The sequence below is a fragment of the Streptomyces griseus genome (assembly GCF_900460065.1).
Classification (GTDB): domain Bacteria; phylum Actinomycetota; class Actinomycetes; order Streptomycetales; family Streptomycetaceae; genus Streptomyces; species Streptomyces griseus.
Map to the genome: position 1 here is coordinate 172,250 of NZ_UAVD01000029.1, position 57,671 is coordinate 229,920.

General features: G+C 72.1%; 45 protein-coding genes (1 of these 45 cut by a window edge). 22 read left to right on the plus strand and 23 right to left on the minus strand.

From position 1 onward, the window contains the following. Positions 1-14: 14 nt before the first annotated feature. The 9 genes from DTB53_RS20655 to DTB53_RS20695 all read left to right on the plus strand — a co-directional run bounded on the left by DTB53_RS20655 (position 15) and on the right by DTB53_RS20695 (position 8,469). Positions 15-977 carry an urea transporter gene (locus DTB53_RS20655; RefSeq protein ID WP_003964744.1) on the plus strand — a complete coding sequence of 321 codons (963 nt, stop codon included), beginning with the start codon at positions 15-17 and terminating at the stop codon, positions 975-977. A gap of 64 nt (positions 978-1,041) precedes the next feature. After that, positions 1,042-1,347, plus strand: a complete 306-nt coding sequence (locus DTB53_RS20660) for an urease subunit gamma (protein ID WP_003964743.1) — start codon at positions 1,042-1,044, stop codon at positions 1,345-1,347. A 3-nt stretch (positions 1,348-1,350) separates the two neighbouring features. Next, a complete protein-coding gene (locus DTB53_RS20665; protein WP_012378115.1) occupies positions 1,351-2,397 on the plus strand; it encodes a sirohydrochlorin chelatase in 1,047 nt (348 codons plus the stop codon). Next, entirely contained in the window at positions 2,394-2,915 is a 522-nt protein-coding gene (locus DTB53_RS20670; RefSeq protein ID WP_003964741.1) for an urease subunit beta, read from the plus strand. The genes DTB53_RS20665 and DTB53_RS20670 overlap by 4 nt, the downstream gene beginning before the upstream one ends. After that, the gene (gene ureC / locus DTB53_RS20675; protein WP_012378114.1) at positions 2,915-4,639 is read left to right on the plus strand and encodes an urease subunit alpha; all 1,725 of its coding nucleotides are present in this window, start codon (positions 2,915-2,917) and stop codon (positions 4,637-4,639) included. The genes DTB53_RS20670 and ureC overlap by 1 nt, the downstream gene beginning before the upstream one ends. A gap of 3 nt (positions 4,640-4,642) precedes the next feature. Further along, positions 4,643-5,398 carry an urease accessory protein UreF gene (locus tag DTB53_RS20680; protein WP_012378113.1) on the plus strand — a complete coding sequence of 252 codons (756 nt, stop codon included), beginning with the start codon at positions 4,643-4,645 and terminating at the stop codon, positions 5,396-5,398. A gap of 58 nt (positions 5,399-5,456) precedes the next feature. Next, positions 5,457-6,077 (plus strand): urease accessory protein UreG, encoded by a 621-nt coding sequence (gene ureG / locus DTB53_RS20685; RefSeq protein ID WP_003964737.1) that lies wholly within the window; start codon positions 5,457-5,459, stop codon positions 6,075-6,077. A gap of 1 nt (position 6,078) precedes the next feature. Beyond that, complete coding sequence (locus DTB53_RS20690; protein WP_012378111.1) at positions 6,079-7,038, plus strand: urease accessory protein UreD; 960 nt, start codon at positions 6,079-6,081, stop codon at positions 7,036-7,038. An 81-nt stretch (positions 7,039-7,119) separates the two neighbouring features. Beyond that, on the plus strand, positions 7,120-8,469 hold the full coding sequence (locus DTB53_RS20695) for an ammonium transporter (RefSeq protein WP_003964735.1): 1,350 nt from the start codon (positions 7,120-7,122) through the stop codon (positions 8,467-8,469). Positions 8,470-8,523: 54 nt separating this feature from the next. Here DTB53_RS20695 and DTB53_RS20700 read toward each other — a convergent pair whose 3' ends face one another. From DTB53_RS20700 to DTB53_RS20715, 4 genes are all read right to left on the minus strand, one after another. Further along, positions 8,524-9,822, minus strand: a complete 1,299-nt coding sequence (locus tag DTB53_RS20700) for a BNR-4 repeat-containing protein (protein ID WP_012378110.1) — start codon at positions 9,820-9,822, stop codon at positions 8,524-8,526. A gap of 171 nt (positions 9,823-9,993) precedes the next feature. Continuing rightward, complete coding sequence (locus tag DTB53_RS20705; protein WP_012378109.1) at positions 9,994-11,295, minus strand: type 2 periplasmic-binding domain-containing protein; 1,302 nt, start codon at positions 11,293-11,295, stop codon at positions 9,994-9,996. 59 nt (positions 11,296-11,354) lie between these two features. Then, entirely contained in the window at positions 11,355-12,278 is a 924-nt protein-coding gene (locus DTB53_RS20710; RefSeq protein WP_003964732.1) for a carbohydrate ABC transporter permease, read from the minus strand. After that, positions 12,278-13,204 carry a carbohydrate ABC transporter permease gene (locus tag DTB53_RS20715; protein ID WP_012378108.1) on the minus strand — a complete coding sequence of 309 codons (927 nt, stop codon included), beginning with the start codon at positions 13,202-13,204 and terminating at the stop codon, positions 12,278-12,280. Before DTB53_RS20715 ends, DTB53_RS20710 begins: the two co-directional genes overlap by 1 nt. A 352-nt stretch (positions 13,205-13,556) precedes the next feature. Between DTB53_RS20715 and DTB53_RS20720 the strand changes: the two genes are divergently transcribed. Then, entirely contained in the window at positions 13,557-15,845 is a 2,289-nt protein-coding gene (locus tag DTB53_RS20720; protein ID WP_012378107.1) for an FAD-dependent oxidoreductase, read from the plus strand. 64 nt (positions 15,846-15,909) lie between these two features. Here the strand turns inward: DTB53_RS20720 and DTB53_RS20725 are convergent, their stop codons facing one another. From DTB53_RS20725 to DTB53_RS20760, 8 genes are all read right to left on the minus strand, one after another. Continuing rightward, entirely contained in the window at positions 15,910-16,698 is a 789-nt protein-coding gene (locus DTB53_RS20725) for an IclR family transcriptional regulator (RefSeq protein WP_003964729.1), read from the minus strand. Positions 16,699-16,849: 151 nt separating this feature from the next. Continuing rightward, on the minus strand, positions 16,850-17,848 hold the full coding sequence (locus DTB53_RS20730; protein ID WP_042495581.1) for an acetylxylan esterase: 999 nt from the start codon (positions 17,846-17,848) through the stop codon (positions 16,850-16,852). Between the two features lie 580 nt (positions 17,849-18,428). After that, entirely contained in the window at positions 18,429-18,833 is a 405-nt protein-coding gene (locus DTB53_RS20735; RefSeq protein ID WP_012378105.1) for an SHOCT domain-containing protein, read from the minus strand. A 103-nt stretch (positions 18,834-18,936) separates the two neighbouring features. Beyond that, positions 18,937-19,437, minus strand: a complete 501-nt coding sequence (locus DTB53_RS20740; protein ID WP_003964726.1) for a nucleotide triphosphate diphosphatase NUDT15 — start codon at positions 19,435-19,437, stop codon at positions 18,937-18,939. A 79-nt stretch (positions 19,438-19,516) separates the two neighbouring features. Continuing rightward, positions 19,517-20,416: a hypothetical protein gene (locus DTB53_RS20745; protein ID WP_003964725.1), complete on the minus strand. Its 900-nt coding sequence runs from the start codon at positions 20,414-20,416 to the stop codon at positions 19,517-19,519. Then, on the minus strand, positions 20,413-21,426 hold the full coding sequence (locus DTB53_RS20750; protein WP_012378104.1) for an SPFH domain-containing protein: 1,014 nt from the start codon (positions 21,424-21,426) through the stop codon (positions 20,413-20,415). Before DTB53_RS20750 ends, DTB53_RS20745 begins: the two co-directional genes overlap by 4 nt. A gap of 67 nt (positions 21,427-21,493) precedes the next feature. Continuing rightward, on the minus strand, positions 21,494-22,282 hold the full coding sequence (locus tag DTB53_RS20755) for an SDR family oxidoreductase (RefSeq protein WP_012378103.1): 789 nt from the start codon (positions 22,280-22,282) through the stop codon (positions 21,494-21,496). 206 nt (positions 22,283-22,488) lie between these two features. Next, the gene (locus DTB53_RS20760) at positions 22,489-23,130 is read right to left on the minus strand and encodes a TetR/AcrR family transcriptional regulator (RefSeq protein ID WP_012378102.1); all 642 of its coding nucleotides are present in this window, start codon (positions 23,128-23,130) and stop codon (positions 22,489-22,491) included. Between the two features lie 159 nt (positions 23,131-23,289). Here DTB53_RS20760 and DTB53_RS20765 point away from each other — a divergent pair, with 159 nt between their 5' ends. Both DTB53_RS20765 and DTB53_RS20770 read left to right on the plus strand, forming a co-directional pair. Next, positions 23,290-24,186: a phosphatase PAP2 family protein gene (locus DTB53_RS20765; protein ID WP_012378101.1), complete on the plus strand. Its 897-nt coding sequence runs from the start codon at positions 23,290-23,292 to the stop codon at positions 24,184-24,186. Further along, positions 24,183-25,151, plus strand: a complete 969-nt coding sequence (locus DTB53_RS20770; protein WP_012378100.1) for a DMT family transporter — start codon at positions 24,183-24,185, stop codon at positions 25,149-25,151. Before DTB53_RS20765 ends, DTB53_RS20770 begins: the two co-directional genes overlap by 4 nt. Before the next feature lie 45 nt (positions 25,152-25,196). On the opposite strand, the gene DTB53_RS20775 is transcribed toward DTB53_RS20770, so the two are convergent. Together DTB53_RS20775 and DTB53_RS20780 are read right to left on the minus strand one after the other, a co-directional pair. Continuing rightward, positions 25,197-25,727, minus strand: coding sequence for a PadR family transcriptional regulator (locus tag DTB53_RS20775; RefSeq protein WP_012378099.1), 531 nt, complete (start codon positions 25,725-25,727; stop codon positions 25,197-25,199). Positions 25,728-25,808: 81 nt separating this feature from the next. Continuing rightward, positions 25,809-27,824: an NADPH-dependent 2,4-dienoyl-CoA reductase gene (locus DTB53_RS20780; RefSeq protein ID WP_012378098.1), complete on the minus strand. Its 2,016-nt coding sequence runs from the start codon at positions 27,822-27,824 to the stop codon at positions 25,809-25,811. Positions 27,825-28,026: 202 nt separating this feature from the next. Here DTB53_RS20780 and DTB53_RS20785 point away from each other — a divergent pair, with 202 nt between their 5' ends. Together DTB53_RS20785 and DTB53_RS20790 are read left to right on the plus strand one after the other, a co-directional pair. Next, positions 28,027-28,554, plus strand: a complete 528-nt coding sequence (locus DTB53_RS20785) for a DoxX family protein (RefSeq protein WP_012378097.1) — start codon at positions 28,027-28,029, stop codon at positions 28,552-28,554. Continuing rightward, positions 28,554-29,084 (plus strand): DUF7144 family membrane protein, encoded by a 531-nt coding sequence (locus tag DTB53_RS20790; protein WP_012378096.1) that lies wholly within the window; start codon positions 28,554-28,556, stop codon positions 29,082-29,084. The genes DTB53_RS20785 and DTB53_RS20790 overlap by 1 nt, the downstream gene beginning before the upstream one ends. Here DTB53_RS20790 and DTB53_RS20795 read toward each other — a convergent pair. From DTB53_RS20795 to DTB53_RS20805, 3 genes are all read right to left on the minus strand, one after another. Next, positions 29,042-31,183 (minus strand): MMPL family transporter, encoded by a 2,142-nt coding sequence (locus DTB53_RS20795; RefSeq protein ID WP_012378095.1) that lies wholly within the window; start codon positions 31,181-31,183, stop codon positions 29,042-29,044. The genes DTB53_RS20790 and DTB53_RS20795 overlap by 43 nt on opposite strands. A gap of 183 nt (positions 31,184-31,366) precedes the next feature. After that, complete coding sequence (locus DTB53_RS20800) at positions 31,367-31,867, minus strand: MarR family winged helix-turn-helix transcriptional regulator (protein ID WP_003964714.1); 501 nt, start codon at positions 31,865-31,867, stop codon at positions 31,367-31,369. 118 nt (positions 31,868-31,985) lie between these two features. Continuing rightward, positions 31,986-32,564 (minus strand): fasciclin domain-containing protein, encoded by a 579-nt coding sequence (locus DTB53_RS20805; protein WP_012378094.1) that lies wholly within the window; start codon positions 32,562-32,564, stop codon positions 31,986-31,988. A 156-nt stretch (positions 32,565-32,720) separates the two neighbouring features. Here DTB53_RS20805 and DTB53_RS20810 point away from each other — a divergent pair, with 156 nt between their 5' ends. After that, entirely contained in the window at positions 32,721-33,563 is an 843-nt protein-coding gene (locus DTB53_RS20810) for a DUF1206 domain-containing protein (RefSeq protein WP_012378093.1), read from the plus strand. On the opposite strand, the gene DTB53_RS20815 is transcribed toward DTB53_RS20810, so the two are convergent. Beyond that, complete coding sequence (locus tag DTB53_RS20815) at positions 33,548-34,093, minus strand: DUF4383 domain-containing protein (protein WP_003964711.1); 546 nt, start codon at positions 34,091-34,093, stop codon at positions 33,548-33,550. The genes DTB53_RS20810 and DTB53_RS20815 overlap by 16 nt on opposite strands. A 144-nt stretch (positions 34,094-34,237) precedes the next feature. Between DTB53_RS20815 and DTB53_RS20820 the strand changes: the two genes are divergently transcribed. After that, positions 34,238-35,263 (plus strand): MerR family transcriptional regulator, encoded by a 1,026-nt coding sequence (locus tag DTB53_RS20820; RefSeq protein ID WP_236586357.1) that lies wholly within the window; start codon positions 34,238-34,240, stop codon positions 35,261-35,263. An 85-nt stretch (positions 35,264-35,348) separates the two neighbouring features. On the opposite strand, the gene DTB53_RS20825 is transcribed toward DTB53_RS20820, so the two are convergent. Continuing rightward, positions 35,349-36,563: a cysteine desulfurase-like protein gene (locus DTB53_RS20825; RefSeq protein ID WP_012378091.1), complete on the minus strand. Its 1,215-nt coding sequence runs from the start codon at positions 36,561-36,563 to the stop codon at positions 35,349-35,351. A gap of 614 nt (positions 36,564-37,177) precedes the next feature. Here DTB53_RS20825 and DTB53_RS20830 point away from each other — a divergent pair. The 6 genes from DTB53_RS20830 to DTB53_RS20855 all read left to right on the plus strand — a co-directional run bounded on the left by DTB53_RS20830 (position 37,178) and on the right by DTB53_RS20855 (position 53,360). Continuing rightward, a complete protein-coding gene (locus DTB53_RS20830; protein ID WP_012378090.1) occupies positions 37,178-38,119 on the plus strand; it encodes a sterol desaturase family protein in 942 nt (313 codons plus the stop codon). An 86-nt stretch (positions 38,120-38,205) separates the two neighbouring features. Continuing rightward, entirely contained in the window at positions 38,206-47,676 is a 9,471-nt protein-coding gene (locus DTB53_RS20835; RefSeq protein ID WP_012378089.1) for a non-ribosomal peptide synthetase/type I polyketide synthase, read from the plus strand. Then, positions 47,666-49,348 carry a phytoene desaturase family protein gene (locus tag DTB53_RS20840; protein ID WP_012378088.1) on the plus strand — a complete coding sequence of 561 codons (1,683 nt, stop codon included), beginning with the start codon at positions 47,666-47,668 and terminating at the stop codon, positions 49,346-49,348. The genes DTB53_RS20835 and DTB53_RS20840 overlap by 11 nt, the downstream gene beginning before the upstream one ends. A 53-nt stretch (positions 49,349-49,401) precedes the next feature. Next, complete coding sequence (locus tag DTB53_RS20845; protein WP_202476267.1) at positions 49,402-51,069, plus strand: phytoene desaturase family protein; 1,668 nt, start codon at positions 49,402-49,404, stop codon at positions 51,067-51,069. Then, positions 51,066-52,121: an MDR family NADP-dependent oxidoreductase gene (locus DTB53_RS20850; RefSeq protein ID WP_003964703.1), complete on the plus strand. Its 1,056-nt coding sequence runs from the start codon at positions 51,066-51,068 to the stop codon at positions 52,119-52,121. The genes DTB53_RS20845 and DTB53_RS20850 overlap by 4 nt, the downstream gene beginning before the upstream one ends. A gap of 48 nt (positions 52,122-52,169) precedes the next feature. Further along, positions 52,170-53,360 carry a cytochrome P450 gene (locus DTB53_RS20855; RefSeq protein ID WP_042495576.1) on the plus strand — a complete coding sequence of 397 codons (1,191 nt, stop codon included), beginning with the start codon at positions 52,170-52,172 and terminating at the stop codon, positions 53,358-53,360. A 43-nt stretch (positions 53,361-53,403) separates the two neighbouring features. On the opposite strand, the gene manD is transcribed toward DTB53_RS20855, so the two are convergent. The 4 genes in view from manD to DTB53_RS20875 are tightly spaced (at most 48 nt apart) and all read right to left on the minus strand, a layout consistent with a single transcriptional unit that may run on beyond the window. Then, a complete protein-coding gene (gene manD / locus DTB53_RS20860) occupies positions 53,404-54,618 on the minus strand; it encodes a D-mannonate dehydratase ManD (RefSeq protein WP_012378086.1) in 1,215 nt (404 codons plus the stop codon). 48 nt (positions 54,619-54,666) lie between these two features. Continuing rightward, positions 54,667-55,512, minus strand: a complete 846-nt coding sequence (locus DTB53_RS20865) for a carbohydrate ABC transporter permease (protein ID WP_012378085.1) — start codon at positions 55,510-55,512, stop codon at positions 54,667-54,669. Beyond that, on the minus strand, positions 55,509-56,474 hold the full coding sequence (locus tag DTB53_RS20870) for a carbohydrate ABC transporter permease (RefSeq protein ID WP_012378084.1): 966 nt from the start codon (positions 56,472-56,474) through the stop codon (positions 55,509-55,511). The genes DTB53_RS20865 and DTB53_RS20870 overlap by 4 nt, the downstream gene beginning before the upstream one ends. Continuing rightward, positions 56,474-57,671, minus strand: partial view of an ABC transporter substrate-binding protein gene (locus DTB53_RS20875; RefSeq protein WP_012378083.1) — the 3' portion only. 110 nt of this gene lie beyond the right edge of the window; only the last 1,198 of its 1,308 coding nucleotides appear in the window; its start codon lies beyond the right edge, outside the window; it ends in the stop codon at positions 56,474-56,476. The genes DTB53_RS20870 and DTB53_RS20875 overlap by 1 nt, the downstream gene beginning before the upstream one ends.

Genomic DNA, 57,671 nt, shown 5'->3' on the forward strand with positions numbered 1-57,671 from the left:
CGCTGGAGCCTGTCTTGCCCCTCACCGAGCCGGATTTCGTCCGGCGGCTGGAGAAACGTCAGCCGTTCGCCTACCTCCTCGCCTCCCTACGAGGCTTCGGACAGGTGGACCTCCAGCCCGGGTTGCTCACCGGGGCGGCGATCCTCGTCGCCCTGTGGGTGTCGGGCTGGGAGACGGGTCTGTTCGCCACGCTCGGCACACTGATCGCCACGGCGACTGCCTACGCCCTCGCGGTGGACCGGGCCGGCATCGCGCTCGGCCTCCAGGGGTACGCGGGCTGTCTGACGGGCATCGCTCTCGTCTCCTCGCTGGGAAACCATCCGGCCACCTACGTACTGACCGTGCTCGGCGCCGTCATGTGCACCATCCTGATGGCTGCCCTGGGCACCTTGCTCGCTCCCTACGGCCTCACCCCCCTGACCGCGCCCTTCTGCCTGGTCTCGGGTGTGGTCGTGGTGGGCGCACCGTCGTTCGACAGGGTCTGGCACGGGGCGCCGAACGCCGTCTCCAGCACCACGAGCGGTGACACCGGCATCTCGTGGAACGACCTGTGGCACGCGTTCTTCAACAACGTGTCGCAGATCTTCCTGGTCGAGAGCTGGTACGCCGGTCTGATCATGCTCGTCGGCCTCGCGTTCGCCGGGCTGCGCGTCGCGCTCTACGCCGCCGGGGGCAGCGTGGCCGGGATCGTCGCGGCCTGGCTGCTGGGAGCGCCGACGGCCCTCATCGCCAACGGCATCTACGGATACAACGCGGTGCTCGTGGCCATCGCGATCGGCGCCGTGTTCCTGGCCAACACGGTCTGGACGGGAGCGTACGCCCTGTTCGGAGCCGCGGTGACCACCTGTCTCACCGCCTCGCTGACCTCCTTTTTCAAACCGTTCGGCGGCCATACCTTCACCTGGCCGTTCATCCTCACCACCTGGGTGCTGATGGCGGCCGTCCCTCTGCTGCCCCGCCTGCGCCGCAGCGAGTGACCCGCCCCCTGCCCGCTCCGGGCCCCGGCTCTCAGCCCGTACATCTCCGAGGAAGGTACTGACGATGAACCTCGCCCCCCGCGAGATCGACAAGCTGCTCGTCTATGTGGTGGCCGACCTGGCGCGCAAGCGCCGTGACCGCGGCCTCAAGCTCAACTACAGCGAGTCGGTCGCGCTGATCACCGAGGCGATTCTCGAGGCGGCCCGGGACGGCAGGAGCGTCGCGGACTGCATGGAGATGGGCCGCCATGTCGTGGGTGAGGCGGACACCATGGACGGCGTACGGGAGATGCTCGGTCTCCTCCAGGTCGAGGCGTCCTTCGTGGACGGGACCAAGCTCGTGTCCTGTCACGACCCCATCGGGGGCTGACCCGTGGCCGAGTCCGTCGCCGTCATCGCCGTGTGCGGCCACGAAGCCGCCCACGGTCGCGCCCTCGTCCCCGTCGTGGACGGCGGGGTGAGCGTCGTGTCGAACGGACGGGAACTGTTCCGGAGCATCACCGAGCACGGTCGTCGGGGCGAGGAGACCGTCGTCGTCCCCATGACGCTCGGCCGCGATCCCGCACTCGTCGCCGACACCGCCCGGACGCTGCGCGCCGTTCCCGCCGCAGAGCGGGGCACGACCGTGCTCGCCGAGCCGTTCGGCACCGCGCAGCACCTGGTCGGCTGGCTGAGGGCAGCGGCGGGGCGGGTATCCGAAGACTCCGCGGTGCTGGTCACCGCTCCGTCCGGCGATCCGTTCGATGACGCCGAGCTGTATCGCGTCGCCGCTCTCGTCCGCCGCTACGGCCGTCATCCGCTCGTCGAGGTCGCGTTCTCCGACGGCGACCCGGATCTCACCGAGGGCATCCGGCGGTGCCGTCTGCTCGGCGCCCGGCGGGTGACGCTGCTTCCGGCCGCGTTCGCCCTGCCCGAGGTTCCCGGGCCGGACGGCGCGCAGCGACCGCCGGTCGACCGGGCGAGTCCGCTCGTGTCGGCGCCGGCGTTGCGACGCGTGCTCGCGGAGCGCGTCAACGACGCCCGACGGCGCCTGCGCGAGCACGGCGACGACGGTATCGGGGCGGGTCTCACCGCGGCCGACAACCACGGCCACTCCCATACACACCCGCCGGGCCAGGGCCACGACCACGCCCACGCTCACACCCACGGTCCGGGGGACGCGCACACCCTCACCCATGCGCACACCCACGGTCCTGGGGGCACCCACACCCACGCTCACACCCACGGTCCTGGGGACACCCACACCCACGTTCACACGCACGGTCCGGGGGACGCGCACACCCACGCTCACACTCACCCAGCGTGCGAGAACCCCGCGCGCGGGCACCCCCAACCCCACGACCACGGCCCCGCATCCGCTCACCGGCGCCACCAGGAGTCCGCCGGCGCGGCGGACCGAGTCATCAGGAGCACCGCATGACGTTCCGTCAGCAGTATCTGTACGGCAAAGGCCCCATCGAACTGAACGCGGGCCGCCGCACCCTGAAGGTCACGGTCAGCAACACCGGCGACCGTGCCGTGCAGATCGGGTCCCACTACCACTTCTTCGAGGTCAACTCCGCGCTCTCCTTCGACCGACAGAAGACGCTCGGCATGCACCTCAACATCGCCGCCGGCACCTCCGTGCGGTTCGAGCCCGGCGGTTCGCGCGAGGTCGAGCTGTGCGCGTACGCCGGCACCGGCAGGCTCACCGGATTCAGCGGGCTGCTCAACGGCAGCCTCTCCTCCCACCCCGCACGTGTCGAAGCCGTCCGCAAAGCCATCGAGCAGGGCTTCCAAGGTGCGCAGGGCACCTCGGGACCCAAGCGCCCCGCCTCGGCGGCCGGCAGGAGCACCGCCAAAAGCCCGAAGGAAACCAAAGACGCCAAGGGCCCCAAGGACACGAAGGGCTCCAAGGGCTCCCCGGTGACCAAGAAAGAGAAGAAGGGTTCGCGCTGATGCCCATCCTGCCCCGCAAGCAGTACACGGACATGTTCGGCCCGACCGTCGGCGACCGCTTCCACCTCGCCGACACCAACCTCGTCGTCGAGGTCGAGAAGGACTACAGCGAGGGGCTGTACGGCGACGAGGTCGTCTACGGCGGCGGCAAGACCATGCGGGACGGCATGGCCTCCGACCCGCAGGCCACCTCCGCCCAGGGGGCCCTGGACACCGTCATCACCAACGTGGTGGTCATCGACCCGGTGGTGGGTGTCGTCAAGTGCGACATCGGCATCAAGGACGGCTTCATCGTCGGCATCGGCAAGTCGGGCAACCCGCAGACACAGAACAACGTCGACCCGGACCTGGTCATCGGACCCGGTACGGAGGCCATCGCGGGGGAGCACCTGATCGCCACCGCCGGGGCCATCGACACCCACGTCCATCTGATCGCCCCGCAACAGGCCGAGCAGGCGCTGAGCAACGGCATCACCACCCTCATCGGCGGTGGCACCGGTCCGACCGACGGCTCCAACGGCACGACCTGCACTCCCGGCCCGTACAACATCGCCCGGCTGCTCCAGTCCGCCGAGACCCTTCCGGTCAACCTCGGCATCATGGCCAAGGGCAACGGCAGTCTGCCGGAGGCGATCAAGGAGCAGGTCGTCGCCGGCGCCTGCGCGCTCAAGGTGCACGAGGACTGGGGCGCCACCCCGGCCGTGATCGACAACGCGCTGAGCGTCGCGGACGAGCACGACGTCCAGGTGGCCATCCACACCGACAGCCTGAACGAAGGCGGCTTCTTCGAGGACACCCGCTCCGCGATCGACGGCCGGGCCATCCACACGTTCCACAGCGAGGGCGCGGGCGGCGGTCACGCCCCCGACATCCTGCGGATCGCCGGTGAACCGAACGTCCTGCCGTCCTCCACCAACCCGACGCTGCCGTACACCAAGAACTCGGTGGACGAGCTGCTCGACATGGTCATGGTCTGCCACCACCTCAGCCACGACATCCCCGAGGACGTCTCCTTCGCCGACAGCCGGGTCCGGGCCGAGACGATCGCCGCCGAGTCGGTGCTCCACGACCTCGGCGTCATCAGCATGTTCTCCTCGGACTCCCAGGCCATGGGGCGGATCGGGGAGTCCGTCACCCGGGCCTTCCAGACCGCACACCACTGCAAGGACAAGCTCGGCGTGCTGGAGGGCGACTCGGCGCGCAACGACAACCAGCGCGTGCTGCGCTACCTGGCCAAGGTCACCATCAACCCGGCCATCGCCTCGGGGATCTCCGACTACGTGGGCTCGATCGAGAAGGGCAAGCTCGCCGACATCGTGCTGTGGCCCATCCACTCCTTCGCCGCGAAGCCCAAGATGATCATCAAGGGCGGCATCGTCTCCTGGGCGCAGATGGGCGACCCCAACGCCTCGCTGCCGACCCCGCAGCCCGTCATCTACCGGCCGATGTTCGGCCAGTACGGCAAGGCCCTGCAAGCGACCCACGCGACCTTCATGTCCCAGGCGGGCATCGCCGCCGGGGTCCCGGCCGAGCTCGGCCTGAACCGCAAGGTCCTGCCCGTGCGCCGTACGCGCACCATCGGCAAGCACAACATGATCCGCAACGACGCCCTCCCCGACATCAAGGTCGACCCGGAGACGTTCAAGGTCACGCTGAACGGCCGGGTCGCCACCATCGACCCGGCCGAGACGCTGCCCCTCAACCACCTCTACTTCCTGGTCTAGGCGGTGTACCGCAACGAGAGCGACCATCCGGCGGACATCGCGACCGCGGTGCACGGGGCCGGCGCGGGCGGCGCGGGGCTCGGGCCGCTGCTGGTCAGCCTCCAGCTGACCGACTCCGCGTTCCCGAGCGGCTTCTACACCCTCTCGCACAGCCTGGAGGGCTTCGCCCAGGCCGGAGCCGTCGACCCCGGCAGCCTGCCGCTCCTCCTGGAGGACCTGCTGCTGCACGGTGTCGGACCCGCCGACGCCACCGCGCTCGCCCTCGCCCACCGCGCCACCGCGGCCGGCGACCCGGCGGACGTCGTCCGGATCGACGAACATCTCCTGGCCACGAAGCTGGGCCGGGAGATGCGGCAGGCCGCGACCCGGACCGGCCGTCAGCTTCTGGACCTCGGCCGGGAGGTCTTCGGCCGCCCGGAGATCGGCGACTACCTCGACCGGGTGGTGCGGCGGGAGGCACCCGGAACCCAGGCGGTCGCCGCCGGGGTGATCTACGCGGCCACCGGGGTCCCGGTCCGCCAGGCCGTCGCCGCCGACCTGTTCGCGTTCTGCGTCAGCTTCGCGGGCGCCGCGCTGCGGCTGAGGCTGACCGACCACCGCACGACGCAGACGCTGATCCGCGGCGCCGCCCCCCTCATCGAGAGGACCGTCGAGGCCGCCCTGCGGCGCGAGCTCGACGACGTCGGCGCCACGGTCTTCGCCTCGGACATCATGTCGGGCCGTCATGAACGCGCCGAGGCGCGCCTTTTCGCCAGCTGACATGCGACACGGACATCCACCCACGGACATCCACCACGGCATCAACCAGGGAGAACCCATGGACGACAACGTACTGAGGGTCGGCATCGGCGGGCCGGTCGGATCCGGCAAGACCGCGCTCATCGAGGCGCTGGTTCCCGTGCTCATCGAGCGCGGTCACCGCCCCGCCGTCATCACCAACGACATCTACACACAGGAGGACGCCCAGCACGTCCGTCGCACCCTCGCCGGAGTCCTGGAGCCGGAACGGGTCGTCGGCGTGGAGACGGGCGCCTGCCCGCACACCGCCGTGCGCGACGACCCCACGATGAACCTGGCGGCCGGAGCGGAGATGCTGGAGCGCTTCCCCGACACCGACACGCTGCTGTACGAATCCGGTGGCGACAACCTCACCCTGACGTTCAGCCCCGCCCTGGTGGACCTCTTCCTCTTCGTGCTGGACACCGCGGAGGGGGAGAAGATGCCCCGCAAGCGCGGCCCCGGCATCACCGAGTCCGACCTCCTGGTCATCAACAAGATCGACATCGCGCAGTACGTGCGCACGGACATCGGCATCATGGAGGCCGACGCCCACCGGGTCCGGGACGACCGGCCCGTCGTCCTCACCGACTGCCTCACCGGCGTGGGCATCGACGACATCGCGCTCTACCTCGAATCGCGCCGCAAGGTGCTGATCTGACATGCCGCCCGCCCCGTACCCGCCCCGTGCCGACCGGCTTACCGCGGACCACTACAACCCGGTCCGCGTACCCCCGGACGTGGCAGCCCTGGCCTCGGTCCCGGACACCCTCGCCCCCGGCTCACCGGCCAAGGTGGGCATCCTCGACCTGGCCTTCGCGGTACGGGGCGGGCGCACCGAGCTCGTCGAGCGCTACCAGAAGACGCCTCTGCAGATCATGCGGCCGTTGTGGATCGACCCCGAACAGCCCGGCATGAGCTACGTCTACATCATGGCGACCGGCGCCGGTGTCGCCCAGGCGGACCGCTACCGGATGGACTTCCGCTGCGGCCCGGACACCCAGGTCCACCTCACCACCCAGGCCGCCACCAAGATCTTCCGGATGGAGCACGACTACGCGAGCCAGCGGGTCCACCTGAGCGCCGAGGCGGGAAGCTACGTCGAGTACCTGCCGGACCCGTTGATCCCCTTCAAGGGCTCCCGCTTCTACCAGCGCACGGAAGTCACCGTCGCGCCCGGGGCCACCGTCGTCGTCGCGGACACCCTCACCGCGGGCCGGCTCGCCCGCGGCGAACGGCACGCCTACCGGGTGCTCGCCACCGACCTCCACATCAGCCGCCCCGACGGCACCCTGCTCGCCATCGACACGCTGCGCCTCGTCCCCGGGAGGCGGGGCGGGGGAGTCCTGGGACCGGCGGTGTTCGCCGGCCACGACCTCGTCGCCTCCCTCTTCGCGGTGACCGACCGCGTGCCCGCCACCGTGCTGGCCGACGCCCTGCACGACGCGCTCGCGGGGCTCGGCCTCCTGCACGGGGTGAGCGTCCTGCCCCGGGACTGCGGGGCGTGGGTCCGGGTGCTCGACGACAGCCCCATCCGGATCGCCGGCGCGCAGGAGGCCGTCCGCCAGGCCGTACGCCGCCTGCTCACCGGTCGTCCCGCACCCGACCTGCGCAAGCCGTGACCCGTACGGTCCCGGGCCCCTAGCGGCCCCGGTCCGCGCCCCGCCCCCCTGCCGCCCCCTCACCCCACGAGGTATCCGCCGATGTACACCGCTCCCGCGCCGATGCCACCCGCTTACGACTCCGGGGACACCGCCTGGCTGCTCGCCGCCACCGCCATGGTGCTGTTGATGACCCCGGGCCTCGCCTTCTTCTACGGCGGCATGGTGCGCACCCGGCACGTGCTCATGATGATCAAGATGAGCTTCGCCGCCCTGGCCTTCGGCACCCTCATCTGGTGGGCGGTCGGATACACCCTGGCGTTCGGGCCCGATGTGGGCGGCGCCGGGCTCATCGGCAACCTCGACCACGCCTTCCTGCGTGACATCGAACTGAACACCTTGACCGGGGCCATCCCCACCTACGTGTACAGCACGTTCCAGATGGGCTTCGCCATCATCACCGTGGCCCTGATCAGCGGATCGATCGCGGACCGCGCCACGATGAGGGGGTGGCTCGTCTTCGTCGTGCTGTGGCTGCTCATCGTCTACATCCCCATCGCGCACTGGGTGTTCGACACGGACGGCTGGATCGTGAAGCACCTGGGCGCACTCGACTTCGCCGGCGGCCTTCCGGTGGAGCTCAACTCGGGCGTCGCCGGACTCGCCGTCGCGCTCGTCCTGCGCGCCCCGCGCGACTTCGCCCGCCGCGAGGAACGCCCGAACAACATCCCGCTCGTGGTCATCGGAGCGGGCCTCCTCTGGTTCGGCTGGTTCGGCTTCAACTCCGGTTCCGCGCTGACCGACCAGGGCACCGCCGCAGCCGCTTTCATCAACACCCAGCTCGGGGCCGCGGGCGCGATGGTCACCTGGCCCCTGGTGGAGAAGTGGCGCACCGGCAGGGTCACCACCATGGGCGTCGTCTCGTCCGCCGTCGCCGGTATGGTCGCGATCACCCCGGCGTGCGGTGAGATCAACACCCTCGGAGCCGTCGTCACCGGCCTCGTCGTGGGCGCGGTGTGCGCCTTCGCGATCACCCTGAAGTTCCGGTTCGGCGTCGACGACACCCTCGACGTGGTCGGCGTACACGGCGTGGGCGGGCTCATCGGTCTGATCATGGTCGGACTGTTCGCGACCGCGCGCATCAGCGGCAAGGAGGGCCTCTTCTACGGTGGCGGCTGGGGGCTGCTCGGCAAGCAGCTCGTCGCGATCGTCTCCGTGATGGCCTTCTCCTTCATCCTCACCTGGATCATCGCCAAGGCCGTGGACCTGACCGTGGGCTTCCGGGCGAAGGAGGAGTACGGCACCGTCCCGGGAGAGGAGGCGGAGCGCGCGTACGACTTCCAGACCGCCGAGCGCCTGGGCGCACTCGTCTCCGGCAAGCGGGCCTCCAGCGACGACGAACTGGTCCAGCAGATCAGCCGTCTGCTCCGGGCCCGCGCGGAAGACCGGTAGCACCTGTCTCCCGCGCGACCCGGTGAATTCACGGCAGCCGTTCGGCCTGCCTCCTCAACGGGACACGTAGTAGAGGGAGTTGCGCGCGGTGTCCGGCAGATAGAGGACATCGCGGCCGTCCGAGTCCCGTCGCACGGCGAGCCGGTCCGCGCTCACGCCCGGCGCGGCCGAGGCCGCGGTCCAGGCGCCGTCCGCCGACTGCGTCGCGGCGAAGACCCGGTCGGTGCCCGAGGCGGTCACGTAGTAGACCCTCTTGGTGACCGTCCCGTCCCAGGTGATGCCGAGGGCGGCGTTGGTCTGCCCGCCGGCGTACACGGTCTTGCGGATCCAGTCGCCGCCGCTCGGGTAGGCGTAGTACACGCGGAAGTGGCCGCCGCTGTCGGCCGAGCGGTACCGGTAGGCGACCTTCGGCGTGGAGCCGTCGAGCGTGAGCTTGGCGCTCTGCACCGCGGGACCCGGGTACGCGTTGTCGTTGCTCCACTCCTCGCCCGCCGTGAAGTCCTGGACCACGTCGGAGGTGGCGGGCGTGACCGGGGCGGCGACCGCGGCGCCCGTGCTGTCGGCGAAGGCCCCGGTGGACGGGTCGTAGGCCAGATACGAGAGCTGGTGGCGGAACGCGGTCGCCGGCGCCTTCCCCCACTCGTAGAGGAGGTGGACGCGGCCGGAGGCGTCCACGGTGATGTCGTCGGGGTACACGGAGCGGTACAGCGCGCCGGCGAAGGTCGCCACGACGCTCCAGCGGGATTCGGCGTTGTTCCAGCGGTACAGCTTGCCGGGGCGCTGGTCGGCGCCCGAACCGACGCGGGCCGCCAGGTACAGGTCGCCGTTGGGGGCGGTCGTGACGATCGGGTAGGTGATGCCGACGCCCTGATCGGGCAGCTCGGACGCGCGGTCGGTGACGGCGGCGCCGGGGGCATCGGTGCGGTAGTAGCGCCAGGCGTCGGCGTGCATGGAGGCGAAGACGTGCAGGCGGCCGCTGCCGTCGCGGGCGACCGACGGCTGGTTGTGGCCGTTGTCGTCGGCGAACTCGGCCCGCTGCCCGTCGCGGTTCACCAGCGGCAGCAGACTCCAGGCCCCGTCCGGGTCGCGCCGGGCGATGGCGGGCCGGTGCGTCGCCGCCGTCGAGCCCGGCTCGTTGAAGGCGAAGTAGGTGTACTGGCCGCGGCCCTTGTACGTGGCGACCGGAGTCCACCAGGCGGCCTGGTTCGAGGAGTCCATCGCGTACGGGACCTTCTCGGTCACCGCCGCCGCGGCGCCCTGCGCGGTGTCGGCCGCGACGGCGGGGACGGGCAGGAGGAGGGCGGCCAGGGCCGTGGCCGCCGCCGTGTACGTGCGTACCGTGTGACGTCGCAAGATGGACTCCTTCGCGGGTGGGTGGGTGTGCGGGAGCGGAGCGGAGCGGCGCGGAAGGGCGGCCCGCCGGCCGCCGTCCGGCGCTCGTCGTGCGGGACAGGGGCGGGGTGTCACGGGCGGGGCCCGGCGGAGCGTGCGGTGTCCGCCGGGCCCGGGACACGGCGCTCGGACTCAGCGCTTGATGAGCGCGGCGACCTCTTCGCCGGCCCGCTTCATCGCGTCCTTCGGCTTCGACGTGCCGACGAGGACGGCCTGCACCTGCTTGGCGACGGCCTCGTCGATCTGGGCGCTCTGGGCGAACTGCCAGAACGGGCTGCCGGTCGCCGTCTTCGTGATCTTCCGGGTCCACTCCGTGGTGAAGGTGTCCTTGGCGACCGCGGGAGCGGCCAGACCGGCGGTGGTGGACGGCGGCAGGGCGCGGGCGGCGAAGTACTCGGAGGTGGTCGCCTCGTCGGTGGTGGCGTGCAGGGCGAACTCCGTCGCGGCCTCCTGCCCCTTGCCCTTGACGATCGCGATCACGCCGCCCCACAGCATCGCCTGCGGGGTGTCGCCGGCCGTGAGCACCGGACGCTCCATCGGCTGCATGGCGTCGGCCAGCGTCTTGTCCTTGGACTGGGCGGAGGTCACGCCCTTGCCGATGATCGCGTCGTCGTAGAAGGCGGCCTTGCCCTGACCGAACAGGGCGCGCGCGTCGAAGCGGTCCACGTCGGCGGCGATCAGCCGCGCGTCGTGCAGCTTCTTGTACCAGACGACCGCGTCGACCGAGGCGTCGTCGCCTATCGTGACCTTCCCGTCGTCGTACAGCGCGCAGCCGAAGGTCTGCATCCACGGGAAGATGTCCTTGAGCTGCGCGACCTTGGTGGCGGCCGCGTACGGCACGACACCGCCGCCGAGCCCCTTCAGCTCCCGCAGCGCCGCCTCGAACTCCTCGACGGTGGCGGGGTGCTCCTTGATCCCGGCCTTCTCCAGGAGCTTGGCGTTGGCGATCACCCCGATCGAGCCGGTGTTCCACGGCAGCCCGTACTGCTTTCCGTCGTACACGCCGCTCTTGAGCGCCACGTCCGTGTAGCCGCCCCGCCCGGCCGCCGATCCCACGTCGACCAGCTTGCCCATCTGCGCCATCGCGGCGAGCCAGGCGATGTCGAGGTGGACCGCGCCCGTCGTCTCCCCGCCGCCCAGCTTGAGGGTGAGCTGGCTCAGGTACTCGTTGTACGGGTAGGAGACCGCACGGATCTTGGACTTCTCCGCCTTCTCCCAGGCCGCGATGATCTTCTCGATCGAGGGCTTGGCGGCCTCCTCGTTGAGCGACCAGGAGGTGAAGTCGAAGTTCTTCGACTTCGGGTCGCCGCCGTTGGAGGCGACGCCGGCGCCGGACGGCGCGCAGGCGCCGAGCGCACCGACGCCCGCCGCGCCGAGCGCGCCGATGCCGAGCATGCGCAGCGCGCCGCGCCTGCTGATGCCAGAGGTGGTCATGATCTCTCCATGGGGGAGTGTGCGGGAGGGCAGGTGGAGGGGGCCGTCGGGCCCGTGGGTCAGCTCTTGACCGAGCCGGCGGTCATGCCGCCGACCAGGTAGCGCTGGAGGAACATGAAGGCGACGATCACCGGGACGGAGACCACGAGCGAGGCGGCCATCAACTGGGGCCAGGCGGTCTGGAACTCGCCGATGTAGGTGGAGACGAGCCCGGGGGGCAGGGTCTGCTTCTCCTTGTCGGCCAGGGTCAGCGCGAAGATGAAGTCGTTCCAGCCGCGTACGAAGGCGAAGAGGCCGGCGGCGATCATCCCCGGAGCGGCCAGTGGGGCCACGATGGAGTGCAGCGTCCGCCACCGGGACGCGCCGTCGATGGACGCCGCCTCCAGCAGCGCGTCCGGGATGGTGTCGAAGATCCCCTTCAGCATCCAGACGCACAGCGGCATGGTGAACGTGGTGAAGGAGAGCACCAGGGCGGTGTAGGTGTTGAGCATGCCGAAGCTGGAGAAGACGGTGTACAGCGTCACCAGCAGAAGCGCTTGGGGGAACATCTGGGAGGCCAGCACCAGGTGCATGAGCGACCGCCGCCCCCGGTAGCGGAACTTGGAGAACGAGTAGCCCATGTACGTGGCGACGACCACGCTCAGCACGGCGGTGATCGAGGCCACGACGAGCGAGTTGACCAGATAGCTGATCAGCTGGTCGTTCTCGGCCAGGGCCGTGAAGTTGCCGAGGGTGAGATCGGTGGGGATGAGCTTCGGCGGGAACTGGAAGGTCGACTCGGGGGTGCTCAGGGCGGTGGCGAGCAGCCAGTAGACCGGCAGCAGGCCGAAGGCGCCGATCACGACGACCGCGCTCCAGGCGGCGATCCGCGACCGCAGCAGGTCCTTGCGCATACGGCGCCGGGGACCGCGTCCGGCCGGTGCGGCGGCGGACGGGCGGGGCCGCTCGACGGTGGTCGGCGGGGGAGAGGTGGTGGTGGTCATCAGGCGTCGCCCTTCCGCTCGGTGATCCTGAGGTAGACGACGACGAGGAGGAGCAGGAGCAGCATCCACAGTCCGCCGAGCGCGGTGGCGCGGCCGATGTCGAAGCCCTTGAACGCGGTCTGGTAGACGGCGGTCGCGAACGTCTCGGTGGTGCCGGCGGGGCCGCCGCCGGTGAGGACGTAGATGGTGTCGAAGTGCTGGAAGTTCCAGATGAACTCCAGCAGCAGCACGATCGAGGCGACCCCCCGGATCTGCGGCCAGGTGACGGCGAAGAAGCGCCGGATCGAGCCGGCCCCGTCCATCGACGCCGCCTCGTGCAACTCCTTGGGCACGGTCTGCAGACCGGCCAGGAGCATCACCATCATCCAGGGGAAGCTGGCCCAGGTCTTGGTGACGATGACGGCGAGCATCGCGGTGCCCGGCTGGCCGAGCCAGGCCACCGACTCCTCGATGAGACCGGCCTTCACGAGGACGCCGTTGAGCACTCCGTAGTTGGCGTTGAAGATCCACATCCAGAGGAAGGAGACCACGACGCCCGGAATCACCCAGGGGAACAGGAACAGTCCGCGCAGGAATCCGCTGCCTCTGAGCCCGGTGTTGAGCGCGAGGGCGAGCGCGAAGCCGATGGTGAACGGTGCGAGCGTCGCGCCGATGGTGAAGATCAGCGTCTGCTCGAGGATGGTGAGGAGGTCACCGTTCAGCCAGTGGGCGAAGTTGTCCAGGCCGACGAACTCCCGGCCCGGCAGTCGAAGGTCCTGCTTGAAGAAGCCGGTGAACAGGGCCGACAGCAGCGGGTAGAAGATGATCGCCGCGAACAGGGCGAGCCCCGGTGCGGTCAGCAGCAGGGCGAACGCACCGTTGGAGAGCCGTCCCCCGGTCCGCTGGCGGGGCGGGGGCGCCTTCTGGGGAGGTGCGGCCGTACTCATGGGTCTGTCCTCTCAAAGGGTGGCGGGAGCGCCGGGGCCCTGCGTGAACGTCCTGCCACTCCGGTGAATGCAAGTTGCAGCATGCGGGATCGTTCTCCATATCGTGCGATTGCGTCAACCCTTTTGGTCAATGAATCGCCGGTTCTGTCGGGGCCGGCGAACGCGTCCTGCCTGCATCGAACGTGCATGTCGGCTCGTGGCGACCGGTCAGGGGTCAGGTCGGCCGCCGCCATCGGAACCTACAGCGATTCCCACTGGCTGAACAGTGGTTGCACGATATGGATGTGATGTACGTTCGAGGTCACCCGCCGTGGCGGGGAGTATCCGAGCTTCACATCGAGGAGGCCGCACCGTGCGGGAAGAAGAGGCCCATTACGACATCGCCGTGATCGGCGGTGGGCTGGCGGGGACCTGCGCGGCCATAGCCGCGGCCCGGCTCGGCCGGCGTGTCGCCCTGGTGAACAACCGGCCCGTCCTGGGCGGCAACGCCAGCAGCGAGATCCGCGTCTGGGTCTGCGGCGCCTCCGCACACGGTGTGCACCGCTGGGCCCGCGAGACCGGAATCATGGGCGAGCTGTACACCGAGAACCAGTACCGCAACCCGGAGGGGAACCCCTACTACTGGGACCAGGTCGTCCTCGACGCCGTACGCGCCGAACCGAACATCGACCTCTACCTCAACACCGACGTACGCGAGGTCGACGCGAGCGGCCCCGAGGACAGCCGCGAGGTGCACTCCTGCACCGGCTGGATGATGGGATCGGAGCGCCGCATCACCTTCCACGCGCGCCAGTTCCTCGACTGCACCGGGGACGGCCTGCTCGGTCACCTCGCCGGGGCCCGCCACCGCGTCGGCCGGGAGTCGCGGGCCGAGTTCGACGAGCCCTGGGCGCCCGACGAGGCGGACGGGGCGCTGCTCGGCTCGACGATCCTCTTCCACACCAAGGACACGGGCCGGCCGGTGAAGTTCGTAGCGCCCGCCCACGCCAAGGACCTGTCGGACACGCCCATCCTGCGCAACCGCGTCCTGCGCACCGGCGACAACGGGTGCGACTACTGGTGGATCGAGTGGGGCGGCGAACTCGACACCGTCCACGACAACGAGCGCATCCGCGACGAGCTCCAGTCCGTGATCATGGGCATCTGGGACCACATCAAGAACTCCGGCCGCTTCCCCGACGCGGCGAACCTCACCCTGGAATGGGTCGGCAGCCTCCCCGGCAAGCGCGAGTACCGCCGCTTCCTCGGCGACTACGTACTCACCCAGCGGGACATCCTCCAGCAGCGCCAGTTCGAGGACCGGATCGCCTTCGGCGGCTGGTCCGTCGACCTCCACCCCGTCCAGGGCATGTACGCCGACGAGCCCGGCGCGCGCCAGCGGTACGCCGACGGCATCTTCCACATCCCGCTGCGCTCCCTCTACTCGGCGAACGTCACGAACCTGCACTTCGCCGGGCGCAACATCTCCGCCACCCACATCGCCTTCGGGGCCACCCGCGTCATGGCCACCTGTGCGACGCTCGGCGAGGCCGCCGGCACCGCCGCGGCCCTGTGCGTCGCCGAGGGGCTCACGCCGCGGCAACTCGCCACCGAACGGCCGGAGCTGGTGCGCCGCACCCTGCTGCGCCAGGACGCGTCCGTGATCGGCCTCGTGGACGAGGACCCCGGCAACCTCGCCCGCACGGCCCGGGTCACCGCCTCCTCCTGGCTGACCCGGCTCGGCGCCGAACCGACCGAGGACGCGCCCGGCGCCCCCTACCCGCTCACCCGCGACCTCGCCGTGCTGCTGCCGGTCGATCCCGCGCTCGACACGGTCGACCTGCTCGTCCACGGCGCCCCGGACGGCCGGTCCCGGGAACTCACCGTGGAGCTGTGGGGCACGGGCCACCCCGAGAACGCGGTCCCCGTCGACCGGCTCCTCACCACCACGGTCACCGTCCCGCCCGGCGGCCCCCACTGGGTCACGGCCCGTCTCGACCACCACCCCGATACCCCCGGCAACGCGATCCTCACCGTGCGGGCCTGCGCGGACACGGCCCTGGTGCTCCTCCCCGAACGCGCCCACGGCGTCCTCGCGTTGCGCAGGAAGGCGGAGGGGGACGCGGCCGTCGACCACGACATCCCGGAGGAGGACGGCCAGCTGGTCCTGGAGTGGCAGGCCCGCGGGCTGCGTCGGCAGACCTTCGCCTTCCGGGCGGCCCCCCGCACCGCGGCGTTCCACCCCGAGCGGGCCGTGGGCGGATACCAGCGCCCCTACGGCGGTCCGCAGATGTGGTCCTCGGCGTCCCGGGGCGATGCCCAGTGGCTCCGGCTGGACTGGGACGACGAGCGGGAACTCACCGAGATCCGCCTGGTGTTCGACGACGACGTCGACGAGTACCTCAACAACCTGCACCGCCACCGCACCCCGTACGAGGTCATGCCGGAGCTCGTACGCGACTACCGGGTCCAGAGCCGCGACGCCGCCGGAGCGTGGCACACCCTCCTCACGGTGACGGACAACCGGCGCCGCCACCGCGTGCACGCGCTGTCGGCCGCGGACGGCGGCCCCGTACGCACCGGCGCGCTGCGGCTCGTGGTCGACGCGACGCACGGGGCGCGGCACGCCCACGTGATCGCCTTCAAGGCGTACGGCGCCTGACCGCACGCCGAAGGGCCGGTGGAGACCGACCGCATCGGTCTCCACCGGCCCTTCGCCGTGGGGGTCAGAGCGCCCCGAGCGCCTGACTGATCGCGTCGGCGGCCTCGATGACCTCGCGCACGAGGGCGAGACGCTGCGCCTCGGCGTCCGAGCGGTCACCGAGGACCGAGGTCGGGCCCCAGAGGGAGATGGCGGCGACGATGTCCCCCGAGGCGTCGCGCACGGGCGCGGCCAGGGACGCGCGGCCCAGGGCCCGCTCCTCGGCCTCGACCGCGTAGCCGGTGCGCCGGACGGTCTCGATCTCGGTGTCCAGGTGGTCGTGGCTGGTGGTCGTGTACTCGGTGTGCGCTGCGAGAGGGTCGCCCAGCAGCTTGCGGCGCTCCTTCGAGGTGAGGCCGGTGAGCAGGCACTTGCCGATGCTCGTCGCGTGCAGCGGCGCGGTGTGGCCCGCCTGCGTGTAGGACTTGGGCGCCCGGGTGCCCTCGAAGTTGCACAGGAACATCAGCTCGCTGTCCCGGCGTACGGCCGCGTTCGCGCCGAGTCCGGTGCGGGTGGCGAGGCCCTGGAGCACCATGCGGGAGGCCCGGTGCACGGGGTGGCGGTTGGCGGCGGTGGCGGCCAGGGGGAGCAGGCCGAGGCTGAGCCGGTAGAGGTTGCTGACCGGATCGCGTTCGACCATGTCCAGGCGTTCCAGGGTGGACAGCAGACGCGAGGTGGTCGACGATCCCAGTCCGGTGAGCTCGGCGACGTCGGAGACACGGAGTTCGGGCCGGCCCGAGTCAAGTGCGCGCAGCACCGAGACTGCTCGTTCGACGCTCTGGTTCGTCCCGACATCAGTAGCCCGCGTGGCCATGACCCTCCTTGCTTTGCAAATCTCTTGCACTATCTGCATCACCCTATCGCGCATGATCGGCGCCCGTACCTGAATTCGCCACCGCGATGGTTCCGTTCCACCGACACCCCGCGGGCCGGGGGCCGGTGGAACGGGAGTGCGGGCCGTCCGGTCACGTCCGGAGGGACAGGAACTGGCGCTGGGCCTCCTCCAGCGCCGCGGTCTCGGCCCGCTCGCCGGGGTGGTCGAAGTGCCCGGCCCGCAGGACGACGAGTTCCCGCGGTCCGGCCAGCGCGTTGTGCACCGCGAACTGCCCCGGCGGGGGCACCGAGGGGTCGAACAGGGCCGCGCCCACGTGTACGGGTATCCGGAGATGCCGGGCGGCCGTCGCGGCGTCGAAGTAGGCCAGGACGTCCAGCACCGAGGGGTCCTCGGCGAGCCGCGCGCGCACGGACTCCCCGCTGCCCGTGCACGGGAGCGTCACCCGGAGAGGGTGGTTGCCGAAGGTCGGCACGGTGAGGCCGGCGGCGCGGAAGCGGTCGTCCCAGGGGAGTGCCAGCGCTCCGATGCCGCCGCCGAAGCTCGTGCCCAGGTAGGTGAGCCGTCCGGAAGTCTCCGGCACCAGGCTGCTCAGCGCCGTGGCCGCGCACCAGACGTCCGCCACGCATCCGCCGATGACGTAGGACTCCCGGGCCTCGATGCCGTGGAGCACGTGTCCCGCCGACCTCGGGGCGACGCCGGGCAGCAGGCTCCGCGTTCCGAGCCCGCGCAGGCAGGGCCAGATCGTCGCGGTCCCCGGCGGGGCCTGCCGGGGGTCCGGGGCCGCACGGCCCCCGTATCCGTGGGTGGACACGCACCCCCGTGTGACGTGCCCGTCGGCGGGAACGGTCAGCCACCCGCCGATCCGGACGCCGTCGACGGACGTGTACGAGATGTCGGCGACCCGGACGCCGTCCACCGTGGTCCAGGGTCCCTCGATCCGGGGCGCGGGGTCGACGCGCAGCGCACGCGCGTGGCGCTCCCGCCAGAAGTCGGCGAAGTCCTCCGGGCCGGGCGGGGCCTCCACCGTGAGGAGGCGCGGGAGGTCGTGGCCGTGGGTCGGATCGAAGGGGAAGGTGTGGTGGAGGGGGTGGAGTCCGGTGCCGTCGGACGTCAGCGGATGGGTGGACAAGGTCTCTCCTTGCTCGGTGACGAGGTGATCGCACGCCCGCCCGCGACCGATCTCGGCGCGATGCACGCCGAGACGCGGGGACAGGGGCCACGAGCCGTGTCCCGGAGGGAGCGGGGGCCGAACGGTGCGCGGGCAGGGTCCGGCCGCCGTCGGTCCCTCGTTCGCTCTCCCGGCTCTGGGCCGGGCAGGCGCGGGCAGCCGGCAGCAGCGTGGGGTGAGGGCCGCCCGCCGGGCTCGGTCGGGGCGACGTGCGCGTGAACGATGCCGGTACCGGGTGGGAAGCGGCTTCACCCCGCTCCGTCACCGAGTGAGGCCCGAGAGCCTCGCGGTGCCCGCCGACGGAATCCCGTCGTGATCATCGTCCGCGCGACCATACGGTGATTCACCCGCGGGGCGCAACAGGCCCCTGGCCTCTTCCGGCGGAACGAAGACAGCGTTCTTCGTTCCGCCGGAAGCGGCCAGGGGTGACGAGGGGCGCCTCGGCCGGCGGCTTTGCCGGCCGAGGCGCCCCAACCGGCCGCCGGCGCGGGGCCGTCCGTCCGCCGGAACGCGGTCCGCGCCGAGGTGCCGGGGCCCTGCCTCAGGCGAGCAGCTTCGCCTTCGCCCGCTCGTACTCCTCGGGGCTGAGCGCGCCCTTGTCCTTGAGTTCGGCGAGCTTCGCCAGATCCTTCACGTGGTCGCTGCCCCCGGAACCGCCCTGGCTCGTCGCGGCTTCGCGCACGTAGGTGCGGAACGCCGCCTCCGAGTCCTTGGCCAGCTTCTCGTCGCGTTCGTGCATGCTGCGACCGCGGACGATCAGATAGATCAGTACGCCCAGGTACGGCAGCAGGATGACGAGGATCAGCCACCCCGCCTTGGCCCAGCCGTTGAGCGAGTGGTCCCGGAAGAGGTCGGTGACGACCTTGAACAGCAGGAAGAACCACATGACCCAGAGGAACAGGTACAGCATGGTCAGAAAGACTTCCAGGAGCGGGTAGTCGTCCATGGGCCTACTCCCTGTCGCACGGCTGGTCCCTTATTCATACATTGGGTCCGGTTCGTCCGCATCTGAGGGAGTAAGGGGGCGTCCCCACGGAGAGGGCGGTGCGTCAGGCACGGCCCCCGTCGGGGGCGATCCGCAGCACGTGCGCGGGCGGGTGGACGATGCCCAGCTCCGGCCGCCAGGCCGCGAGGATCTGTGCGGACGGGTCGAACAGGGAGGACGGCAGTTCCTCGGGGGCGGTCCACCGCCAGGCGCTGATCAGATGCGGTTCGGTCACCTCGGGGTCACCGGAGGCGAGCCGCACGACGGCCGCCATGCTGACGCGGTTGATGCCGCCGATCACGTCGTGGACCATCGCGATGACCTCCACGGCCGCCTCGTCGACGGCCAGGCCGGTCTCCTCGCGCAGTTCCCGGGCGGCCGCGGCGGCGATCGACTCGTGCGTCGCGTCGACCTTCCCGCCCGGCAGCTCCCACGTACCGCTGTGGTGCCGGCCCAGCAGCACGCGCCCCCGGCCGTCCTCGACGATCACGCCGACCCCGAGGGCCGCCTGTGCCGCGGGCGGGCGGGTGTTGCGGGTGGGTTCGGTGACGGGCTCGGCTGACATGGTGCTGCATCTCCGCTCTCCGGGGCCGGGTCCGGACCACCGTAGCGAAGCGGCCGCGGCGGCGGTGGGGCGACCGCGCTCACGCGACCAGGCGCAGCGACCTCTCCGCGATGCCGAGCCGTACGCTCTGACCCCAGGTCAGCTCCAGGGCGTCGGACTCCATCCCGTCCCCGAAGACCACGAGCCGGTCCGACTCCACGGTCAGCCGCAGCCCCTGCCCGCGCCCCAGCTCGCCGGCCACCCTGGAGGTGCCGGTCGCCGGGGAGGGCCACGCCTCGCGCACGAACCACAGGAGGCGGGCGTCGCACGGTGCGGGCAGCGGCAGGGCGCCGCCGCGCTCCAGCCACAGCGAGCGGAGCCATCCGGTGGCCCCCGTGCCGGTGCCGACCAGTACCCCGGAGGAGGCCTGGGCCTCGCCGGGGGCGCTCTCGCCGTCGGGGCCCAGGCGGTAGCGGGCCGTCTGGTGGCCGGGCGGCCCGAGGTAGATCTCGTTCAGGGCGAGTAGGCGCTGCGTGTCGTCGGCCACGGCCTCGACCATGGTCAGCTCCTCGGCCTTCCCGCCGGCCGCCGTCGCGGCGCGCAGCAGGGCCGCCGCGTCGGCGCGGCGGTGGCGGACCAGGACGCCGGGATTGCGCCCCGGGTCGGTGTCGATGCCCACCACCGGCTGCCCGGACAGGTACTTCGCCGTGTTGGCGACCAGCCCGTCCTGGCCGACCACGACCACCACGTCCTCCGGGGCGAACAGGAAGCGGTCCAGGTCCGCCCGCTCCACCCGGGAGCTGCGCCAGGTGAGCGGCACGGCCGCGGCCACCTCCCGCAGTGCCTGCCGGGTGTCCTCGTGGCGACGGGCCACCTCGTCGATCGAGCGCCCCCGGCTGGACAGGAAGAACGCGGCCTGCCCGTGCGTCCCGTGCCGGGCGAGCAGTTCCTCGTACTCCGTCCGCCGGTGGACGACCACCGCCCGGGGCGCCAGGCTCACGCGCCCGCCCCGCCTTCCGGGCGGCCGAGCCTGGCGAGCAGACCGGTGAGGACGTCGGGGGAGAGGGTGATGCTCTCGACGCGCGGCAGGTTCTCCGCGAGCCGGGTCGCCGCCAGGGCGTGCAGCGTGGCCGGATCGGCCTCGCCGTGCACCCGCAGCCACGCGGCCTGCGCCTCGGCCCGGGCACCGCCCGTCTCCCGCGCCGCCTCGGCCTCCGCGCGGGCCAGGCGCACCGTGCGGGCCGCCGCCGCCTCGGTGCGTACGCCGTCGGCGGCGGCCTTCTCCTCGGCCTCGCGGCGGGCGTTGGTGCCGCGCTGGTCGACCAGCTGCTCCTCGCGCCGGGCCAGTTCGATCTGGCTGGCCAGCTCGTTCTCGGCGATGGCGCGTTCCCGCTCGACGGCCACGGCCCGCCGTTCATAGGTGGCCCGGTCCGCCTCCTGCTGGATCTGCTCGCGGGCCGGGGTGCGCAGGGCGCGCTCGACCTCGGCCTCCGGGCGGATCGCGACGACCCGCACGGCCACCACGTCGATGCCGGTGGCCGGGAGGCGGGGCTCGGCGGTGAGACCGGTGGCGACCCGTTCACGTACGGAGGCGACGCCGTCGACCAGGGCCGCCGCGAGCGGGGTGCGGGCCAGGACGTCCAGCGTGTGCTGCTGCGCGGTCTCCGTGAGGAGCGTGGCGATCTGTTCCAGCGGCGCGCCGCGCCAGCTCCCGGTGTCCGGGTCCACGGAGAAGTCGAGCCGGTTCGCCGCCTCGGCCGGATCGCTGATCCGGTAGGTGACGGTGGCCTGCACGGTGACGTCCTGGAAGTCGGCCGTACGGGCGTGGAACGCCATGGCCAGCTCCCGGTCGTCGACCGGCACCTCGGAGAGGGCCGCCGACAGCGACCGGTACCAGAAGCTGAGCCCCCGGCCGTCGTGGGCGAGCTTGCCGCGCGTGTGGTGGCGGATGTGGGCGGTGGGCGCGGAGCGCAGGTGTCGCCAGCCGAAGCGCCGGGTGATGTCGGCCATGATGAGGCCCCCCTTGATTTCGTCATGGCGACGATAAGGGGTGGCGCTATTAGAGTCAAGGTGACTATTAACGGGATCCGGGGCGGTGGGTGGCCCGGTACCTGGCCGGGATCTCGCCGCCTCCGTGCACGGCGAGGTCGGCGCCGTTGACGTACGAGGAGAGGTCGCACGCCAGCCAGAGGCAGGCCCGCGCCACGTCGTCGGGCTCGGCCGGCCGTCCCATCGGGACGAGGTCCGCCAGCGCGGCGAGGCCGTCGTCCCCGTACGGGGTCCCGGAGTTCTCGGTCCGGACGGGGCCGGCCGTGATGTGGTTGACCCGGACCCGCGGCGCCCATTCGAGAGCCAGGGCGCGGGTCAGCCCGAGCAGGCCCGCCTTGGCGGCGGAGTAGGCGGCGGTCCCCGGTTGCGGGTCGTGGGCGGAGACGCTGCCGATGTTGATGACACCCCCGCCGCCCGGCTGCTCCCGCATCACCAGGTTCGCCGCCTGTGCCGCGTAGAACGGGGCGAGGAGGTTGAGTGCGACCACCTTCTCGACGAAGCGCGGCGACACGGTCGCCGCGTCGGCGTCCGGAGAGCCGCCGGCGTTGTTCACGAGGGTGTCGAGCCGCCCGAACCGCTCGGCGGTGGCCGCGACGACGTCGGCCGCCGCCACCGGATCCCGCAGGTCGGCCGCCCGGAAGGCGGCCTCGCGTCCGTCCGTCGAAGGCAGGGTGGTCGGTGTCGTGCGTCCGCAGACCATGACGTCCGCGCCGCACGCCAGGAAGGCCCGCGCGATCGCGGCCCCCAGGCCCCTGGTGCCGCCGGTGACGAGCACGGCCCGTCCGGTGAGATCCATCGGGTGCGACTGGTCGTCCATGGTCGGCCCTCCCGGGGCAAAATCTACCAAGCGCTTGTTAGGTTCGGTAGAGGGAGGGGCGGGCCGGGGGGTGGCAGGGGTGTGCGTATACGGGCGGCCGGCGACCTCCGTGAGGTCGCCGGCCGCCCGGGTGGTGCGCCGCCCCCGTCCCCACGGTGCGGCGCGGGTGGACCGCCCCATCCGCTGGGGCGGGCGGTCCACGTCTGTCAGGACTCCGGCGCTCCCGCCGTGAGTCCGAGGCCCGGGAGGATCGCCCTCTCCGTGAACCCGGTCAGATACGCCGCGTCGGCGTAACGACCCTCCAGCAGCGGCCGGGCGCGCATCACGCCGAGCAACTGGGCCGCGACGAACGCCGCCCCCGGGAGGTCCGCCGCGATCTCGCCGCGCTCCTGGCCCCGCCGGACCATCGCGTCGATCGCCGCGACCTCCGGCAGGATCAGCGCCTCGCGCAGCGCGCACAGCAGCTCGGGGCTCTGGAGCGCGGCGTGGCTGAGGGCGTGCATCAGCGGGGTGTCGCTTCCCGAGGCCTCGCCGATCGCCCGCGCGGCCGCCAGCAGGTCCCCGGCCAGCGTCCCGGTGTCGATGTTCGTGAGCCGCATCCGCCGGGTGCCGTGCAGTGCGGCGACGACCAGCTCCGGCTTGGAGCCCCACTGCCGGTACAGCGTCGACTTCCCGCACCGTGTGCGCGCGGCCACGCCCTCCATCGTCAGCGACTCGTAACCGCTCTCCCGCAACAGCTCCAGCACCGCCCCGTAGAGCTCCTGCGCCCGCTCCGGGGTGATCTTCGAGCGGCGGGACATGGGGGCTGACTCCGGTGCTGACTCCTGTGCGGAACCGGGCGACGGCATGGGCTGTACCTCCTGCGGCGGTGCGGTGAGGTTCTCGATACGCCAGTGTACCGATACGCACGTGTACCGATACGACGCCGTATCGGTACACTGGCGTATCGATACGGCGTGGAGTTCACCGGGCCGTCCTGACACCGCTTCGCATCCAAGGGGGCACGGGTGACCTACGCCCGCACCGAGCCCACGGACCAGGAGCCGGACATACGTGCCCGACCGCCCCTCGTCCGCGAGTTCCTCCTCGTGGCCGGACTCTTCCTGGCCTACAAGTTCGGCCGGCGGGCCGCCAACGGGCACGTCGAGGAGGCGTTCCGCAACGCGGGGAACGTATGGGACCTCGAACGCGCCCTGCACCTCCCCGGTGAGGGCGCGGTCCAGGGGCTGCTGCTGCACAGCCAGCCCCTGATCCACGCGGCGAACACCTACTACGCGGCGGTGCACTTCCCCGCCACGGCCCTGTTCCTGGTCTGGCTGTACTGGCGCCGCCCCCGCCACTACGTCCGGTCGCGCCGCGTTCTCGCCGCGCTCACCGGCGCCGCCCTCGTGCTGCACCTGCTGTTCCCGCTGGCCCCGCCCCGGATGCTCCCCGTCGCCGGACTCGTCGACACCGGTCACGTGTACGGGCCGACGGTGTACGGGCAGACGCCCGCGACCGACACGATGGCCAACCAGTTCGCCGCGATGCCCTCGCTGCACGTCGGCTGGGCTCTGATGGTCGCCGTCGGACTGATCGGCGCCACCCGGTCCCGGTGGCGCCTGCTCTGGCTGCTGCACCCGGCGCTCACCCTGCTCGTCGTCGTGGGGACGGCGAACCACTACTGGCTGGACGCGGTCGTCGCCGCGGCGATGCTGGCCGTCGCCCTCGCCGCGTTCCGGCTGCCGCGGTCCGCCCGGACGGCCCCGGCGCGGCTGCCGGGGCCGGGCGTGCGGGGGAGCGGCAAGATGGCTCCGGTCCCGGCGTACGCGGGTGGTGGCTCCGGTACGTACGAGGACGGCGTGCGGCCTGCGATCTCCGAGGCGCCTGTGGCCTCCGGGGCATCCATCGGGGCCGCCCGATGAACGCCACGCTGCTCGCCGTCGCGCTCTCCCTCGTCTCGGCCGCCGCCTACGCGGCCGCCGCCGTGGCGCAGTCCCGGCTGGCCGGCCGGACCGACCCCGCCACCGGAGTCCTGCGGCTGCTGGGCCGGGGCGCCTGGTGGTCGGCGGTCGGCCTCAACGCCGCGGGCGCGCTGCTGCACGTCGCCGCGCTCAACTTCGGCCCGCTCACCCTGGTCCAGCCGCTGGGCGCGCTCACCCTCGTCGTCGCCGTCCCGCTCGGCGCGCGCGCCGCCGGACGCCGCGTGGGCCGCACCGAGTGGCGCGGCACGGCCCTGACCCTGCTCGGCCTCGGCGCGCTGCTCCTGACCGCGGGCGGCTCCGCGCCCCACCAGACGCTCAGCCTTCCCGAGGCGCTGGGCGTGGGCGCGGCGACCATGGCGGTCGTCGCCGGACTCAGCCGGCCCGGGGCCCGCCCGGGGCTGCGGCACGCGGCGGCTTCCGGGATCACCTCCGGCGTCGCCTCCGCGCTCACCCAGACCCTCACCGTCGCGGTCACCGACCACTCCGGCGGCCCGCTGTTCAGCTGGCGGCTGCTGACGGTGGCCCTGCTCGTCTCCGCCTTCGCGATGGGCGGGCTGCTGCTCTCGCAGACCGCGTACCGGGGCGGGCTCGGCGCTCCGCTCGCGGTGGTCACCCTCGCCAACCCGGTCGCCGCCGCCGCGATCGGCCTGGCCCTGCTCGGAGAGCGGCTCCAGGGCGGGCCGGTCAGCCTGGTGCTCGCGCTCCTCGGCGCGGCGGCGGCCGTGCGCGGGGTGCTCCTCCTCAGCCGGGCCCAGGCGCGGAACACCGACCCGGACGCCCCGGCCGGGGCCCCCGCGCCGGGGGACCAGGTCCCCTCCAGGGTCGTCATCGGCAGCCCCCGTCGCGCGCAGGCCCCGCCCCCGGCGGGCGTCCCCGACCCCGTGCCCGCGCGGGCGAGCGGCTGACCGTCCGCCGAGCGGAAGAGGCCGGGCGCTGTCTCGTCCGAGCGCTCAGCCGTCCAGGTCGGCGATGGACCGGGTCAGCCAGCTGATCCAGAACGTCTCCAGATCGATGCCTCCGCGCAGCACCAGATACCGCAGCCGGTCCTCGTCCGACGTCGGCGCGGGGGTGAAGTTCCGCTCCTCGATCTCCCGGTACTCCGCCAACTGGCTTTCGTGCAGGGTGAGATGGCGGCGAAGTTCCGCGTCCATCCCCTCCGCGCCGACCACCGCCGCCGCCCGCATCCGCAGCAGGAGCGGATCGCGGACCGGCCGGGGATCCTCGGGGAGGGCCACCCAGGCCGCCAGTTCCTCGCGGCCCGCGGGCAGCACCTCGTACTCCTTCTTCTGCCCCCGGGCCGGCACCGCCGCGGGCAGCGCCCTGATCCGCCCGGCCTGCTCCAGTTTTCCCAGCTCGCGATAGATCTGCTGGTGCGTCGAGGACCAGAAGTAGCCGATCGACCGGTCGAACCGTCGGGTCAGCTCCAGACCCGAGGACGGCTTCTCCAGCAGAGCGGTGAGAATCGCGTGCGGCAGTGACATGGGGTGCATCCTAGGGACGTACGGAGACCGGGGGCGCACCGTCGTTCGCGGGCGCTCCCGGTCGCCTCGCGCCGGCGGGGATCACAGTGCCGCGGCGAGCTCCGTGCCCTGGCGGATGGCCCGCTTCGCGTCCAGTTCGGCAGCCACGTCCGCGCCGCCGATCAGATGGACCGGGACGGCCCCGGCGCGCAGCTCCTCGTACAGGTCGCGGCGCGGTTCCTGGCCCGCGCACAGCACCACCGTGTCCACCGGCAGCACCCGCCGCTCACCGTCCACGGTGAGGTGGAGGCCCTCGTCGTCGATGAGGTCGTAGGAGGCTCCGGCGATCATCTCGACGCCCCGGTGGCGCAGTTCGGTGCGGTGGATCCAGCCGGTCGTCCTGCCCAGCCCCGCGCCGACCTTGGTCGTCCTGCGCTGGATCAGATGGACCGTGCGCGGCGACTCGGGGCGCTCGGGGGCGCGCAGCCCGCCCCGGTCCTCGTACGCCGTGTCCACGCCCCACTGGCGGAAGAACGCGTCCGGGTCCAGGCTCGCCGCTTCGCCGCCGTCGGTCAGGAACTCCGCGACGTCGAAACCGATGCCGCCCGCGCCGACGATCGCGACCCGGTCGCCGACCGTCGCGCCGTCGCGCAGCACGTCCAGGTAGCTCAGGACCTTCGGGTGGTCCGTGCCGGGGATCGCCGGGGTACGCGGCTCGACGCCGGTGGCCAGCACGACCTCGTCGAAGCCGTCCAGGGTTGCGGCATCGGCCCGGGTGGAGAGCCGGACGTCGATGTCCAGTTCGGCCAGCCGCGTACGGAAGTAGCGCAGCGTCTCGTCGAACTCCTCCTTGCCCGGCACCCGGCGCGCCACGTTCAGCTGTCCGCCGATCTCGTCGGCCGTGTCGAACAGGGTCACCGTGTGCCCCCGCTCGGCCGCCGTCACCGAGCAGGCGAGACCCGCGGGACCCGCCCCGACCACGGCGACGCGCTTACGGGCCCGGGTCGGGCTCAGGACCAGCTCGGTCTCGTGGCAGGCGCGCGGATTGACCAGGCAGGAGGTGATCTGGAGGCTGAAGACGTGGTCCAGGCAGGCCTGGTTGCAGCCGATGCACGTGTTGATCGCGTCCGCCCGGCCCGCCGCCGCCTTCGCGACGAACTCCGGGTCGGCCAGGAACGGGCGGGCCATCGACACCAGGTCCGCCCGGCCGGAGGCGAGGATCTCCTCGGCGACCTCGGGGGTGTTGATGCGGTTGCTCGTCACCAGCGGCACGGAGACCGCGCCGCGCACCCGCTCGGTCACCCAGCTGAACGCGCCGCGCGGCACGGAGGTGGCGATGGTCGGGATCCGGGCCTCGTGCCAGCCGATGCCGGTGTTGATGATCGTCGCGCCCGCCGCCTCGATCTCCTTCGCGAGCGTCACGACCTCCTCCAGCGTCGAGCCGCCCGGCACCAGGTCCAGCATGGAGAGCCGGTAGATCAGGATGAAGTCGTCGCCGACCCGCTCGCGGACCCGGCGCACGATCTCGAGGGGGAGCCGGATGCGGTTCTCGTAGCTGCCGCCCCAGCGGTCGGTGCGGTGGTTGGTCGCGGAGACGATGAACTCGTTGATCAGATAGCCCTCGGAGCCCATGATCTCGACGCCGTCGTATCCGGCGAAGCGCGCCAGCTCCGCCGCCCGGACGAACTCCTCGATGGTCTCCTCGACCTGCTCACCGGTGAGCGCGTTCGGGACGAACCCGCTGATCGGCGCCTGGATCGCGCTCGGGGCCACCAGATCCGGGTGGTGCGCGTAGCGGCCGAAGTGCAGGATCTGCATCGCGATCCGGCCGCCCGCCGCGTGCACCGCCGAGGTGATCTCCCGGTGCTGTTCCGCCTCCGCCTCGGTCGTCATCTTGGCCCCGCCGGGGAAGGAGCAGGCCCGCTCGCTGGGGGCGATGCCGCCGGTGACCATGAGGCCGACGCCGCCCCGGGCGCGCTCGGCGTAGAAGGCGGCCATCCGCTCGAAGCCGCGCTCCGCCTCCTCCAGACCGATGTGCATCGATCCCATGAGCACCCGGTTGGGCAGGGTGGTGAACCCGAGGTCGAGGGGGCTCAGCAGGTTCGGGTACAGGCTCACGAGATCTCCTCCGCACAGGGCCGTCGGGTCAGTTGTAGACCACCGTCAACCCCTTATGCAACAAGTTGCACAATGATCTGTGTCGCACCCCTGCCCCGGGGCGACGGGCCCGTGCCACGGACGGCGTATCCGGCCGCGCCCGTGCGCCACCCGCCGACGAAAGTGGGATCCGTACCCGAAACCCCCCACCCCGGGAGTCCTCATGGTCTGCGTCAACCGGCGTGATCTCGGTCTGCTCGCGCTGCGCGTCGGAACCGGCGCGGTGCTCGCCGCCCACGGAACCCAGAAGCTGGCCGGCTGGTTCGGCGGCGGTGGCATCCAGGGCACCACGGCCGCGATGGAGGCGATGGGGTTCCACCCGCCCAAGCACAGCGCGGTGGCCGCCGGGCTCGGCGAGACGGGCGGCGGTGTCCTGCTCGCCCTCGGCCTCGCCACCCCGGCGGCGGGCGCGGCGGCGGCCGGGGCGATGGCCGGCGCGGTGGCCGTGCACGCTCCGGCGGGCTTCTTCGCCCAGGGCGGCGGCTACGAGTACCCGGCGTTCCTCGGTTTCACCGCGGCGGCCATCGGGCTGACCGGTCCCGGGCGCTACTCCGTGGACCACGTCACCTGCCACGTCTTCGACCGCGCCTGGATGGTCGCGCTGGCCTTCGCGGGCAGTGCGGTCGCCGCCGCCGCCGTGGTCGGCAAGCGCTCGAAGGCGCAGTCCGGGCAGGAGCGGGAGGAGTCCTGATGGGCGAGAACCCCTCCCGGGCCGCCGACCCGTCCGGCCCCGCCCCCTCTCGGCCGAGCGGCTTCGGGCAGGGGGACGCGCCGTGGCAGCGCTCCGACGGCCCGGCCGGCCCCGCTCCCGCCCCCGATCCGGACAGCCCCTGGGTGACCGGCGGGGTCCTCCTCGCCGGGTTCCTGATGCTCTGCCAGGGTGCCGTGGCGGCCCTGGAGGGCATCGCGGCCCTCGCCGGCAGCGACGTCTACGGGGACGTCGGACCCTACCTCTACCGGATCAGTCTCACCGGCTGGGGCTGGATCCACCTGGGCCTGGGCGTCTGCGTGGCCCTCACCGGGGCCGCGCTGCTCAAGGGGGCGGGCTGGGCGCGGGTGGCCGGCATCCTCTTCGCCTCCCTGAGCCTCTTCGCGCACTTCCTCTTCCTGCCGTACGCGCCCCTCTGGTCGACGATCGTCATCGCCCTGGCCCTCTTCGTCATCTGGGCCCTGGCCGCCTACCGGGACCCGGACCCGGCCTCCGCGACCGCTCCGCGCTGACCGTCCGCCCCCTCCCGGCTCAGGGCCCCCGGCCACCACGCCTTCGGCCCGATGTCCCGCACCAGCGCCGGGACCAGGAGCGACCGGACGACCAGCGTGTCCAGCAGGACGCCGAACGCCACGATGAACGCGATCTGGAGCAGGAACGCCAGCGGGATCACGCCCAGTGCGGCGAACGTGGCCGCCAGCACGACCCCCGCCGACGTGATGACCCCGCCGGTCGTGGTGAGCCCGCGCAGGATGCCCGCCCTGGTGCCGTGCCGCAGCGACTCCTCCCGGACCCGGGACATCAGGAAGATGTTGTAGTCGACGCCCAGGGCGACCAGGAACACGAACCCGTACAGCGGCACCGACGAGTCCGTGCCGCTGAAGCCGAACACATGGGTGAAGACCAGCGAGGAGATGCCCAGGGTGGCGAGGAAGTTCAGCGCCACGGTCGCCACGAGCAGCACCGGCATCAGCAGCGACCGCAGCAGGAAGACCAGGATCACCAGGATGATGACCAGCACCACCGGCACGATCAGCATGCGGTCGTCCTCGGCCGTCCGCTGGGTGTCGTACTGCTGCGCGGTGTAGCCGCCGACCAGGGCGTCCGAGCCGGGCACGGCGTGCACCGCGGTGCGCAGCGCGGCCACCGTCTCCTTGGCGTCGTCGCTGTCGGAGGCTGCCTTGAGGGTCGCGTCGATGCGGACCCTGCCGTCGACGACGAGCGGTTCGCCGCCCGGCCGCCCGCTCGCGCTCACCGGCGCCACGGAGGCCACCCCGTCGGTGCGCCCGGCCGCCTCGCCGACCTCCTTCACCCGGTCGGCCGCCGAGATGATCACGACCGGATTCCCCGAACCGCCGGGGAAGTGTTCGCCCAGCGTCTCCTGGGCGGCCACGGACGGGGCGTCGTTGACGAAGATCTCGTCGAGCGGAACGCCCTTGGACGTGAGCGTGGGGGCGAACGCCGCACAGGCGATCAGCGCCGCCAGGGTGATCGCCCAGACCTTGCGGGGCGCCCGGTCGACGAGGGCGGCCACCTTGTGCCAGATGCCGTTGCCGCCGGACACCTGGTCGTCGGCGGGCTTGGGCTTCGCCGGCCAGTAGGCCTTGCGCCCGAGCAGCACCAGGGCGGCGGGGAGGAAGGTGAGCGCGCTGAGGACCGAACAGACGATGCCGATCGCGCCCACCGGCCCGAGGGCCCGGTTGTTCGTCAGGTCGCTGAGCAACAGGGCGAGGAGGCCCGCCGCCACCGTCGCGGCACTGGCCGTGATCGGACCGAAGGACTCGCGCACCGCGATGCGCATCGCGGTGAAGCGGTCGCCGTGGAGGGCGAGCTCCTCCCGGAACCGGGCGGTGAGCAGCAGCGCGTAGTCCGTCGCCGCGCCGATCACCAGGATCGACAGAATCCCCTGTACCTGACCGTCCACGCGCACGATGTCGTGGTCGGCGAGGACGTAGACGATCGCACTGGACAGGGCGAGGGCGAACACGGCGCCCAGAATGATGACGAAGGGCAGCAGCACACTGCGGTAGACCAGCAGCAGGATCACGAGCACCGTGATCAGGGCGACCCCGAGGAGCAGCCCGTCGATGCCGGCGAAGGCGTCGGACAGGTCGGCCTGACTCGCGGCGGGCCCGGCGAGCTGGACCGTCGTGCCGGGCACGGACGAGCCCGCCTCATCGATCCTCTCCAGCACCGTGGGCAGTGTGTCCCCGAGCGAGGGGCTCAACTGCACGATGCCCTGGAGCGCGAGACCGTCCTTCGAGGGCAGCGCGGGGGAGGGGGTTCCGACGACGCCGTCGCTCCCGGCGAGCCCGGCGAGTGCGCCCGTGGCGGCCTCCCGCTGCTCGCCGCTCACCGGCGCGTCCTGCTCCGCCGAGGTCCAGACGACGATGACCGGCAGGGTCTCGTTCTGCTGGAACGCCTTCTGTGCCTCGATGACTTGCGTGGACTCCGCGTTCTGGGGCAGGAAAGCAGCCTGGTCGTTGGTGGCGACCTCGCCGAGCTTCCCGGCGAACGGGCCCAGCCCGCCGCCGACGCCGAGCCACGCGATCAGCAGCACGACGGGGACAAGCCAGCGGATCGACCGCGCGGAGCGTGCAGGGGTGGACATGTCTCTCCCGGGGGTGGAGATATCTCAGCAGTGAACAATCTCAATCGTTGAAATACATTACGGGACGGCTCGCGCGGACAGCCGCGGGGGGTGGCTTCGACGGCCGCCGGCCCTTCTCGCGGGGACGACCGCCCTGCCACGAGGTCGATCGCCTCCATGGACGCACCCGACCCGGCGGGGGCCTCAGCGACGCGCCGTGGGAACCTCGCCCAGCTCCTCGTTCATGGCGGAGAGGAAGCGCAGGACGGTCGCCAGCTCCGTCTCGCTGAAGCGCGCCCGGGCCCGTGCCGTGGCCTCGGCGAGCGGCATGAAGTAGTCGCGGGCGGCCGTCCGGGCGCTCGCCTCGTAGTACACGTGCACCACCCGGCGGTCGGTGCTCTCCCGGGCCCGCCGGACATGACCGGCCCGCTCCAGCCGGTCCAGACAGGCGGTCACCGCGCCGGAGGTGAGACCCAGGTGCTCGCGCAGCGCCCCCGGAGTGAGGGGAGTGGGGGCGTCCAGGATGGCCGCCAGTGCGCTCACGTCCGTGGGATGAAGCTGCTGGCTCGCCGCGAAGCCGTGGGTCATCCGGTTGATCTCGCCGTTCATCCGGCGGAGCTCCACCGCGAACGCCTGGAGGTCCGCGAGCGGCGCCCCGGGTTCCGGGGCGCCGCTGCGGGTCGGTCGGTCGTCGGCGCTGGTCACGCTCTCAGCGTATAGAACGGACGCGCGGGGACCGTGTCCGGACCGCCGCGCCGGGCCCGGACCCCGCGCGGGGTCCGGGCCCGGCGCGACGGTCTCGACCGTGACCGCGGGACGGCCACTACGACGGCGGCATGAGCACGGTGTCGACCAGGTTCACCGTGGCGTTGGCCGTCGGCACATTGCCGCAGACGATCTTCGAGGAGTCGTTCACCGTGAACTCGGTGCCCGAACCCTTCGTCGTCAGGTCGCTGCCCTCCAGCGTCTTGAAGGTGCCGTTCTCCATCTGCTGGGTCGTGACCTTCTCGCCCACCACGTGGTACGTCAGCACCTTGGTGAGCTCGGCCTTGTTGTTGAGGAGTGCCTCCAGGTCGGCCTTCGGGAGCTTCTCGAAGGCGGCGTTGGTCGGCGCGAACACCGTGATGTCCTTCGCGTTGTTGAGCGTGTCCACCAGACCCGCTTTCTTCACCGCGCTGACGAGGGTGGAGAGTTCGGGGTTGTTGGACGCGGCGGTGGCGACCGGGTCCTTCGCCATGCCCTCCAGGCTGCCCGCGCCCTCCTTCGGTACGGAGGAGCAGGCGGGGCCGTACGGCTCGGCAGGCGCCTCGGCCTGGGCCTGCGGAGCGAAGAACGCCAGAGAGGCGGGAAAGGCCAGTGCCGCGGCGGCCGCCACGGTGCGCTGCAGACGGGTGGTCGTCATGATGTTTCTCCTCCGGCGTGCGGGGGGTGGGACTTCTCCTTGCCTCCCACGCTGACGCGTCTTCGTCCGAACCGCTCGCCGCGTCGTTTCTGCGTCGAAAACGACCCTCGGGCACGCTCATGACATTGATCGGCCGGACCGGGGCAACCGGGATGCATGAATACCCGATCGGTAACAGCGCAGGGACGCGGCCAGGCGAGACGAGCCGCGAACAGCACAGCGATGGAGGCGGGAGCCCGCGCGGGCTTCGTGGCCCGTGGGGTGATCTACGTTCTGGTGGGCGCCCTGGCCCTGCAGATCGCCCTGTCCGGAGGCGGCGGCAAACAGGCCGACCGGGGCGGCGCGATCGGTGAGATAGCCGAGAAGCCCTTCGGGAAGATCCTGCTGTGGGTGCTGGGCATCGCCCTGGTGGGGATGGCGCTCTGGCGCCTCTCCGAGGCCGTGTTCGGCTCCGTCGGCCCCGACGGCCGCAAGCCCACCAAGCGGGCCATGGCGGCGGGCCGTGCCGTCTTCTACGGGTTCGTCGCCTACTCGGTGCTCTCCTTCGCCGCCGGTGACTCGGGCAGCGGGGGCGGATCGTCGGACCAGCAGTCCAAGGACATCACCGCCAAGGCGCTCGCCTGGCCCGGAGGCCAGTGGATCGTCGGGATCGCGGGCGTGGGCGTGGCCTGTGCCGGTCTGTGGATCGCGGGCCGGGCGCTCCTGCGGAAGTACCACAAGCACCTGAAGCTGTCCGAGATGTCCAAGCGGGTCCGCCAGGCGGTCGACTTCACCGGAGTCTTCGGCGGTACGGCGCGCGGCATCGTGTTCGCCACGGCCGGCGGGTTCGCGGTCGCCGCCGCGGTCAAGCACCAGCCTGACCAGTCCAAGGGCATGGACGACACCCTGCGCTCGTTCACCGACACCCCCGTCGGCCCGTGGCTCCTGGTGGTCATCGCCGTCGGGCTGATCGCCTTCGGCGTCTTCTCCTGGTTCAACGGCCGCTACCGCAAGGTCTGAGCCCCGCTCCGCCCGAGCTGTCCGCCCGCCGCCGCGCTCCTGCGGGCGGCGGCGGCCTCACGGTCCGCCTGTTCCGGGTGGCGGCGGCGCCAGTACGGATTGTCGTGCGGCAGCCCGCCCGTCACCCGCCCGTACATGCCGAACGTCAGGATCAGCAGCCCCATCACGAAGCTGAAGACGACGTTCGGCATCCCGAAGTCCAGGATGTTCGCGGGCCGGTCCAGGATGAAGAGGTGGCCGAAGCCGCTCAGCAGGAACAGCGTCCCGATCGTCATGTTCAGCGTGGACGCGACGTTCCCGCCCACCGCGGCGCCGGCGATGAGCAGCCCGCCGACGACCACCGAGATCAGGCTCAGCAGCCCGTTGGACGACAGCCCGGCGATGTGATCGCCGCTGGTGTCGAAGAAGGCCAGCTGACTCGTGAAGCCGAGGATGCCGAAGGCCACCAGGATGGCGCCGCAGAGGCCCGCGCCGATCCGGTACACCTTCGCCAGCCGGTGATCGACGGGGAGTTCGTCGCTCAGTTTCATGGCCGTCTCCTGTCCGTCCTGCCGAGGGTCGGGGCGGGATGATGCGGTGCGTGGGGGCGCCCCGCAGGACCCCCGTGACCCCAGCCAACCGTGCGGCGGCGGCCCCGGCAACATGCATCGTTTTTGCATCGTATGGTGGGATTCATGGACCCCGTGATGGATCCCGTGATGGATCCCGTGGCGGACTCGGCGACGGGCCCGGCGGGCCCGTCGGGCGCCGGTGGCCGGCCCCCGCGAGCGCAGGCCGACGGAGGGCTCACGACCGGTGCGGTGGCCCGGCTTCTCGGGGTCGCGCCGACGACGCTGCGCTCGTGGGACCGCCGCTACGGCATCGGGCCGGCCGCGCGGGAGGACGGCCGGCACCGTCGCTGGACCGGGGCCGACATCGAGGCCCTGCGGAACATGTGCCGCCTGACGAGCGCGGGCCTGCCGCCGGCCGAGGCCGCTCGCGCGGTCCTGGCCGGTGCGCCCCGGGCCACGGCTGTGACGCGGCGCGGGCAGGCCTCCCGGGCCCCGGGGGCGCTTCCGCTCGGCGGCACCCGTCGCGAGTGCCGGGGACTGGCCCGGGCGGCGCTCCGGCTGGACGCGCCGGCCATGGAGGAACTGCTCGCCGAGGCCCTCGACCGCTACGGGCTGCCGGCCGCCTGGGACGAGGTGATGGTGCCGGCGCTGCACGCGGTGGGCCGCAAGTGGGAGACCTCGGGGGAGCGGTACATCGAGGTCGAGCACCTGCTGTCCTGGCACGTCTCCGGCGCGCTGCGCGGTGTCCGGGCCGCCGGTCCCCCCGCCACCGGCGTGGGCCTCGCCCTGCTCGCCTGCGCACCCGGTGAGACCCACACGCTGGCCCTGGAGGCACTCGCCGCCACGCTCACCCGGCGCCGCGTGCCGGTCCGGATGTTCGGCGCCGCGCTGCCCGTCGCGGCGCTGGAGGAGGCGGTCCGGCGCACCGGGCCCGACGCGGTGGTGCTCTGGGCGCAGTCCCACGGCACGGCGAGCGGTTCGCTGGCCGCCCGGGTGGGCGCGATCGAGTGGGGCGTACGGGGTGCGCGCAGGCGGCCCGCCGTCTTCACCGCCGGACCCGGCTGGGCCGGGCGGCAGCCGCCGGGAACCCGGCATCCGACCGGGCTCGCCGACGCGGTGGACGCCCTGGCCGCACTCGGTGCGCGGTGACCACGGGCCGCGGCCCCATCCACCGCGTCCAACGCCCTCACCGCGTCCGCTGCACCGCCGCCGTCATCACCGCGCCCACCGCCCCTCACCCCTGTCGCAGCCAGTCCGACAGCCCCGTCAGGAGGCGCTCCACGTCGTCCGTGTCGTTGTACGCGCAGAGCCCCACGCGCAGGCCGCCGCCGTCGCCGAGCCCCAGGTGGCGGGAGGCCTCCAGGGCGTAGAAGGAGCCGGCGGGCGCGTGCACCCCGGAGCGGGCGAGGAAGCGATAGGCGTCCGCCGCGTCCCGTCCGTCGAAGGTGAGCAGCAGCGTGGGGGTGCGTTCGGCGGCCCGGGAGTGGATCGTCGCCCCGCCCAGTTCGCCCACCGCCTTCTCGATGCTCTCCCGCAGCTCCCTCTCGTGGGCGTCGATCGCCGCGTAGGCCGACCGCAACCGCGCCCGACGCCCGCCCGTCGCGTCCGCACCGGCCCCCAGGCCCGCGAGGAAGTCCACCGCGGCGCGGGTCCCCGCCATCGACTCGTAGGGAAGGGTGCCGAGTTCGAAGCGCTCCGGCACGGCGTCCGAGGAGGGCGCCAGCTTGTCCGGGCGCAGCGTGGCGAGCAGTTCGGGCCGGGCGGCGAGCACCCCGTGATGGGGCCCGAAGAACTTGTACGGGGAGCAGACGAAGAAGTCCGCCCCGAGCCGCTCCACGTCCACCGCGTGGTGGGCCGTCAGATGGACCCCGTCCACGTACAGCAGCGCGCCGGCCCGGTGGACCAGTTCGGCGATGGCCGGGATGTCGGGCCGGGTGCCGATGAGGTTGGAGGCCCCGGTCACCGCGACCAGCCGGGTCCGCCCGGTGATCTGTGCGCCGACCGCCTCGGGGGGCAGCTCGCCGGTCGACGGATCGAAGTCGGCCCACCGCACCACCGCCCCGGCCCGCTCGGCCGCGTGCACCCACGGGCGGATGTTGGCATCGTGGTCCAGCCTGCTGACCACCACCTCGTCCCCCGGGTTCCAGTCCCGGGACAGCGTGCGCGAGAAGTCGTACGTGAGCTGGGTGGCGCTGCGGCCGAACACGATGCCGCCGGGGTCCGCGCCCAGCAGGTCCGCTATCGCCCGCCGGAACCCGCGGACGATCTCCTCCGCGTTCACCTCCCCGGGCAGCGCGCCGCCCCGGATCGACAGGGGCGCGCTCATCGCCTCGCCGATCGCGGCGATGACGGGGGCCGGAGTCTGGGTGCCGCCCGGTCCGTCGAAATGCGCCGTACCGGACCGCAGGGCGGGGAACTGGGCGCGCACCGCGCCGATGTCGTACGACAAGGGGGGCTCCTCGATTCGTTCGCTGATGTGCTGCCGGACGGCACGGTGATCATCGCAGGGCGCTGTCCGCCCGTGGAAGGAGCGGGGGGACAGCGCCGGCGCGGGAGGTGAGGCACTCCCCGGCCCGGGAGGCGGGGCCGTCGGGCGGAGTCCGGCTTCGGGGGCGCTATTCCGGGAGCCGACATCCGCGCGGGCGCACCGCTCCCCACCGCGTTGTGCGCCCGAGCGTGAGGGCGTCTCCCGGCGCATCGGAATGCGCCGTCTCCCCATGCGAAGATGATCCTACGAAAGAATTGCTCGCACAAATGAACCCACCCCGGCTGTGCGATTCGCCTCCCATTCTGCACGTGGATAAATGCGCAGGGCGTTTTCTGTGAGTCGGCCGTGATTAAAGTCGTGGGAACGGGAAATAGATGATCTGGGCTGATGAGGTCGGGGGCATCGGTTCACGCCACGGCCGCATTCCATCGAGGCCGGGTGTCCAGAAGTCGCCTGTGCGGGGCCGCGGTCGCCGCCCGGGGTTTCCTGTCGCTTCCAAGGGTATGTCCTGACCTGCCCTGACGTGATGCGGCGGTCTCTCTCTCCCCCTCATCGCCACTTGTGGAGGGTCACGGATGGACGAGCGCGAGCACTCCGCCGATGGCGGAATATATTCGGCCGGGTCTTCGGTCGGCCGAAAGGGGCGGTCCGGTAATTCCCCTGGCCGGATTCTTCGTGTCACCGCCTACCCGGTTCTCCTCCTCGCGGTGCTATCCGTGGGAGTGGCCGCATTGCGGCTCCAGTGGGATCCGGCGTGGGTCAGTTCACTTTTCCTGGTCGGGGTCATCGCCTATCTGGCCTTCCTGGAGAGGGTGATTCCCTATGACCGGAACTGGCACCCCGGAAAAGCCGAATGGCGCTGGTACGGCATCTACTTCCTGCTCACCATGGCCGGAAGTGGACTGGCGCAACTGCTGGTCGCGGTGACCGTCGGCCTGATCTCGCCGGCGGAACCGGCCCGCCCTCTCTGGATCGAGATCCCGGGCGCACTCCTCACCGGATCCCTCGTCAGCTACGCGGTCCACCGGCTGGGCCACCGGAACGCCCTGCTCTGGCGCCTGCACGGGGTGCATCACGTGCCCGAGAAGGTCAACGTCGCCAACAACGGCGTCAACCACGTGCTGGACATCGTCCTGGCGCAGAGCCTCGTCCAGCTGACCCTGGCCTTGGTGGGATTCTCCCGCCCCGCGGTGCTGGTGGTCGGACTCTTCGTCGCCGCCCAGGGCTACTTCGTCCACGCCAACATCGATGTCCGCATCGGGCGGCTCAACCATCTGCTGGCCAGTCCCGAGCAGCACCGGCTGCACCACAGCACCGATCTGTCCGAAGCCGGCCACTACGGCTCCGACCTGTCGTGCTGGGACCACTTCTTCGGCAGCTTCACCTGGTATCCCGGCCGGGAGCCCACCGCCGTCGGCCTGCACGACCCCGCCTCCTTCCCTGGCACGGGCGAGATCCTCGCCGGTCTCGCCCACCCCTGGCGACGCCGACCGGCGCCGGGCCCCGCGCCGGAGTGAGCACCCCCTCCGGAGCTCCGTCACGGCCCCCTCCAGCACGACCTGCTGCACCACGGCTTGCTCCACCACGACTTGAGGAGTTCGGCATGGCCGACGCGAACAACCGGGCGTTACGGAACAAGGTGGCGATCATCGGGATGGGCTGCCGCCTGCCCGGCGGCGCATCGGACCACCGCACCTACTGGCGCAATCTGGTGGAGGGCAAGGACTGCATCACGCCCACACCGCCCGACCGGTACGACGTCAGCACGCTCGGCAGCCGGTTCCGCGACAAACCCGGGCGTCTCGTCGGCGGACGCGGCGGATACATCGACGGGTTCGACGAGTTCGACCCCGCGTTCTTCGGTATCAGCCCCCGTGAGGCCGACCACATGGATCCCCAGCAGCGCAAGCTGCTCGAAGTGGCGTGGGAGGCCCTGGAGGACGGCGGTCAGCGGCCCGGGGACCTCGCCGGCGGCAACGTCGCCGTCTACGTCGGCGCGTTCACCCTGGACTACAAGATCCTGCAATTCGCCGACCTGGGCTTCACCTCGCTGGCCGCCCACACCGCGACCGGCACCATGATGACGATGGTGTCGAACCGCATCTCGTACTGCTTCGACTTCCGCGGCCCCAGCCTCTCCATCGACACCGCGTGCAGCTCCTCCCTGGTCGCCGTCCACCTGGCCTGCCAGGCACTGAACAACGGGGAGAGCGACCTCGCGCTGGCCGGCGGCACCCTGCTGCACATGGCCCCGCAGTACACCGTCGCGGAGACGAAGGGCGGGTTCCTGTCGCCCGAGGGGCGCTCCCGTACGTTCGACGCCGCCGCCGACGGCTACGTACGGGCCGAAGGCGTCGGCCTGGTGGCGCTCAAGCGACTGGACGACGCCGTACGGGACGGGGACCGGATCCACGCGGTGATCGCCGGCAGCGGCGTCAACCAGGACGGGCACACCAACGGCATCACCGTGCCCAACGCCGACGCCCAGGTCGACCTCATCCGCCGGGTCTGCGCGGAGGCGGGCATCACCCCCGGCGACCTCCAGTACATGGAGGCGCACGGCACCTCGACCCCGGTCGGCGACCCCATCGAGGCGAACGCCCTGGCACGCGCGCTCGCCGTCGGACGCGCCCCGGGCGCCCGCGCCTACGTCGGCTCGGTCAAGACCAACATCGGCCACACCGAATCCGCCGCCGGGATCGCCGGGCTGATCAAGACCGTCCTGAGCATCGAACACCGCACGATCCCGCCCCACATCAACCTGGAGAACCTCAATCCCGCCATCGACCCGGCGGCCCTCCCCTACGAGATCCCCACCCGGCCCACCCCCTGGCCCGAGCACGAAGGGCCCGCCCGCGCCGGGGTCAACTCCTTCGGCTTCGGCGGCACCAACGCCCACGTCGTCCTGGAGGAGGCCCCCGGGCCCCTGCCGGACACCCGCCCCGTCACGTCCGGAGCGTCCGCCGGCCGACGCTGGAGCATCCTGCCCCTCAGCGCCCGCAACCCCGACGCCCTGAAGGAGATGGCGGCCGGGATCCGGAGCGAACTGGCGGGCGCGAACGGCCCGGCCGTGACCCTCGACGACCTCGGCCACACCCTGGCCCACCGCCGCCAGCACCTTCCCGAGCGGCTGTCCGTCGCCTACACCTCGCGCGCCTCCCTCGACGAGGCCCTCGCCGCCCACGCGCGCGGCGACGCCCACCCCCGGGTCGTCCACGGCCGCGCCCGGGACGCCGCGGACCGGCGGCTGGTGTGGGTCTTCACCGGCATGGGTCCCCAGTGGTGGGGCATGGGCCGCCAACTCCTGGAGGAGGAACCGGTCTTCCGTGACGCCGTCGCCGCGTGCGACCGGGCGATGCGGGAGTTCGCCGACTGGTCCCTCATCGAGGAGATGACCGCCGACGAGCCGGTCTCCCGGATGGCGGAGACCTGGCTGGCCCAGCCCGCGAACTTCGCCGTACAGGTCGGCCTGGCGGCCCTCTGGCGGTCCCACGGGGTGCGTCCGGACGCCGTGGTCGGCCACAGCACCGGTGAGATCGCCGCCTTCCACGCGGCGGGCGTCTACTCCCTGCGGGACGCGGCCAGGGTCGTCGTGCACCGCAGCCGCCTCCAGCAGACCCTGGCGGGCACCGGCGCCATGCTCGCCGTCAGCCTCTCGGAGGACGAGGCCGAGCGCCGGGTGCGCCCCTACAGCGACCGGGTCTCCATCGCCGCCGTCAACAGCCCCACCGCGATCACCCTCGCCGGGGACGAGGCCGCGCTGACCCTGCTGGCCGAGGAGTTGCGGGCCGAGCAGCAGTTCGCGAAGTTCCTCACGGTCGAAGTGCCCTACCACAGCGTCGTCATGGAGCGGATCAAGGAGGAACTGCTCATCGAACTGGCACCGTTGGAACCGCGCACCGCCCAGGTCCCGCTCTACCTGACGGGTGCCGAGGGGACCGCCCGGGGCGAGGAACTGGACGCCGCCTACTGGTGGAAGAACGTCCGCGACCGGGTGCGCTTCCGCTCCGCCGTCGACCGCGTCGCCGCCGACGGCCACCGGGTGTTCCTGGAGATCGGCCCGCACCCCGTCCTCGGCCACTCCATCGGAGAATGCCTCGAAGCGGGCGGGACGAGCGGACTCACCCTGCCCTCGATCCGCCGCCGGGAGAACGAGGGCGAGCGCTTCGCCGCCTCCCTCGGCTCGCTCCACAACCTGGGCGTCGCCATCGACTGGAACGTCCTCCAGCCGGCCGGCCGGCCGGTCACCCTGCCCCGCCACCCCTTCCGGCGCGACCGGCACTGGACCGAACCCCGGCCGGTCGCACAGGTCCGGCTCGGCCACCGCGACCACCCCCTGCTGGGCCGCCGCACCGACCGTACGGAGCCCACCTGGCAGGCCCGCCTGGACACCGAGGACCTGCCGTACCTCGCCGACCACCGCATCCAGGACACCGTGGTCTTCCCCGCCGCCGGCTACCTGGAGATGGCCGCCCAGGCCGTCCTGCGGCTCACCGGCGGCACCACCGCCGTCCTCGCCGACATCGATCTGCGCAAGGCCCTCTTCCTGCCCGACGGCGAGGACCGGACCGTGGAGCTGTCGCTCTCCCTGGAGAACGCCGCCTTCACCATCGCGTCCCCGACCGGGGACGACGGCGAACGCGCCGTGCACGCGAGCGGGATCGTCCGCACCGGCCAACGCCGCCGCACCGCCCCGCCGCTGGACGCCCCCGCGCTCCGCGCCAGGTCCTCGCGGCACCTCCGAGGCCCCGACTGCTACACCGCGCTGGCCGCCCTCGGCTACCACTACGGCCCCGCCTTCCAGGCCATCGAGGAGGTCTGGATCGGCGCCGGGGAGGTCCTCGCCCGGATCCGCCCGCCCCGGGCGATCGGCGACGCCGCCGCCGGCCACCACCTCCACCCCGTCCTCCTCGACGCCTGCTTCCAGACGCTCCTGACCCCGCTGATCCCGCCGACCCCCGAGGACGCCGCCCCGGACACCGGGATCAGGCTGCCGCTCTCCCTGGACGAGGTCGCCCTCGAACCCATCGGCGACCAGCCGTTCTGGGCCCACGCCACCCTGCTCCCCGGCGACGCCGGCACCACCCTCGGCAACCTCGCCCTGTACGCCGACGACGGGGAGCCACTCGGCCGCGTCCTGGGCTTCCGCGCCGCCGACGTCGAGAAGGCGGCCACCGCCGTCGCCCGGACCACGATCGACTCCTGGCTCGCCGAACCCGTCTGGACCGACTGCCCGCCCTTGCCCGCCGGGGACACCGGCGCCGCGCCGGTGAACGCCGACGACCGCGACGTACGCGGCGAGCCGACGGGGAGCACCACCGGACCCCGGCCGGCGCCCGCGACAGCGGCCCGGGACCACGACTGGCTGGTCCTCGCCGACAACGGGGGCACCGCCGACGCCTTCGCCGCCCTGGCCGCCGCCCGGGGCGAACGCTGCCGGCTGGTGCGCCGGGGCGCGGCCTACACCGCGTCCGCCGACGGCGCCGCCTTCACCGTCGACCCCGCGTCCGACGCCGATCTGCGCCGGCTCCTCGCCGACCTGGACCGCGACGGGGGCCCCTTCCGAGGGGCCGTCCTGCACCTGTGGAACCTGGACGCGCCCGCCCTCGCCACGTGCGACCGGGCCTCCCTGACCGACCACACCGGCGCGGGAGCGTACTCACTGATCGCCCTCGCCCGGCTCCTCTCCGCCCGGGGTACCGGAGGCCGACTGCACATCGTCACCCGCGGCGCCCAACCCGCCCTGCCCGGCGAGGGGCCCGAACCCCTCGGCGCACCCGCCTGGGGCATCGGCCGCGTGCTGCGGCACCAGGAACTGACCGAACACCCCGGCAAACTCATCGACCTCGACCCCCGGCGGCAGCCGGGCCCCGACGGCGACCTGGCCGAGGCCGCGGCGCTCCTCGGCGAAGTCCTCAGCGACGACGAGGAGGAGATCGCCCTGCGCGACGGAGGCCGCCGCACCAGCCGCCTGCGCCCGGCGCGGGAGCTGACCCGCCCGCTGCCGCCCCGCCTGCGCGCCGACGGCAGCTATCTGGTCACCGGCGCGTTCGGCGCGCTCGGCCGACTGCTGTGCCGCACCCTCGTACGCCGGGGGGCCCGCCGGATCATCCTGGTCGGGCGCACCCCCGTCCCGGCCCGCGAGAAATGGGCCGGTACCGACCCCGCCACCGCCGAGGGCCGGGCCGTGGCCCTGCTCCGCGAACTGGAGGCGCTCGGCGCGCAGCCCGTCCTCGCGACCCTCGACATCACCGACGAGGACGCCCTGACCGGCTGGCTCGACGCCCACCGGCGCAGCGGGGCGCCACCCGTACGCGGGGTGTTCCACCTCGCGGGACAGGTCCGTGACACCCTCGTCGCCGATCTGGACCGGGCCGCCTTCGACGCCGTCCACGACCCCAAGACCGTCGGCGCGCACCTCCTGCACCGGCACCTGCGGGACGAACCCCTCGAACACTTCGTCCTCTTCGCCTCGATCGCCTCGCTGCTGACCACGGCGGGCCAGACCAACTACGCCGCGGGCAACGCCTTCCTCGACGCCCTCGCCCACCACCGCCGCGCCCGGCACCTGCCCGCGCTCAGCCTGGACTGGGGCCCCTGGGCCACCGGGATGATCGAGGAACTCGGCCTGGTCGACCACTACCTGCACAGCCGCGGCATGAGCTCCCTGTCCCCGGAGGCCGGCATGGCCGTCCTGGAACGCGTCCTCGGCCAGGACCACGCCCAACTGGTCGTCGCCACCGTCGTCGACTGGCCCGTCTTCCTCGCCTGGTACCCCTCCCCGCCGCCGCTGGTCGCCGAGCTCGCCGCGGCCGCCGCCCCGCCGGCCGACGCCGCCTCCGGCAACGGATTCCTCGACACCTTCCGCGCCGCCGACGAGGAGACCCGCCGCACCCTGGTCGGCGAGCGGTTCGCCGCGCTCTCGGCCACCGTGCTGCGCACCGGCACCGACCGCATCGACCCCGCCACCGGACTCGGTGAGCTCGGCCTCGACTCGCTCCTCGCCATGGAGCTCCGGGCCCGGATCCACGCCGAACTCGGCGTCGCCCTCCCCGTGGTGGCCCTGCTCAGCGGCACCCCGGCCGGGGAACTCGCCGCCCAGCTCCACGACGGCCTCACCGCCCTGGCCTCGACCGACACCCCCGACGGGGCCCCAGGGATGGTGGAGCTCCACCACGACGAGGGGCAGTACCCGCTGACGCAGAACCAGAAGGCGCTCTGGTTCCTCAAGCACCTCAACCCCGACGGATACGCGTACAACATCGGCGGGGCCGTCGAGGTGAACGTCACGCTCGAACCGGACCTGATGTTCGAGGCCGTCCGCCGGCTCATCGCCCGGCACCCCGCGCTCCGCACCAACTTCCTCCTGGTGGACGGGCAGGCAGTGCAGCGGGTCTCCGAGAACCCCGCCACGGACCTCGCCCTCTTCGACGTCCAGGGGGAGGACTGGGAATCCATCCACGCCACGATCGTCCAGGAGTACCGCAAACCCTACGACCTCGCCCGGGACCCCCTGGTCCGCTTCCGACTCTTCAAGCGGGGCCCGGACCGCTGGATCATCATGAAGGCCGTCCACCACATCGTCTCCGACGCCATCTCCACCTTCACCTTCATCGAGGAACTCCTCGCCGTCTACGAGGCGTTGCGCCGCAACCAGGAACACCGGCTCCCCCCGGTCGAGGCCCGCTACCTCGACTTCCTCAACCAGCAGAACGCCTTCCTCGCCGGACCCGCGGCGGCGGGCATGCTCGACTACTGGCGCTCCCACCTGCCGGCCGAGGTGCCGCTCCTGGACCTGCCCGTGGACAAACCGCGCCCGGCGGTTCAGACCCACAACGGGGCCTCCGAGTTCTTCGTCCTGGACGACGCCCTCAGCGCCCGGGTCCACGCCCTGGCCCGCGCCCACGGCGTCACGCCGTTCATGGTGCTGCTCAGCGCGTACTACCTCCTGCTGCACCGCTACTCCGGACAGGACCACATCGTCGTCGGCAGCCCGGTCACCGGCCGCACCCGGCAGGACTTCTCCTCCGTCTACGGCTACTTCGTCAACCCGCTGCCCCTGCACGCCGACCTGTCCGAGGACCCGACCGTCGCCGAACTGCTCCAACAGGTCCGCCGGACCGTGCTCGGCGGCCTGGACAACCAGGAGTACCCCTTCGTCCTGCTCGTCGAGGAGCTGGGCCTCCAGCACGACCCCAGCCGCTCCGCCGTCTTCCAGGCCATGTTCATCCTCCTCACCCACAAGGTGGCCACCGAACAGTACGGCTACCGCCTGGAGTACATCGAACTACCGGAGGAGGAAGGGCAGTTCGACATAACACTGTCCGCCTACGAGGACGAGGCCGAGGGCCGCTTCCACTGCGTGTTCAAGTACAACACCGACCTCTTCCTCCCCGAGACCATGCGCCGCATGGCCGCCCACTACACCCGGCTCCTCGACCGGATGACCCGGGTGCCGGGCGAGCAGCCCTCCTCACGGCTGGAGATGCTCGGCGAGAGGGAGCGCGAACGGCTCGTCGAGGAGTGGAGCCGACCGGCCCTGCCGCCCGCCGGGCCCGGTGAGGAGCCGTTCACCCCGGTCCAGACGCTGATCGGCCGCGTCGCCGCCGAACACCCCGCGGCCGTCGCCGTCACCCTGCCCACCGCGCACGGAGAGGCGCGCCGGCTGACCTACGCCGAACTGGACCGGCGGGCCACCGGCACCGCCGCCCGGCTGCGGGCCCTCGGCATCGGCGAGGGCTCGGTGGTCGTCCTGTGCCTCGACAAGTCGCCCGAGCTGATCGCCGCCCTGCTCGGCGTGCTCAGGGCGGGCGCCGCCTACCTCCCGCTCCGGCCCGACCAGCCCGCCGACCGGCTCGCCCACCTCGTGACGGCCACCGGCGCGGCACTCGTCCTCGTCGCGGACGACGCCGCACCGGAGCAGACCGGAGCCCTGACCGTCCCGACGCTCGGCCTCGCCGCGCTCGAACGCACCGAACCGCACCCGGAAGGACCGGCCGCCGCGCCCGGCCCCGACTCGCCCGCGTACGTCATCACCACCTCCGGATCCACCGGCCGCCCCAAGGCCGTCCGCGTCAGCCACCGCAACCTCGCCTCCGCCCACGCCGCGTGGCGCCAGGAGTACCGGCTGGACACCGACGTCCGCACCCACCTCCAGATGGCCGAACCGTCCTTCGACGTGTTCACCGGCGACCTGGTGCGCGCCCTGTGCTCGGGCGGCACCCTCGTCCTGGCCGACCGCGACCTCCTCTTCGACACCACCCGGCTCTATCGCACGATGCGTCAGGAACGCGTCGACTGCGCCGAGTTCGTCCCCGCCGTCGTCCGCGGCCTGATGGACCACTGCACGCGGGAAGGGCTGCGGCTGGACTTCCTGCGGCTGCTGGTGGTCGGCTCGGACGCCTGGAGCGTGGGGGAGTACCGCCGGCTGGCCGAGCTCTGCGGACCCGGCACCCGCCTGGTCAACTCCTACGGCCTCACCGAGGCCACCATCGACAGCGCGTTCTTCGAGGGGCCCGTCGACGACCTGGAGGCCGGCGCGATGGTCCCCATCGGCCGGCCCCTGCCCAACAGCACCCTCCACGTCCTCGACGCCCACGGCGAACCCGTCCCGCCCGGCGTGCCCGGCGAACTCTGGATCGGCGGCGACGGCGTCGCCCTCGGATACGCCGGAGACCCCGAGCAGACCGAGGAGCGCTTCGTCACCCGGGCGCTCGGCCGGGGAGTCGGCGCCCGGCCCGAACGGCTGTACCGCACCGGCGACATCGCCCGCTGGGACGCACAGGGCCGGGTCCACCTGCTCGGCCGCACCGACGGACAGGTCAAACTGCGCGGCCACCGCATCGAGATCGGCGAGATCGAGGCGCAGCTCGCCCAGTGGCCCCCGCTCGCCCGGGCCGTCGTCACCGTACGCACCGACACCGGGGGAGACGCGGCGCTCTGCGCCTACTGCGTCCCCGAGCCCGGCGCGGCCCTGGACGTCCGGGCCCTGCGCCGCCACCTGGCGCGCTCACTGCCCTCGTACATGATCCCTTCGCACTTCACCGAGCTGCCCGCCCTGCCGCTGACGGCCAACGGCAAGGTCGACACGGCCGCCCTGCCCGCCCCGCGGGCGGAGGCCGGGGACCGGCCGCACGAGGAGCCCGTGACGCTGTACGAGATCAGCGTCGCCCGCCACTGGAAGACCCTCCTGGGACGCGAACACGTCGGCCTGGAGGACGACTTCTTCGAACTCGGCGGCAGCTCCATCAAGCTCATCGAACTCCTCCACCACCTGCGCACCGAGTTCGGCGTGGGCGTGCCCGTCAGCAGGCTCTACCAGGTCACCACGTTGCACGGGATGGCCGCCACCGTGGAGGACGTCCTGCTCGGCACCACCGCCGACGAACTGCCCCGCCTCACCTTCAACGCCGGACAGGCCCCCGCCCTCTTCTGCTTCCCGCCCGCGGGCGGCCACGGGCTCGTCTACCGCGGGCTGGCCGCCCAGCTCCCCGACTACTCCGTCACCGGCTTCAACTACCTCCCCGGCGACGACAAGGTCAGCCGGTACGCCGACCTGATCGAGGCGGACCGGCCCGACGGCCCCTACCTGCTCCTGGGCTACTCCCTCGGCGGCAACCTCGCCTTCGAGACGGCCAAGGAGCTGGAGCGGCGCGGCCGGGACGTCGCCCACGTCGTCATCCTCGACTCCCGCCGCATCCTCGCCGCGTACGAGCCGGACGCCTCGGGCATCGCCGCCTTCGAGAGCGAACTCGCCGACCACGTACGCAAGCACACCGGCTCCGAGGCCGTCGCCCACGAGACGCTCGCCCACGCGGCCGAATACCTCGCCTTCTGCGGGCGCACCCCCAACACGGGCACGGTCGCCGCGACCGTCAGCGTGATCACCGACGAGGAGAAGACCGCCCTCTACGCCGCCGGGGAGCACGGCACCTGGCACGGCAGCTCCACCGGAGCCACCGCCGTACTGCGCGGCTCCGGTGTCCACGCCGACATGCTCGACGCCAAGCACCTGCCCCGCAACGCGGAGCTGGTGCGCTCCGTCCTGGGGGGAGACGCGGCCCATGGCGGATGACGACCCCACCGACTGGACCAGCAGGGAACGCGCCCCGGGGACCCCGCCCCGCGTCATCGTCGTCGGCGCGGGCGTGGCCGGCCTCGCCACCGGTGTGTACGCGCAGATGAGCGGGGCCAGGACTCGCATCTTCGAGAAGCACGTGCTGCCCGGTGGCTGCTGCACCGCCTGGTCCCGCGACGGCTACCTCTTCGACTACTGCATCGAATGGCTCATCGGCACCGCCCCGGGCAACGACGCCCACCAGGTGTGGAGCGAGCTCGGCGCGTTCGACGGCAAGACCGTCACCAACTTCGAACTGTTCAACAAGGTCGAGGACGCCTCGGGCAGGTCGGTGACGTTCTACAACGACCCCGACCGGCTGGAGGCCCACCTCCTGGAGGTCTCACCCGCCGACGCCCCGCTCATCCGCGCCTTCACCCGGGACCTGCGGCGCTTCATCGACATCGAGCTGTACCCGTTCCTGACCGCGCCCGCGCTCCGGACCGTGGGGGAGCGGGCCCGGACCCTGCGCACGGTGCTCCCCGCCTTCCGGCTGTTCTGGCGGACCGCCGCCACCCCGATGCACGTGTTCGCCGACCGGTTCCAGGACCCGTTGCTGCGCAGGGCGTTCCGCAACATCTTCTTCCAGGACCCCGAGGGCTTCCCGATGCTGCCGTACCTCTTCAACATGGCGGCCGCCCACCACGGCAACGCGGGCTTCCCCCAGGGCGGTTCGCTCGGCCTCGCCCGCTCCGTCGAGGAGCGCTACAGGAGCCTGGGCGGAACGGTCACCTACCGGGCCCGCACCGAACGGATCCTGGTCGAGGACGACCGGGCGATCGGCATCGAACTCCGCAACGGCAAGCAGTACTTCGCCGAGCACGTGGTCTCCGCCTGCGACGGCCACACCACCGTCTACGGGCTCCTGGGCGGCCGGTACACCGGCCCCCGGATCGACAAGCTCTACACCGACCTGCTGCACCGCCCCGGCACCCTCTTCCCCGCCGTCGTCTCCGCCTTCGTCGGCCTGCGCGGCGACCTGGAACCCGAGGAGGCGCACAGCACCACGCACCTCCTCGGCCCGGAGGACGCGGCCCACCTCCCGGGCGCCCTCCAGGACAGCATCGTCGTGCAGGCACGCTCCCGCTACTCCGGCGGCTTCGCACCGCCGGGCCACTCCGTCCTGCACTGCACCTACTTCAGCGACTACGCCCACTGGAAGAACCTCCGCACCAGGGACCGCAAGGAGTACCGCCGGCGCAAGCGCGAAGTCGCCGACTTCGTCCGGGACTTCCTGGAGCGCCGCACCCCGGGCATCGCGGAGCGCATCGACATCGTCGAGGTCGCCACACCGGCCACGACCCACCGCTACACGGGCAACCTCGGCGGCTCCATCCTCGCCTGGAAGGCGTTCTCCGACGCCGACGACGTCGCGGCACGCCTCGTCGGCAAGGACCGGATGCGGCTGCCGGGACTGAGCAACTTCTCCATGGCCGGACAGTGGGTCGGCATGGGCGGCCTGATCCGCGCCGCCTCCACCGGCCGCTTCGCGGTCCAGTACCTCTGCCGCGACCTGGGCCTGGAGTTCCGGGCCTGGGAGAGCAAGGGCGCCGAACCCTGGCATCCGGGGAAGCTGGGGCACCTGCCCCAGCTCGACCGGTGGTCCGCACGGGAGAGCGAGGAAGCGTGAGCGGCGACAGGACAGGGACCCGGCCCGGGGGCGCCCGCCGGCCCCGGGAGACGATGATCATCATCGGGGCCGGTCTCGGCGGGCTCTCCACCGGCTGCTACGCCCAGATGAACGGCTACCGCACCCGCATCCTGGAGATGCACGAGATCCCCGGCGGCTGCTGCACCGCCTGGGAGCGCGGCGGGTTCACCCTGGACGCCTGCGTCAGCTGGCTCCTGGGCAGCGGCCCCGGCAACGAGATGCACCAGATCTGGCTGGAGCTCGGCGCCCTCCAGGGCAAGGAAATCCGGCACTTCGACGTCTTCAACATCGTGCGCGGCACGGACGGCCGGGCCGTCCACTTCTACTCCGACCCCGACCGGCTCGAAGCCCACCTCATCGACATCTCACCCGCCGACGCCCGCCTCGTACGGAAGTTCTGCGCCCAGCTCCGCAGCTTCCGCAAGGCGCTGGCGGTCTACCCCTTCCTCAAGCCCGTCGGACTGATGGGACGCCGGGAGCGGTGGCGGATGCTCGCCTCGTTCCTGCCGTACTTCAACGCCGTCCGCACCACGATCACCGTCCTGATGAGCGACTTCTCCCAGAAGTTCAAGGACCCCCTCCTCCAGGAGGCGTTCAACTTCATCCTGTACGAGAAGCACCCGGCCTTCCCCGTCCTGCCCTTCCACTTCCAGCTCGCCTCGCACGCCAACCTCTCCGCCGGGGTCCCCGAGGGCGGCTCCCTCGGCCTCGCCGAGTCGATCGAGGCCCGCTACCGCCGGCTCGGCGGCGAGGTCTCCTACAACACCAAGGTCGAGACGGTGATCGTCGAGGACGACCGGGCGGTGGGCGTCCGCCTCAGCGACGGCCGGGAGATGCGCGCCGACATCGTCGTGTCGGCCTGCGACGGCTACACCACGACCATGAAGTTCCTGGAGGGCGAGTACCTGGGCGAGGACTACCGCAAGCTCTACACCGAGACCATCCACGAACCCGGCATGGTCTTCCCCGGCTACTTCACCCTCTTCCTCGGCCTCTCCCGCCCCTTCCCGGAGGGAGACCCCTGCACCACCCACCTCCTCGACGGGGCGACGGCCGCGGAGCTGACCGGCATCCGCCACCCCAGCATCAACGTCCAGTTCCGCAGCCGCCACTACCCCGAGCTTTCCCCGGACGGCACCACCGTCGTCTACGCCACCTACTTCTGCGACATCGCCCCCTGGCGAGCCCTGGACGAGGGCCCCGAACAGATCACCCGCACCCGCGGCGGCCAGGAGCTGCACACCCTGCCCGTACGCCACGGGCGCGGCTACTACGCCGCGAAACGGCGGGCCCGCGAGGCACTCATCGGCTTCCTGGAGGAGCGCCACCCCGGACTGCGGGACGCGATCGTCGTCCGGGACGTCTCCAGCCCCCTCACCCAGGTCCGCTACACCGGCAACTACGACGGGACCGTGCTGGGCTGGCAGCCCTTCGTCGAGAGCGGCGAGACCCTGGAGGAGCTGATCAAGAAGCACGGTCCGGGCCTCCCCGGACTGCGCGACTTCTACCAGTCGGGCGTCTGGGCCACCACCGGCGGACTCATCCGGGCCGCCGCCGCCGGACGCCACGTCATGCAGTTCGTCTGCCGCGACGACGGCAAGCCCTTCACCGCGTCGCTCGACCGCACCGCACCGCCACCGACCCACCGGGTCATCCCCGTGCCCGTTCGTCCCGCCGCACCGACGGAGAGGAAGTCATGAAGATCGCGAAATGGGTGGTCCGCGAACACGTCGAAGGAGTCCCCGACGTGGACCGCGTCTACGAGAAGATCGTCGAGAACGTCGACGTGAGGCTCGCCCCCGACGAGATGCTCCTGCGCACCCTGTACGTCTCCGTCGACCCCTACCTCCAGGGCATCGCCCTCGACACCCCGATCGGCCGGCACATGGGCGCCGACTCGATCATGGAGGTGGTGGAGGCGGGACCGCGCGCCGCCCACCGCGTCGGCGACCTCGTCCAGGGCTTCGGGGGCTGGCGCACCCATGTGGTCTCCACCGGCGTCCCCGAACTCTGGCAGACCGGCACGTTCCCCATGGTCTTCCCCGCCTACCGCAGGCTGGACCCCCGGTGGTACGACGACGCCCTGCCGCTCCCGACCGCCCTCAGCGTGATGGGCGGCCCCGGCATGACGGCCTGGGGGACCCTGACCAAGTACATGACGATCAGCCCCGGCGAGACCCTCGTCATCAGCGGGGCCTCCGGGCCGGTGGGCGCCCTGGTCGGGCAGCTCGCCGCGCTCGCCGGGGCCCGGGTGATCGGCACCACCTCCTCCCCGGAGAAGGCGGACTACCTCACCGGGCTCGGGTTCGACGCCGTGATCGTCTACCGCCACGGGGACGGTGCGGACACCGTCGGCGACGCACTCGTCCGGGCCGCGCCCGACGGCGTCGACCGCTACTTCGACAACCTCGGCGGCGCGGTCACCGACGCCGTGTTCCCCCTGCTCAACATCGGGAGCCAGGTGGCGGTGTGCTGGCAGTGGGCGACCCAGGTCGGCAACGAGGCCACCGGTCCCCGGCTCCTGCCCTACCTGATGTTTCCCCGCGCCACCGTCCGCGGCATCTTCTCCCTGGAATGGTTCACCGAACAGAACTGGCAGGACCTCCACACCGAGCTGGGCGGCCGCGTCCGACGCGGCGAGGTCGTCTGCGACCACACCCTGCACCACGGCTTCGACGCGATCCCCGCCGCCTACGGCAGCCTCTACGGCGACCGGGCGGCCAACCGGGGCAAGGTACTCGTCGAACTCTGAACGCGACCCGCCCTCCGTTCGATCCGACGGTGCTGCCCAGGAGGCACGTTGACCACGACCGACCCCACGCGTCCGGCCCCGGTGCCGATGCACCGGCTGTTCTTCGAGGAACCGGGGCCGCCCCGTCCCGCCGAGCTCCCGGGAGGCGACCCGGCCTGGCTGGTCAGCCGGTACGCGGACGTCCGCCAGGTGCTCTCGGACCCCCGGTTCGGCCGGGCGCGGCTGTACGCCCCCGAGGCGCCCGCCCTCTCCGGCGTACCCGACCTCGTGAACAACCCCGACCTGATGTTCAACCAGGACGGCTCCGACCACCTGCGGCTGCGCCGCACCCTGAGGCGCGCGTTCACCCCGCGGGCCGTCGCCCGCTGGCGGCCGTGGATCGCCGCGACGGTGGAGGGGATCCTCGACCGGCTGGAGTCCCGGCCGCAACCGGCCGACGTGGTGGCGGAGTTCGCCCTCCCGCTTCCGGTGGCGGTGATCAGCCGCCTCATGGGGCTCGACGAGTCCGTGTGGGACCGGATGCGGTACTGGAGCGAACACGCCTTCTCCGACGGCACCCACGAGCGCGAACAGGTCGCGGCGGCCCTCAAGGAGTTCAGCGCGTTCGGCGCGCACCTGCTCGCGGAGCGGCGCAGCACCCCGGGCGAGGACCTGGTCAGCGGGCTCGTCACGGCGGCCGACGAGGAAGGCGGCGTTCCCGAGGCGCAGTTGGTCAGCCTCGTGTGCGGGCTGGTCGTCGGCGGCCACGACAGCACGATGACCATGCTCGGCAACGCGCTGCTCTACCTGCTGGGCGAACGCCGCGAGACCTGGCCCCGCCTCGGCGCCGACGAGGAGGCCGCCGGGCTCCTCGTGGAGCGCCTCGTCCACCTCGTCCCGCTGGGCGACGACCGGGGCAGCACCCGCCACGCCGCCGAGGACGTCGAGGTCTCGGGCGTGAGGATCCCGGCGGGCGCGATCGTGATCGCCGACTGCGGCATGGCCAACCGCGACCCGGAGGTCTTCCCGCCCGCCACCCTGTACGACCTGTTCGCCCCGCTGGAGGCCCCGACGCTCTCCTTCGGCGCCGGCCCCCACTACTGCCTCGGCGCCTGGCTGGCCCGCACGGAGCTCCAGCTCGCCCTGCACCGCCTGGCCGCCCGCTTCCCGGAACTGCGCCTGGCCGACCCCGTCGACGCGGTCGTGTGGCGGACCGGGACGACCTCCCGCAGCCCGCGGCGGCTCGGCGTCAGGTGGTAGGACCGGTGCGGGGCCCGGCGCTCACCGGGCCCCGCACCGGGGGTCACCAGTCGTGGACGGTTCCGTCGTGGAGCCGGTTGACCGGCAGGTACGCGGCCTCGTACGGGTGGGCGGCGGCCAGCTCCTCGTCCAGCTCGACCCCGATACCGGGCGTCTCGCCCGGGTGCAGATGGCCGTCGGTGAAGGTGTACGCGTGCCGGAACACCGCCTCGGTGAGCGGGGTGTGGCCGGAGTACTCCTGGATGCCGAAGTTGTGCACGGCGAGGTCCAGATGGACGGCGGCGGCCATCCCGACCGGGGAGATGTCCTCGGGGCCGTGGATCGCGCTCCTGATCTGGTACTGCGCGGCGAAGTCGAACAGCTTGCGCAGCGGGGTGACCCCGCCGAAGTGGGTCACCGCCGAGCGCACGTAGTCGATCAACTGCTCGGTGATCAGCGCCTGGTAGTCGTACACCGTGTTGAACACCTCGCCGACGGCCAGCGGTGTGGTGGTGGAGCGGCGCACCAGGCGCAGCGCCTCCTGGTTCTCGGCCGGGGTGCAGTCCTCCAGCCAGAACGGCCGGTAGGGCTCCAGGTCCTTGCCGAGCCGGGCGGCCTGGATCGGGGTGAGCCGGTGGTGGACGTCGTGGAGCAGGGGCAGTTCGGCGCCGAACTCCGCGCGCACCGCCTCGAAGACGGCCGGCACATGGCGCAGATACGCGGCGGTGTCCCAGTCCTCGACCAGGGGGCGGGCCTGCTGGTGGAGGACCGGCGCGCCGGTGTCGTCGGTGTCCACGACCCCGTACACGGCCTTGAGGCCGGGGATGCCGGACTGGACGCGGACGGCCGGGTAGCCCTCGGCGAGCCGGGCCCGTACGGAGTCGAGCAGCTCGGGTATGTCCCGGCCCCCCGCATGGCCGTACGTCCCGACGCGCTCCCGGCTCGCACCGCCCAGCAGCTGGTACAGCGGCAGCCCCGCGGCCTTCGCCTTGATGTCCCACAGCGCCACGTCCACGGCGGCGATGGCGGCCATCGTCACCGGGCCGCGCCGCCAGTAGGCGCCCCGGTACAGCGACTGCCAGGTGTCCTCGACGCGGTGCGGGTCGAGCCCGATCAGCAGCGGGACGACATGGTCGGCGAGATAGCTGACGACGGCCAGCTCCCGCCCGTTGAGGGTGGCGTCGCCGAGGCCGGTGAGCCCCTCGTCGGTCGTCAGCTTCAGGGTGACGAAGTTGCGGCCGGGGCTCGTGACGACGACCTTCGCGTCGACGATCTTCATGCGCGTGTGCTCTTTCCGCAGGTGGGGTCGGATGTCGGGGAGTGGGGTTCAGCCCTTGCTGGCGCCGGACGTCAGCCCGGCCACCAGGTACTTCTGGCCGAGGACGGCGGCGAGGACGACCGGCACGGTGATGAGGGAGGCGGCGGCCATCAGGCCGCCCCAGTCCGTGCTCGCGTAGGAGATGAAGTTGAACAGGGTGACCGGAACGGTCTGTGTCCGGTCGTCGGAGAAGACCAGCGCGAACATGAAGTTGTTCCAGCTGAAGACGAAGGCCAGCAGCGACGCGGTCGCCGTTCCGGGGGCCGCGAGCGGCAGCGAGATACGCCAGAACGCGCCGAACGCGCTCAGGCCGTCGGTGCGGGCGGCCTCCTCCAGCTCGACGGGCAGCCCCGCGAAGAAGCTGATCATGATCCACATGATCAGCGGCACCGAGACGAACATATGGCTGAGGATCAGCACCGTGTAGGAGCCGACCAGGCCCATCCGCGCGAACAGGTAGTACCAGGGCACGAGCAGCGAGATCGCCGGGACGATGCGCGCGACGAGGATCACGGAGCCGGTGCGGTGCAGGGAGAACCGGCCCACCGCCCAGGCGGCCGGGACGGCGATCACGGCCGAGAGCACCGTCGAAACCACCCCCACCAGCAGGGAGTTGCCCATCGACCGCACGATCTGCCCGGCCTCGACGACCGCGCGGAAGTTGTCCAGCGTCGGGGTGAACCACAGCCCGACCGAGGGGTCCGTGACCTGGACGTTGGTCTTGAAGGCCGCCGCGAACATCCACACGAGCGGCAGCGCGAAGACGAGCGTCACGGCGGTGATGGCGATACCGCGCAGCCAGGAACCGTAGGGCCGCCCGCGCCGGGGCCGCGCGGGGGAGAGGGTGGCACTCATGCGTTCTTCCTTCCGCCCCGGCGGCGCAGCAGCACCACGACACCGATGATGAACAGGGTGAACAGGACCAGGACGGCCGCGGCCGACCCGTACTCCTGGTAGTCGAAGGTGAGCCCGTAGGCGTAGACGTTGAGGGTCTCCACCTCGAAGTCGGAACCCCCGCCCGCGCCCTTGGTCGCGTAGAGGATGTCGAACGTCTTCAGCGCGTCGACCGCGCGCAGCACCAGGGCGGTGGCGAGCGTCGGCCCCAGCATCGGCAGCACGACGTACCGGAAGCGCTGCCAGGCGTTCGCCCCGTCGACCAGGGCGGCCTCCTCCGGTTCCTCGGGCAGCGTGGCCAGCCCGGCGAGGAGCAGCAACGTCATCATCGGCGTCCACTGCCACACGTCGACGAGCATCAGCGTCGGCAGCGACTGGCCGACCGAGCCGAGGAACTCCTGCCGGGGTACGCCGACCGCTTCCAGCAGATGGTTGGCGATGCCGTTGGTGGGGTCGAGGATCAGCAGCCACAGGATGCCGATCGCGACGGGCGTGGCCAGCAGCGGGATGATGAGCACGGTCCTTACCCACCGCATCCCCGTGAACGGCTTGCGCATCAGCATCGCCAGGGCGAGCCCGAGCACGGTCTCCAGCACCACCGCGCCCACCGTGAACACCAGGGTGCGGCGGGCGGCGGGCCAGAACCTGCGGGTGTCGCCCAGGGCGTCGCCGAAGTTGCGCAGACCGATGGGGGAGCTGTCGGCGTTCACCGCCCCGAAGGCGTCGGTGAGGCTGAGGTCGAGCGTGAAGACCAGCGGGAAGACGATCATCAGGCCGACGAAGACCACCGCCGGGGTGAGCATCGCCCACTTGAGCCGCCGGTTGGCCTGCTCGAAGGTCCGCCGCCGGCGTCCGGTGGCGGGCCGTGCGGGGCTCGGCGTGCGGGCGGCTCCGGCGGTCCCGGTGGTCCGGGTGGCGGGCATCAGGACTCCTTGTGGCGGTTGTCGCGGACGAGGAAATCGGCGAACTCCGCGTCCGCGTCACGCACGACCGGCCGCACGGACTGACCGAGGATGCCCGCGACCAGCGGGCGGCCGACGATGTCCCGGGCCCGGCCGACCTGGAGGACGCGCGGCCGGTCGTGGCCAACGCCCCGCTCCGCGTTGATCCGCATGGCTTCGGCCAGCTCCGGCGGGAAGGCGGACAGGGTCTTCGGGTCGGACCACACGGAGGAACGGGCGCCGGGTATGCCCTCCTGCTGGAGCGCGGCCGACATCTCGGGACCGGCGGCCCACCGGATGAACTCCCAGGCCTCGTCGCGCAGTCGGGAGAAGGCGTTGATGCCGAGGCTCCAGGACGGGATGTTGTGCGGCTTCGCCCCGGCCGGACCGGCCGGGAAGGGCGCGAAGCCCACGGTCTCGCGCACCCGCGATACCTTCGGATCGAGGAAGTTGCTGTAGACCGCGTCGGCGTCGACGAAGAAGGCGGCCTTGCCCTGCGCGAAGATCGGCATGGCCTGTTCCAGGCTCATGTTGGTGGCCCCGGGCGGCCCGGAGCCGGCCAGCAGCCGGCCGTAGTACTCGTAGGCGGCTGTCGCCTCGGGGCTGCCGATCCCCGACTTCCCGTCCACGACGAAGTCACCGCCGTGCGAGTAGAGGAAGCTCGACCACTGGGACACCGCGCCGCTGCGCTGCCCCCGTCCGACGTAACCGTAGAAGCCCTCCTTCCGCCGGGTCAGCTCCCGTGCGCCCTCCATCAGGGCCGCCAGGGTGCGCGGCGGCCCGCCCAGTTCCTCCACCAGGTCCTTGCGGTAGTAGAGGGCGGGGCGTTCGGTCACCACCGGGACGCTCAGCACCTTCCCGGCCGTGACCGACGCCTCGCGCGGTGCGTCCTGGAAGTCGTCCCAGGCGAACTGCTGGTCCGCGACCCGGTCGCTGAGATCGGCGAGCCAGCCGTTGTGGCCGAACAGCAACTGCTCCTGGAGCGCGCGGACCATCATCACGTCCACGTCCGTGCCCGACGCGTTGAGCTTGACGTTGTAGCTCCCGGCGAGCTGGTCGGCGGTGAGCAGCGTCATCGAGACCCGCCGCCCGATCCGCTCCTCGAACTCCGTGACGCGGCGCTCGACCGCCTGGGACCAGACGTGGTTGATCGCCATGATCCGCAACGGCGCGTCGGCC

What these genes read in the sequence shown, in the direction of transcription:
- DTB53_RS20725 (WP_003964729.1), bottom strand. Translation starts at nt 16,698, where the DNA reads ATGGCCACGCGGGCTACTGATGTCGGGACGAACCAGAGCGTCGAACGA.
- DTB53_RS20805 (WP_012378094.1), bottom strand. Translation starts at nt 32,564, where the DNA reads ATGACGACCACCCGTCTGCAGCGCACCGTGGCGGCCGCCGCGGCACTG.
- DTB53_RS20755 (WP_012378103.1), bottom strand. Translation starts at nt 22,282, where the DNA reads ATGGACGACCAGTCGCACCCGATGGATCTCACCGGACGGGCCGTGCTC.
- DTB53_RS20690 (WP_012378111.1), top strand. Translation starts at nt 6,079, where the DNA reads ATGCCGCCCGCCCCGTACCCGCCCCGTGCCGACCGGCTTACCGCGGAC.
- DTB53_RS20770 (WP_012378100.1), top strand. Translation starts at nt 24,183, where the DNA reads ATGAACGCCACGCTGCTCGCCGTCGCGCTCTCCCTCGTCTCGGCCGCC.
- DTB53_RS20710 (WP_003964732.1), bottom strand. Translation starts at nt 12,278, where the DNA reads ATGACCACCACCACCTCTCCCCCGCCGACCACCGTCGAGCGGCCCCGC.
- DTB53_RS20815 (WP_003964711.1), bottom strand. Translation starts at nt 34,093, where the DNA reads ATGAAACTGAGCGACGAACTCCCCGTCGATCACCGGCTGGCGAAGGTG.
- DTB53_RS20790 (WP_012378096.1), top strand. Translation starts at nt 28,554, where the DNA reads ATGGGCGAGAACCCCTCCCGGGCCGCCGACCCGTCCGGCCCCGCCCCC.
- DTB53_RS20740 (WP_003964726.1), bottom strand. Translation starts at nt 19,437, where the DNA reads ATGTCAGCCGAGCCCGTCACCGAACCCACCCGCAACACCCGCCCGCCC.
- DTB53_RS20820 (WP_236586357.1), top strand. Translation starts at nt 34,238, where the DNA reads ATGGACCCCGTGATGGATCCCGTGATGGATCCCGTGGCGGACTCGGCG.
- DTB53_RS20870 (WP_012378084.1), bottom strand. Translation starts at nt 56,474, where the DNA reads ATGCCCGCCACCCGGACCACCGGGACCGCCGGAGCCGCCCGCACGCCG.
- DTB53_RS20795 (WP_012378095.1), bottom strand. Translation starts at nt 31,183, where the DNA reads ATGTCCACCCCTGCACGCTCCGCGCGGTCGATCCGCTGGCTTGTCCCC.
- DTB53_RS20840 (WP_012378088.1), top strand. Translation starts at nt 47,666, where the DNA reads ATGGCGGATGACGACCCCACCGACTGGACCAGCAGGGAACGCGCCCCG.
- DTB53_RS20735 (WP_012378105.1), bottom strand. Translation starts at nt 18,833, where the DNA reads ATGGACGACTACCCGCTCCTGGAAGTCTTTCTGACCATGCTGTACCTG.
- DTB53_RS20660 (WP_003964743.1), top strand. Translation starts at nt 1,042, where the DNA reads ATGAACCTCGCCCCCCGCGAGATCGACAAGCTGCTCGTCTATGTGGTG.
- DTB53_RS20750 (WP_012378104.1), bottom strand. Translation starts at nt 21,426, where the DNA reads ATGGCCGACATCACCCGGCGCTTCGGCTGGCGACACCTGCGCTCCGCG.
- DTB53_RS20760 (WP_012378102.1), bottom strand. Translation starts at nt 23,130, where the DNA reads ATGCCGTCGCCCGGTTCCGCACAGGAGTCAGCACCGGAGTCAGCCCCC.
- DTB53_RS20835 (WP_012378089.1), top strand. Translation starts at nt 38,206, where the DNA reads ATGGCCGACGCGAACAACCGGGCGTTACGGAACAAGGTGGCGATCATC.
- DTB53_RS20785 (WP_012378097.1), top strand. Translation starts at nt 28,027, where the DNA reads ATGGTCTGCGTCAACCGGCGTGATCTCGGTCTGCTCGCGCTGCGCGTC.
- DTB53_RS20715 (WP_012378108.1), bottom strand. Translation starts at nt 13,204, where the DNA reads ATGAGTACGGCCGCACCTCCCCAGAAGGCGCCCCCGCCCCGCCAGCGG.
- DTB53_RS20695 (WP_003964735.1), top strand. Translation starts at nt 7,120, where the DNA reads ATGTACACCGCTCCCGCGCCGATGCCACCCGCTTACGACTCCGGGGAC.
- ureC (WP_012378114.1), top strand. Translation starts at nt 2,915, where the DNA reads ATGCCCATCCTGCCCCGCAAGCAGTACACGGACATGTTCGGCCCGACC.
- DTB53_RS20810 (WP_012378093.1), top strand. Translation starts at nt 32,721, where the DNA reads ATGAATACCCGATCGGTAACAGCGCAGGGACGCGGCCAGGCGAGACGA.
- DTB53_RS20670 (WP_003964741.1), top strand. Translation starts at nt 2,394, where the DNA reads ATGACGTTCCGTCAGCAGTATCTGTACGGCAAAGGCCCCATCGAACTG.
- ureG (WP_003964737.1), top strand. Translation starts at nt 5,457, where the DNA reads ATGGACGACAACGTACTGAGGGTCGGCATCGGCGGGCCGGTCGGATCC.
- DTB53_RS20775 (WP_012378099.1), bottom strand. Translation starts at nt 25,727, where the DNA reads ATGTCACTGCCGCACGCGATTCTCACCGCTCTGCTGGAGAAGCCGTCC.
- DTB53_RS20850 (WP_003964703.1), top strand. Translation starts at nt 51,066, where the DNA reads ATGAAGATCGCGAAATGGGTGGTCCGCGAACACGTCGAAGGAGTCCCC.
- DTB53_RS20705 (WP_012378109.1), bottom strand. Translation starts at nt 11,295, where the DNA reads ATGACCACCTCTGGCATCAGCAGGCGCGGCGCGCTGCGCATGCTCGGC.
- manD (WP_012378086.1), bottom strand. Translation starts at nt 54,618, where the DNA reads ATGAAGATCGTCGACGCGAAGGTCGTCGTCACGAGCCCCGGCCGCAAC.
- DTB53_RS20830 (WP_012378090.1), top strand. Translation starts at nt 37,178, where the DNA reads ATGGACGAGCGCGAGCACTCCGCCGATGGCGGAATATATTCGGCCGGG.
- DTB53_RS20845 (WP_202476267.1), top strand. Translation starts at nt 49,402, where the DNA reads ATGATCATCATCGGGGCCGGTCTCGGCGGGCTCTCCACCGGCTGCTAC.
- DTB53_RS20865 (WP_012378085.1), bottom strand. Translation starts at nt 55,512, where the DNA reads ATGAGTGCCACCCTCTCCCCCGCGCGGCCCCGGCGCGGGCGGCCCTAC.